This window comes from Streptomyces sp. (assembly GCF_019510245.1).
Taxonomy (GTDB): domain Bacteria; phylum Actinomycetota; class Actinomycetes; order Streptomycetales; family Streptomycetaceae; genus Streptomyces.
Map to the genome: position 1 here is coordinate 1 of NZ_JAEKKT010000204.1, position 56,780 is coordinate 56,780.

General features: G+C 70.8%; 53 protein-coding genes, 2 tRNA genes and 1 riboswitch (1 of these 56 running past the window's edge). Of the genes, 35 read left to right on the forward strand and 20 right to left on the reverse strand.

Annotation, left to right across the window (positions count from 1 at the left end; all coding sequences use genetic code 11):
* The 3 genes from JF597_RS41075 to JF597_RS41085 all read left to right on the forward strand — a co-directional run.
* A partial coding sequence (locus tag JF597_RS41075) for a M20/M25/M40 family metallo-hydrolase (RefSeq protein ID WP_294008721.1) occupies positions 1-894 on the forward strand: 894 nt, incomplete at its 5' end.
* A 150-nt stretch (positions 895-1,044) separates the two neighbouring features.
* Positions 1,045-1,989 (forward strand): NAD(+) diphosphatase, encoded by a 945-nt coding sequence (gene nudC / locus JF597_RS41080; protein ID WP_294008723.1) that lies wholly within the window; start codon positions 1,045-1,047, stop codon positions 1,987-1,989.
* Between the two features lie 10 nt (positions 1,990-1,999).
* Positions 2,000-2,602 (forward strand): class I SAM-dependent methyltransferase, encoded by a 603-nt coding sequence (locus tag JF597_RS41085; protein ID WP_294008725.1) that lies wholly within the window; start codon positions 2,000-2,002, stop codon positions 2,600-2,602.
* A 63-nt stretch (positions 2,603-2,665) separates the two neighbouring features.
* Here JF597_RS41085 and JF597_RS41090 read toward each other — a convergent pair whose 3' ends face one another.
* Positions 2,666-2,908, reverse strand: a complete 243-nt coding sequence (locus tag JF597_RS41090) for a mycoredoxin (RefSeq protein WP_093499206.1) — start codon at positions 2,906-2,908, stop codon at positions 2,666-2,668.
* A 176-nt stretch (positions 2,909-3,084) separates the two neighbouring features.
* Here JF597_RS41090 and JF597_RS41095 point away from each other — a divergent pair, with 176 nt between their 5' ends.
* The 5 genes from JF597_RS41095 to JF597_RS41115 all read left to right on the forward strand — a co-directional run bounded on the left by JF597_RS41095 (position 3,085) and on the right by JF597_RS41115 (position 6,978).
* A complete protein-coding gene (locus JF597_RS41095) occupies positions 3,085-5,280 on the forward strand; it encodes an ATP-dependent DNA helicase UvrD2 (protein ID WP_294008729.1) in 2,196 nt (731 codons plus the stop codon).
* Between the two features lie 164 nt (positions 5,281-5,444).
* A complete protein-coding gene (locus JF597_RS41100; RefSeq protein WP_294008731.1) occupies positions 5,445-5,765 on the forward strand; it encodes a hypothetical protein in 321 nt (106 codons plus the stop codon).
* Positions 5,766-5,937: 172 nt separating this feature from the next.
* Positions 5,938-6,306 (forward strand): WhiB family transcriptional regulator, encoded by a 369-nt coding sequence (locus tag JF597_RS41105; RefSeq protein WP_010984500.1) that lies wholly within the window; start codon positions 5,938-5,940, stop codon positions 6,304-6,306.
* On the forward strand, positions 6,303-6,629 hold the full coding sequence (locus tag JF597_RS41110; RefSeq protein ID WP_294008740.1) for a hypothetical protein: 327 nt from the start codon (positions 6,303-6,305) through the stop codon (positions 6,627-6,629). Before JF597_RS41105 ends, JF597_RS41110 begins: the two co-directional genes overlap by 4 nt.
* 136 nt (positions 6,630-6,765) lie before the next feature.
* Positions 6,766-6,978 carry a hypothetical protein gene (locus JF597_RS41115; RefSeq protein ID WP_294008742.1) on the forward strand — a complete coding sequence of 71 codons (213 nt, stop codon included), beginning with the start codon at positions 6,766-6,768 and terminating at the stop codon, positions 6,976-6,978.
* 9 nt (positions 6,979-6,987) lie between these two features.
* Here JF597_RS41115 and JF597_RS41120 read toward each other — a convergent pair whose 3' ends face one another.
* Both JF597_RS41120 and JF597_RS41125 read right to left on the reverse strand, forming a co-directional pair.
* Complete coding sequence (locus tag JF597_RS41120; protein WP_294008744.1) at positions 6,988-8,358, reverse strand: AarF/ABC1/UbiB kinase family protein; 1,371 nt, start codon at positions 8,356-8,358, stop codon at positions 6,988-6,990.
* Positions 8,351-9,556 (reverse strand): TOMM precursor leader peptide-binding protein, encoded by a 1,206-nt coding sequence (locus JF597_RS41125; protein ID WP_294008746.1) that lies wholly within the window; start codon positions 9,554-9,556, stop codon positions 8,351-8,353. Before JF597_RS41125 ends, JF597_RS41120 begins: the two co-directional genes overlap by 8 nt.
* A 226-nt stretch (positions 9,557-9,782) precedes the next feature.
* On the opposite strand from JF597_RS41125, the gene JF597_RS41130 reads away from it, so the two are divergent.
* The 4 genes from JF597_RS41130 (at position 9,783) to JF597_RS41145 (ending at position 13,640) form a co-directional block, all read left to right on the forward strand.
* Entirely contained in the window at positions 9,783-10,379 is a 597-nt protein-coding gene (locus tag JF597_RS41130; protein WP_294008748.1) for a M48 family metallopeptidase, read from the forward strand.
* A gap of 137 nt (positions 10,380-10,516) precedes the next feature.
* On the forward strand, positions 10,517-12,175 hold the full coding sequence (locus tag JF597_RS41135) for a TerD family protein (protein WP_294008750.1): 1,659 nt from the start codon (positions 10,517-10,519) through the stop codon (positions 12,173-12,175).
* 11 nt (positions 12,176-12,186) lie between these two features.
* Complete coding sequence (locus JF597_RS41140) at positions 12,187-12,867, forward strand: AIM24 family protein (protein WP_123974282.1); 681 nt, start codon at positions 12,187-12,189, stop codon at positions 12,865-12,867.
* Between the two features lie 17 nt (positions 12,868-12,884).
* Positions 12,885-13,640: an AIM24 family protein gene (locus JF597_RS41145; protein ID WP_294008754.1), complete on the forward strand. Its 756-nt coding sequence runs from the start codon at positions 12,885-12,887 to the stop codon at positions 13,638-13,640.
* Between the two features lie 83 nt (positions 13,641-13,723).
* Here the strand turns inward: JF597_RS41145 and JF597_RS41150 are convergent, their stop codons facing one another.
* Together JF597_RS41150 and JF597_RS41155 are read right to left on the reverse strand one after the other, a co-directional pair.
* Entirely contained in the window at positions 13,724-14,245 is a 522-nt protein-coding gene (locus JF597_RS41150; RefSeq protein WP_294008756.1) for an NUDIX hydrolase, read from the reverse strand.
* On the reverse strand, positions 14,242-15,684 hold the full coding sequence (locus JF597_RS41155; RefSeq protein WP_294008758.1) for a zinc-dependent metalloprotease: 1,443 nt from the start codon (positions 15,682-15,684) through the stop codon (positions 14,242-14,244). The genes JF597_RS41150 and JF597_RS41155 overlap by 4 nt, the downstream gene beginning before the upstream one ends.
* Positions 15,685-15,876: 192 nt before the next feature.
* Between JF597_RS41155 and JF597_RS41160 the strand changes: the two genes are divergently transcribed.
* The 4 genes from JF597_RS41160 to JF597_RS41175 all read left to right on the forward strand — a co-directional run bounded on the left by JF597_RS41160 (position 15,877) and on the right by JF597_RS41175 (position 19,099).
* Positions 15,877-16,989 (forward strand): SDR family oxidoreductase, encoded by a 1,113-nt coding sequence (locus JF597_RS41160; RefSeq protein WP_294008760.1) that lies wholly within the window; start codon positions 15,877-15,879, stop codon positions 16,987-16,989.
* Between the two features lie 198 nt (positions 16,990-17,187).
* Complete coding sequence (locus JF597_RS41165) at positions 17,188-17,649, forward strand: molybdenum cofactor biosynthesis protein MoaE (RefSeq protein WP_294008830.1); 462 nt, start codon at positions 17,188-17,190, stop codon at positions 17,647-17,649.
* A gap of 117 nt (positions 17,650-17,766) precedes the next feature.
* Positions 17,767-17,931, forward strand: a complete 165-nt coding sequence (locus JF597_RS41170; RefSeq protein WP_294008764.1) for a hypothetical protein — start codon at positions 17,767-17,769, stop codon at positions 17,929-17,931.
* A gap of 70 nt (positions 17,932-18,001) precedes the next feature.
* Complete coding sequence (locus tag JF597_RS41175; RefSeq protein WP_294008766.1) at positions 18,002-19,099, forward strand: PDZ domain-containing protein; 1,098 nt, start codon at positions 18,002-18,004, stop codon at positions 19,097-19,099.
* 68 nt (positions 19,100-19,167) lie between these two features.
* Here the strand turns inward: JF597_RS41175 and JF597_RS41180 are convergent, their stop codons facing one another.
* Positions 19,168-19,710, reverse strand: a complete 543-nt coding sequence (locus JF597_RS41180; RefSeq protein ID WP_294008768.1) for a PPA1309 family protein — start codon at positions 19,708-19,710, stop codon at positions 19,168-19,170.
* 187 nt (positions 19,711-19,897) lie between these two features.
* Here JF597_RS41180 and JF597_RS41185 point away from each other — a divergent pair, with 187 nt between their 5' ends.
* The 4 genes from JF597_RS41185 to JF597_RS41200 all read left to right on the forward strand — a co-directional run bounded on the left by JF597_RS41185 (position 19,898) and on the right by JF597_RS41200 (position 25,307).
* The gene (locus tag JF597_RS41185) at positions 19,898-22,870 is read left to right on the forward strand and encodes a UPF0182 family protein (protein ID WP_294008832.1); all 2,973 of its coding nucleotides are present in this window, start codon (positions 19,898-19,900) and stop codon (positions 22,868-22,870) included.
* Positions 22,871-22,951: 81 nt separating this feature from the next.
* Positions 22,952-23,025 (forward strand) — tRNA-Met (locus JF597_RS41190).
* A 270-nt stretch (positions 23,026-23,295) separates the two neighbouring features.
* Positions 23,296-25,149, forward strand: coding sequence for a tetratricopeptide repeat protein (locus JF597_RS41195; protein ID WP_294008770.1), 1,854 nt, complete (start codon positions 23,296-23,298; stop codon positions 25,147-25,149).
* 84 nt (positions 25,150-25,233) lie between these two features.
* Positions 25,234-25,307: transfer RNA gene (locus tag JF597_RS41200), tRNA-Met, on the forward strand.
* 138 nt (positions 25,308-25,445) lie between these two features.
* On the opposite strand, the gene JF597_RS41205 is transcribed toward JF597_RS41200, so the two are convergent.
* The 3 genes from JF597_RS41205 to hisN form a co-directional block, all read right to left on the reverse strand.
* Entirely contained in the window at positions 25,446-25,865 is a 420-nt protein-coding gene (locus JF597_RS41205; RefSeq protein ID WP_294008772.1) for a Fur family transcriptional regulator, read from the reverse strand.
* Positions 25,866-26,006: 141 nt separating this feature from the next.
* Positions 26,007-26,399 carry a CBS domain-containing protein gene (locus JF597_RS41210; protein ID WP_294008774.1) on the reverse strand — a complete coding sequence of 131 codons (393 nt, stop codon included), beginning with the start codon at positions 26,397-26,399 and terminating at the stop codon, positions 26,007-26,009.
* Positions 26,400-26,591: 192 nt separating this feature from the next.
* On the reverse strand, positions 26,592-27,392 hold the full coding sequence (gene hisN / locus JF597_RS41215) for a histidinol-phosphatase (RefSeq protein ID WP_294008776.1): 801 nt from the start codon (positions 27,390-27,392) through the stop codon (positions 26,592-26,594).
* A gap of 217 nt (positions 27,393-27,609) precedes the next feature.
* Here hisN and JF597_RS41220 point away from each other — a divergent pair, with 217 nt between their 5' ends.
* Positions 27,610-28,215, forward strand: a complete 606-nt coding sequence (locus tag JF597_RS41220) for a TetR/AcrR family transcriptional regulator (protein WP_294008778.1) — start codon at positions 27,610-27,612, stop codon at positions 28,213-28,215.
* Between the two features lie 115 nt (positions 28,216-28,330).
* On the opposite strand, the gene JF597_RS41225 is transcribed toward JF597_RS41220, so the two are convergent.
* The 4 genes from JF597_RS41225 to JF597_RS41240 form a co-directional block, all read right to left on the reverse strand.
* The gene (locus JF597_RS41225) at positions 28,331-28,654 is read right to left on the reverse strand and encodes a multidrug efflux SMR transporter (RefSeq protein ID WP_093499187.1); all 324 of its coding nucleotides are present in this window, start codon (positions 28,652-28,654) and stop codon (positions 28,331-28,333) included.
* 76 nt (positions 28,655-28,730) lie between these two features.
* Positions 28,731-29,741: a ribosome small subunit-dependent GTPase A gene (rsgA, locus tag JF597_RS41230; RefSeq protein ID WP_294008782.1), complete on the reverse strand. Its 1,011-nt coding sequence runs from the start codon at positions 29,739-29,741 to the stop codon at positions 28,731-28,733.
* 10 nt (positions 29,742-29,751) lie between these two features.
* Positions 29,752-31,080 carry a 3-phosphoshikimate 1-carboxyvinyltransferase gene (gene aroA, locus JF597_RS41235; RefSeq protein WP_294008784.1) on the reverse strand — a complete coding sequence of 443 codons (1,329 nt, stop codon included), beginning with the start codon at positions 31,078-31,080 and terminating at the stop codon, positions 29,752-29,754.
* A gap of 176 nt (positions 31,081-31,256) precedes the next feature.
* On the reverse strand, positions 31,257-31,979 hold the full coding sequence (locus tag JF597_RS41240; protein ID WP_294008786.1) for a M50 family metallopeptidase: 723 nt from the start codon (positions 31,977-31,979) through the stop codon (positions 31,257-31,259).
* Positions 31,980-32,084: 105 nt separating this feature from the next.
* On the opposite strand from JF597_RS41240, the gene JF597_RS41245 reads away from it, so the two are divergent.
* From JF597_RS41245 to JF597_RS41290, 10 genes are all read left to right on the forward strand, one after another.
* A complete protein-coding gene (locus JF597_RS41245) occupies positions 32,085-32,900 on the forward strand; it encodes an SOS response-associated peptidase (protein ID WP_294008788.1) in 816 nt (271 codons plus the stop codon).
* Positions 32,901-33,088: 188 nt separating this feature from the next.
* Positions 33,089-33,721, forward strand: a complete 633-nt coding sequence (locus JF597_RS41250) for an alpha/beta family hydrolase (protein ID WP_294008790.1) — start codon at positions 33,089-33,091, stop codon at positions 33,719-33,721.
* Between the two features lie 256 nt (positions 33,722-33,977).
* Entirely contained in the window at positions 33,978-34,661 is a 684-nt protein-coding gene (gene sigR, locus JF597_RS41255; protein WP_189267612.1) for an RNA polymerase sigma factor SigR, read from the forward strand.
* Complete coding sequence (gene rsrA / locus JF597_RS41260; protein ID WP_294008794.1) at positions 34,658-34,984, forward strand: mycothiol system anti-sigma-R factor; 327 nt, start codon at positions 34,658-34,660, stop codon at positions 34,982-34,984. Before sigR ends, rsrA begins: the two co-directional genes overlap by 4 nt.
* A gap of 152 nt (positions 34,985-35,136) precedes the next feature.
* Positions 35,137-36,465, forward strand: a complete 1,329-nt coding sequence (locus JF597_RS41265) for an HD-GYP domain-containing protein (RefSeq protein ID WP_294008796.1) — start codon at positions 35,137-35,139, stop codon at positions 36,463-36,465.
* A 110-nt stretch (positions 36,466-36,575) separates the two neighbouring features.
* Positions 36,576-37,787: an HD domain-containing protein gene (locus JF597_RS41270; RefSeq protein WP_294008834.1), complete on the forward strand. Its 1,212-nt coding sequence runs from the start codon at positions 36,576-36,578 to the stop codon at positions 37,785-37,787.
* Positions 37,788-37,901: 114 nt separating this feature from the next.
* Positions 37,902-38,882 (forward strand): hypothetical protein, encoded by a 981-nt coding sequence (locus JF597_RS41275; protein WP_294008836.1) that lies wholly within the window; start codon positions 37,902-37,904, stop codon positions 38,880-38,882.
* A 126-nt stretch (positions 38,883-39,008) separates the two neighbouring features.
* Positions 39,009-39,659: a peptide deformylase gene (gene def, locus JF597_RS41280; protein WP_294008798.1), complete on the forward strand. Its 651-nt coding sequence runs from the start codon at positions 39,009-39,011 to the stop codon at positions 39,657-39,659.
* A gap of 299 nt (positions 39,660-39,958) precedes the next feature.
* Positions 39,959-41,044, forward strand: a complete 1,086-nt coding sequence (gene cyc1 / locus JF597_RS41285) for an epi-isozizaene synthase (protein WP_294008800.1) — start codon at positions 39,959-39,961, stop codon at positions 41,042-41,044.
* Entirely contained in the window at positions 41,041-42,420 is a 1,380-nt protein-coding gene (locus tag JF597_RS41290; RefSeq protein WP_294008802.1) for a cytochrome P450, read from the forward strand. Before cyc1 ends, JF597_RS41290 begins: the two co-directional genes overlap by 4 nt.
* 39 nt (positions 42,421-42,459) lie before the next feature.
* On the opposite strand, the gene JF597_RS41295 is transcribed toward JF597_RS41290, so the two are convergent.
* A complete protein-coding gene (locus tag JF597_RS41295) occupies positions 42,460-43,425 on the reverse strand; it encodes a helix-turn-helix domain-containing protein (RefSeq protein ID WP_294008804.1) in 966 nt (321 codons plus the stop codon).
* Between the two features lie 93 nt (positions 43,426-43,518).
* Between JF597_RS41295 and JF597_RS41300 the strand changes: the two genes are divergently transcribed.
* A complete protein-coding gene (locus tag JF597_RS41300; RefSeq protein ID WP_294008806.1) occupies positions 43,519-43,779 on the forward strand; it encodes a hypothetical protein in 261 nt (86 codons plus the stop codon).
* Here the strand turns inward: JF597_RS41300 and JF597_RS41305 are convergent.
* From JF597_RS41305 to JF597_RS41315, 3 genes are all read right to left on the reverse strand, one after another.
* The gene (locus tag JF597_RS41305) at positions 43,692-44,699 is read right to left on the reverse strand and encodes a ribonucleotide-diphosphate reductase subunit beta (protein WP_294008808.1); all 1,008 of its coding nucleotides are present in this window, start codon (positions 44,697-44,699) and stop codon (positions 43,692-43,694) included. The two genes, JF597_RS41300 and JF597_RS41305, sit on opposite strands and share 88 nt — an antisense overlap.
* Entirely contained in the window at positions 44,699-47,086 is a 2,388-nt protein-coding gene (locus tag JF597_RS41310) for a ribonucleoside-diphosphate reductase subunit alpha (protein WP_294008811.1), read from the reverse strand. Before JF597_RS41310 ends, JF597_RS41305 begins: the two co-directional genes overlap by 1 nt.
* Positions 47,087-47,206: 120 nt before the next feature.
* Positions 47,207-47,367, reverse strand: a riboswitch (cobalamin riboswitch).
* Positions 47,337-47,891: a GNAT family N-acetyltransferase gene (locus JF597_RS41315; protein ID WP_294008813.1), complete on the reverse strand. Its 555-nt coding sequence runs from the start codon at positions 47,889-47,891 to the stop codon at positions 47,337-47,339. Its footprint overlaps the riboswitch before it by 31 nt.
* Positions 47,892-48,065: 174 nt before the next feature.
* Here JF597_RS41315 and JF597_RS41320 point away from each other — a divergent pair, with 174 nt between their 5' ends.
* Positions 48,066-51,689: an ATP-binding protein gene (locus tag JF597_RS41320; protein WP_294008815.1), complete on the forward strand. Its 3,624-nt coding sequence runs from the start codon at positions 48,066-48,068 to the stop codon at positions 51,687-51,689.
* Positions 51,690-51,719: 30 nt separating this feature from the next.
* Here JF597_RS41320 and mctP read toward each other — a convergent pair whose 3' ends face one another.
* From mctP to JF597_RS41335, 3 genes are all read right to left on the reverse strand, one after another.
* Entirely contained in the window at positions 51,720-53,330 is a 1,611-nt protein-coding gene (mctP, locus tag JF597_RS41325; RefSeq protein WP_294008817.1) for a monocarboxylate uptake permease MctP, read from the reverse strand.
* Positions 53,327-53,599: a DUF3311 domain-containing protein gene (locus JF597_RS41330; RefSeq protein WP_294008819.1), complete on the reverse strand. Its 273-nt coding sequence runs from the start codon at positions 53,597-53,599 to the stop codon at positions 53,327-53,329. The genes mctP and JF597_RS41330 overlap by 4 nt, the downstream gene beginning before the upstream one ends.
* 174 nt (positions 53,600-53,773) lie before the next feature.
* Positions 53,774-54,538, reverse strand: a complete 765-nt coding sequence (locus tag JF597_RS41335; protein WP_093499171.1) for a GntR family transcriptional regulator — start codon at positions 54,536-54,538, stop codon at positions 53,774-53,776.
* Positions 54,539-54,897: 359 nt separating this feature from the next.
* Between JF597_RS41335 and JF597_RS41340 the strand changes: the two genes are divergently transcribed.
* Together JF597_RS41340 and JF597_RS41345 are read left to right on the forward strand one after the other, a co-directional pair.
* Entirely contained in the window at positions 54,898-56,184 is a 1,287-nt protein-coding gene (locus tag JF597_RS41340) for an extracellular solute-binding protein (RefSeq protein ID WP_294008822.1), read from the forward strand.
* A gap of 203 nt (positions 56,185-56,387) precedes the next feature.
* Positions 56,388-56,780 carry the 5' portion of a carbohydrate ABC transporter permease gene (locus JF597_RS41345; RefSeq protein WP_294008824.1) on the forward strand. 582 nt of this gene lie beyond the right edge of the window, so 393 of the gene's 975 nt are visible here — the first part of the coding sequence; the start codon lies at positions 56,388-56,390; its stop codon lies off the right edge, out of view.

The window sequence follows — 56,780 nt, forward strand, 5'->3', positions numbered from 1 at the left end:
CTGGTCGAGCAGCACGCCGAGCGGCTCGCCGCCGACGCCGTGATCGTCTCCGACACCGGCATGTGGTCCGAGGACACCCCGACCGTGTGCACGGGCATGCGCGGGCTCGCCGAGTGCCAGATCGTCCTGCACGGCCCCGACCAGGACATCCACTCCGGCGCCTTCGGCGGCGCCGTCCCCAACCCCGCCACCGTCGCGGCCCGCCTGGTCGCCGCCCTGCACGACGAGCACGCACGCGTGGCGATCCCCGGTTTCTACGACGGCATCGTCGAGCTCAGCGACCGCGAACGGCAGCTCTGGGCCGAGCTGCCGTTCGACGAGGAGAGCTGGCTGCGCGAAGCACATTCGTACGCCACCGAGGGCGAGGCCGGACACACCACCCTGGAGCGCGTCTGGGCCCGCCCCACCGCCGAGGTCAACGGCATCGGCGGCGGCTACCAGGGCCCCGGCAGCAAGACGATCATCCCGTCCTCGGCCCTGCTGAAGCTTTCGTTCCGGCTGGTCGCCGGACAGGAACCCGAGCACATCGAGAAGATCGTCCGGGCCTGGGCCACCGAGCGGATCCCCGCCGGGATCCGCGCCGAGATCACCTTCCTGCCGGCCACCCGCCCGTGCCTGACCCCGCTCGACCACCCCGGCCTCCAATCGCTCGCCCGCGCCATGGGCCGGGCCTTCGAGGGACCGATCCGGTTCACCCGATCGGGTGGCTCGGGCCCCGCCGCGGACCTCCAGGACGTCCTCGGCGTACCCGTCCTCTTCCTGGGCATCTCCGTCCCCTCCGACGGCTGGCACGCCCCGAACGAGAAGGTCGAGCTGGACCTCCTCCTCAAGGGCGTCGAGACCAGCGCCTACCTGTGGGGCGACCTCGCCGAGAACTGGCGCCATGCCCCCTGAGCCACCGACGCCGTCCGGAGCGGCACCGTGGGCGGGGCACACTGGAAGGGCCGCCCCGCCCGCCCCGCCCCAGCCCGTTCTCCTCCCGCCCTTCGTCCCGCTGAACCGCCCGCTGACACATCCGTTGCACTGGGGGAGTTGGAAGCACCCGTGACCACCTGGACCGACCACACCGCCGACCGACCCATCTCGCTCACCGCCCCGAGCGGCATCGACCGCGCCGCCCATCACCGGCTCGACGAAGCCTGGCTCGCGGCGGCGTGGAGCCACCCCGACACCCGCTGCTTCGTGGTCTCCGGCGGCCAGGTCCTCATCGACGAGACGCCCGACGGCCGCACCGAACTCGTCATGACGCCCTCCTTCGAGGCCCCCCTCACCGAGGCGCACCGCTACTTCCTGGGCACCGACGAGGACGGCGTCAGCTACTTCGCCCTCCAGAAGGACGCCCTGCCCGGCCGCATCGACCAGTCCGCCCGCCCCGCCGGCCTGCGCGAGGCCGGACTGCTGCTCTCCCCCCGCGACGTGGGCCTGATGGTGCACGCGGTCGGCCTGGAGAACTGGCAGCGCACCCACCGCTTCTGCTCCCGCTGCGGCGAGCGCACGGTCATCGCCGCCGCCGGCCACATCCGCCGCTGCCCCGCCTGCGGCGCCGAGCACTACCCGCGCACCGACCCCGCCGTGATCATGGCCGTCACCGACGAGGAGGACCGCATCCTGCTCGGCCGCCAGGTCCACTGGCCCGAGGGCCGCTTCTCCACGCTCGCCGGCTTCGTGGAGCCCGGCGAGTCCATCGAGCAGGCGGTGCGCCGCGAGGTCTTCGAGGAGGCCGGGATCACCGTCGGCCCGGTCGAGTACGTTGCCAGCCAGCCCTGGCCGTTCCCGTCCAGCCTGATGCTCGGCTTCATGGCGCGCGCCACCACGACCGAGGTGACCGTCGACGGCGACGAGATCCACGAGGCCCGCTGGTTCTCCCGCGACGAACTCGGCGCGGCCTTCGACTCCGGCGACGTCCTGCCGCCCTACGGCATCTCCATCGCGGCCCGCCTGATCGAGATGTGGTACGGCAAGCCGCTGCCGACGAGGAGCTTCGTCTGAGACGGCCGTCATGACCGCAGCGGAGTACTGGAACCACAACGTCCACTACCACCCCGTGGTGCTGGGCGCGGTGCCGGACGGCTGCCGCACCGCCCTGGACGTCGGCTGCGGCGACGGCCTGCTCGCCGCCAAGCTCGCGACCAGGGCGGAGTCGGTGACCGGCGTGGACCGGTCGGCGGAGATGATCAGGCTGGCCGGAAAGAGGGATGCGGCGAACGTCACCTTCCTGGAGGGCGACTATCTCGACGGCGCTCTCCTCACCGAGGGGACATACGACTTCGTCAGCGCGGTCGCCGTCATCCACCACACCCCCTTCGACGACGCCGTCGACCGGCTGGTGAATCTGTTGGCGCCCGGCGGTCGGCTGGTCATCGTGGGCATGGCCTTCAACCACACCCCACTGGACTGGTTGATCAGCGGCTGCGGAGTCCCCGCGAGCCGGTTGAACGCGCTTGTGCGGGGCGGTAAGCGGGCCCCGGCGGGGATGCCCGTCGAGGACTCCCCCATGCACTGGGGAGAGGTCCGGCAGGCCACCGCACATCTGCTCCCCGGCCGCCGGTACCGGCGTCGGCTGCTGTGGCGCTACACCCTGGTGTGGGACAAGCCGGTCTGAACACGCGAAAGCGGCCCCTGGAACGAAGCAGGGGCCGCCTCGTGCGGCGAAGTGCCGGGAGAGCTACGCGCTGATCTTCTGCTTCACCTGGGCGAGCGACGGGTTCGTCAGCGTCGAGCCGTCGGCGAAGAGCACCGTGGGGACCGTCTGGTTTCCGCCATTCGCCTTCTCCACGAATGCGGCCGACTCCGGGTCCTGCTCGATGTTGATCTCGGTGTACGCGATGCCCTCGCGGTCCAGCTGGCTCTTCAGCCGGCGGCAGTAGCCGCACCACGTGGTGCTGTACATCGTCACAGTGCCCTGCATCTCGCTCGCACTCCTTCGGCAGGTCGGGGAAGGTCGTCCAGGGGAGGAACGTACGCGACCCGCCCGCCATTCCCGCAGCACGGGCCCGGGCGACGCCTGCCGCATTAGTAAGACCGCGCGGGGCGGCCTGTGGACAACCGGCACAGCCGTCTCCGGCGACCTGGCAGCATGGCCATGTGACAGCAGCAACGCACTCCTCCCTCTTCCCGCCGGTACCGGACTCTGCCGACGCGGTGCTCGAAGGGCTCGATCCCGAGCAGCGCGCGGTGGCGACCGCCCTGCACGGTCCGGTGTGTGTGCTGGCCGGGGCCGGTACCGGCAAGACCCGGGCGATCACCCACCGGATCGCCTACGGGGTGCGGGCCGGCATCCTCCAGCCGTCCAGCGTGCTCGCCGTCACCTTCACCAACCGCGCCGCCGGGGAGATGCGCGGCCGGCTGCGCCAGCTCGGCGCCCAGGGAGTGCAGGCCCGCACCTTCCACTCGGCCGCGCTGCGCCAGCTCCAGTTCTTCTGGCCGAAAGCGATCGGTGGCTCCCTGCCCCGGCTCGTCGACCGCAAGATCCAGCTCGTCGCCGACGCGGCCGCCGCCTGCCGCATCCGCCTCGACCGCGGCGAGCTGCGGGACGTCACCGCCGAGATCGAGTGGTCCAAGGTCACCCAGACCGTCCCCGCCGACTACCCCCTTGCGGCCGTGAAGGCCGGCCGGGAGGTCCCCCGAGATCCCGCCGAGATCGCCCAGCTCTACTCGGTCTACGAGGACCTCAAGCGCGACCGCACGGTCATCGACTTCGAGGACGTCCTGCTGCTGACCGTCGGCATCCTGCAGGACCGGCACGACATCGCCGACCAGGTCCGTGCCCAGTACCAGCACTTCGTCGTCGACGAGTACCAGGACGTCAGCCCGCTCCAGCAGCGGCTGCTGGAGCTGTGGCTCGGCGACCGGGACAGCCTGTGCGTCGTCGGCGACGCCAGCCAGACCATCTACTCGTTCACCGGAGCAACCCCCGACCATCTGCTCGACTTCCGTACCCGCCACCCCGGGGCCACCGTGGTCAAGCTGGTCCGCGACTACCGCTCCACCCCCCAGGTCGTCCATCTCGCCAACGGCCTGCTGGCCCAGGCCCGGGGCCGGGCCGCCGACCACCGTCTGGAGCTGATCTCGCAGCGCCCCGCCGGGCCCGAGCCCGTCTACACCGAGTACACCGACGAGCCCGCCGAGGCCGAGGGCGCCGCCCGCCGCATCCGGGAACTCGTCGACGCCGGGGTCCCGGCCGCCGAGATCGCCGTCCTCTTCCGGACGAACTCCCAGTCCGAAACCTATGAGCAGGCTCTCGCCGACGCCGGGGTGCCCTACCAGCTGCGCGGTGCCGAGCGGTTCTTCGACCGGCCCGAGGTGCGCAAGGCGGGTGTGGCCCTGCGCGCCGCGGCCCGCTTCGGCGGCAACGACGCACTGCTCGACGACACCGTGGACCTGCCCTCCCAGGTACGTGCCGTCCTCTCCGGGGAGGGCTGGACCACCGAGCCCCCGGCCGGCTCCGGCGCGGTCCGGGAGCGCTGGGAGTCACTGGCCGCCCTGGTCAACCTCGCCCACGACATCGCCGCGGCCCGGCCCGCCGCCACCCTCGCCGACTTCGTCGCCGAGCTCGACGAGCGCGCGGGTGCCCAGCACGCCCCGACCGTCCAGGGCGTCACCCTCGCCTCCCTGCACTCGGCGAAGGGCCTGGAGTGGGACGTCGTCTTCCTGGTGGGCGTCGCCGAGGGCATGGTGCCGATCTCCTATGCGAAGACCGACGAACAGATCGAGGAGGAACGCCGTCTCCTCTACGTCGGCGTGACCCGCGCCAGGGAGCGGCTCCACATCTCCTGGTCCCTGTCCCGCACCCCAGGCGGCAGACCCGGCCGCAGGCCCAGCCGGTTCCTGGACGGTCTGCGCCCCGGCTCCACCGGCACCGTCGGCCGCGCGGGCGGCGCCGGTGGCGGAGGTGTCGAACGCGGCTTCACCGGCGGTCCCGCGGCCGCGCCCCGGCGCACCCAGCGCAGTCCCGCCCGGTGCCGGGTCTGCGGACGCACGCTGACGGACGCCGGCGAGATGAAGCTGATGCGCTGCGACGGCTGCCCGTCCGACATGGACGAGGGCCTCTACGAGCGGCTGCGCGAATGGCGTGCCGACCAGGCCCGGCTCAGCGGCCAGCCCGCGTTCTGCGTCTTCACCGACAGGACGCTGATGGCCATCGCCGAGAGCGCTCCGGACGACGACCGCGAGCTGGCCCGCATCCCCGGTGTCGGGATGCGCAAGCTCAATCGTTACGGCGCCGATGTTCTGGCCATCTGCGCAGGCCAGGAGGTCGAGGGAGAAGAAGTGGGGGACTGATGCGAACTCGTCGGAAAAATAGTTTGCGCATGCCCCAGCAATCCCCATAGGTTCTAGGCACGGAAGCGGCGGCCTTCTCGAAGGCCCGGTTCCGTGTTGTACTTGCATACCCGAGCGGATCGGCTCAACACCGGTCCCCTAGACGCCGAGAGGAGGCGAGTCCAGTGATCAGCATCAAGACCAGCATCATCAGCGCGGCCAAAATGACCGATCGCTCGGCCGTCTCCGTGTGCATGCTCGGCGTCTCGAACCTGGGCACCGGTCTGTCCGGCATTCCTGCCGTGCGTCCGGCGTCCTCCGTTTCTCTCGCGGTCCTTCCCGTCCGTGAGCGCAATGAGCGACCGACGAAGGCACTGGAAGCAGTAGCGGCACAGGCCCAGGCCTATGCCTTTACGGCGGCCGGTGCCGGTAGCCGGAAGCAGACGACGCAGCACCACCTGATGTGGGCCTTCCGTGGGCCAGAACCCTGGAGTGATCCAGCCTGATCGATCAGGCCGGCGCCTTCAGGGCCGCGGAACCCCATCCGGGATCCGCGGCCCTTCTGTTTTCCCCGAACGGGGAGGGCGGACCGAAGGGGCCTCGGGGCAAGAGCAGAACCCGGTACCAGCCGCCAACCGGTCCAACCCGACCGGCACGACCAGACGAGGAAAAACAGCCGTGCAACTCGAAGCGCACGCCCCGTCCGTACCGCCTTCCGAAACGATCCCCCCGCCCGGCCTCACGGAGGACTCCACCTTGATCCCGCTCACCGCGCTCACCGCGCTCGACGACGCCATCGAGAACCTCGGCGTACCCGTCCCCTGCCGCTCCTACGACCCGGAGGTCTTCTTCGCCGAGTCGCCGGCGGACGTCGAGTACGCCAAGTCCCTCTGCCGCACCTGCCCGCTGATCGAGGCCTGCCTCGCCGGGGCCAAGGAGCGGCGTGAGCCCTGGGGCGTCTGGGGCGGCGAGCTGTTCGTCCAGGGCGTTGTCGTCGCCCGGAAGCGGCCGCGTGGCCGCCCGCGCAAGAACCCGGTCACGGCATGAACATCCACGGAACGATCGACCGTCCCCTCACGCACGATCCCAAGAAGCAGGCCCCTATGAAGCCGTCCACCAGCGAGCCCGCAGGCTCCGCGACCCCAGACTTCACCACTGCCGGTACCGACACCGGCTCGCGTCAGAACAGGACCCGAGAGATGCAACTCATCCCAGAAGCTCTGGCTCGTGCGCATATGCACGAGCGACTGCACGAGGCCGAGCAGGAACGCCGGGCCGTGCGCCTGGCGACCGCTCGCCGGATGCAGCGCCGGGCCGAGCGCGCCTCGATGCGTGCCCGCCGTGCGCTCGCCATCGCCGTGATGCAGTAACCCAGTACACCTGAAGCGGTGGCCTCCCGACCCCGGGAGGCGAAAGCTCCCCGCGGGGGCCGGTCCGGCCGAACGGACCGGCCCCCGCGGTGCGTTGTGCACGCTGATCGACCCGCGGCGGAGTTATCGTCACCAGGTGACGAGTCTTCCCGGAGGCAGTGATCACGGCGGCTCCGCCACGGAGCCCCACCCGCTCGTGTGCGCCCGCTGCGGCACCCCGGCCGACGGCCCCCTGCCCGTCACCTGGACCTGTTCCGTGGAGAACGGCGTCCGCCAGTTCTTCTGCGACGCCTGTTCCAGGGACAACCTCCGAGCGATCGAGGGCAGGCTCGACTCCTCCTGGTGGTGAACCCGGCCTCTACTTCGCCTCCGCGGCTGCCTCGGCGTCTTCGAAGTCCTCCGGTACGAACCCGGGCAGCCACGCCTCCAGTTCCTCCCGCAGCCGCACCGTCGCGCCCAGCTGGCACAGCACGCCGATGGTGCTCAGGGTCACCCGGTGTATCAGGAGGTAGGCCGGCGGCAGGTTGAGCTGCTTGCCCAGTTGGTGGGCGGGGTTGCGGGGGTCTGCGATGCGGGCCGCCTGGCTGCGCATCCAGTTGCGGGTGAAGGTGAACTCGTCGACCTGGGCCGGTTCGATGATCGGCAGCAGATAGTCAAGGACGGCGTCGGGGTCCAGCTCTATGGACTCCTTGACGAACCCTTCCGTGCGCAGCAGCTCGTAGACCGCCTCGGCGTCACCGTCCAGGGTCATCCGCAGAGAGTCGCCGATCGTGCTGGGCAGACCGCCGGAGAGACGGTCGACGGTGCCGAAGTCCAGCACGCCCAGCCGCCACTCCTCCTCGTCCTCCGGCGCACCGGGCAGCAGGCGGAAGTTGCCGGGGTGCGGGTCGGCGTGCAGCAGGCCGGTGCGGGCCGGACCCGAGAACAGGAAGCGGGCCAGGAGCTGACCGGCCCGGTCGCGCTGCTCCTGGGTACCCTCCGAGATGATCTCGGAGAGCGGTATCCCGTCGATCCACTCCGTGACCAGCACCTGGTCGCACTGGTGCACCACGGCCGGCACCACCACGTCGGGATCGCCCTCGAACTCCTCCGCGTGCGCGGCCTGGGCCTGTGCCTCCAGGGAGTAGTCCAGCTCCTCGGAGACCCGGTCGCGCAGCTCCGCGATCAGCGGCTTGATGTCCATGCCTGGGATCAGCGGCCCCAACAGGCGTGCGAAGCGGCTCAGTTGTCCCAGGTCGGAGAGGAGGGCCTCGCCGGCCCCCGGGTACTGGACCTTGACGGCGACCACCCGGCCGTCGTGCCACACCGCCCGGTGCACCTGGCCGATCGAGGCGGCCGCCGAGGGCTTGTCCTCGAACTCCAGGAACAGCTGCCGCCAGTCCGCCCCGAGGCGTTCGGTGAGCACCGCGTGCACAGTGCGGGTCGGCATCGGCGGCGCGGCGTCCTGGAGTTTGGTGAGGGCCGCCCGGTAGGGGCCGGCGACCTCCTCCGGGAGGGCCGACTCGAAGACGGACAGCGCCTGCCCGAACTTCATCGCCCCGCCCTTCAACTCCCCGAGGACCTTGAACAGTTGCTCCGCGGTGCGCTGCTGGAGCTCCCGGCCGACGATCTCCGCGGACTCGCCCACGATGCGCTTGCCCAGACCCCAGGTCGCGCGGCCGGCGAAGCCGAGCGGGAGCGCGGCGAGCTTGGCGGTCCGGGTGACCGCCTTCCGGGGAAGATCAGACATGCGCCCTCCAAGTCCCAGTCGGCCGTGCCGCGTCCGCGTGCTCTCGTCGCTCCGCCGACGGCCGTTGCACCACCATTGTCGCGTGTGGATCCCCGTTGGTTGAGGAGTGTTCCCCCTTAGCTTTCTCCGCCGCTCCGCACGGGCATGCGGGGTGCGGCCAGACCGGCCGCGCGTGCCAGTGCAGAACCGGCACGGACGCCTCCCAGCGCGCCCCCGTGCCGGCCGGCGACTCCCCGTCGAGGAAGGCCAGGGCGTGTGCGGCGGCCAGCCCGGCCACGGCCGCCGCCAGCGTCAGATCGCAGGCGCCCACCCGGCGGGCCTGTCCGGACCGCCACTGGGCGATCAGGCGCGGCCAGGCCGGATCCCGGTCCGTGCGGTGCTCGTGCAGACAGCGGGCGCAGCCCGTCCCGCCGGGCAGCACGAGGGGGCCGACCACACCCGTGCCCTCCACGACACCCGTGTAGAGATGAGGGGTCCCCGAGGCCATGAGCGGCTCGGCGGCGCGTGCGTCCGGGGCGTGCACCAGGACGTCGTCGCGCGGGGCGATGATCACCAGTGCCAGGCCGGGCTCCTCCACGGCCGGGTCCGGGCGGCGCGGCGGGCGGTCCGGGGCCGCCCGGCGGACCACTCTGCGCGCCGCCTCTGCACGGCGCTCGCCGACCGCCTCCGCCGGCAGCCCACCCGGCGCCACGTCCCACGGCTGGACCCGGCCCACGTCGCGCACGTCGACCTCGCCGACACCCGCGCCCGAGAGCAGCGCGGCCAGCGTCACACCGACCCGGCCGGCGCCGTCCACCCGCACCCGCAGCGCCCGCCGGGCCGCCAGCCGGCCGATCGCCCCGCCCGGCTCCGGAGTGATCAGGGAGAGCGAGGCGAGATCGGGTCGCAGCCGGTCCAGCACCCCCTGCTTCTCACGCAACGCCCGTGCCGCAGGCCCGCCGCCCTGTGCGTCGTCGACCAGTCCGGCCCGCGACAGCCGCTCCACCAGCACGTCGACATGGCCGTCCGGCAGGTCCAAGCGGCGCCCCTCCTCGCGCAGCAGCTCAAGCCCCCGGGCGCCGTTGAGCAGGTCCAGGAAGCTTCCCGTCGCCGTGTCCATCGGCCCCAGTGTCATCGCGTGCGCGGGAGTCATCCCGAACTGCACGGTGTTGAGGTCGCGCCAGCCGCGCCGCAGCGCGGGCTTCACCAACGGATGCATGACAGGCCCCCGTAGCCCTCGAAAGGTCACAGAACGTCTTCGTGTGCCGGTGGAGCCGGTCCCGCTCCGCCGACGAGTGCCAGCATGCCCGCGCCGCCCGGCGGGCGCCGAAAGTTGTCCACAGGCGGTGAGTATTCGTCGTACAAATCAGACGCATGGTGGGGGATCGGCACCGAACCGTTCCGGACCCGGGACTTCCCCCGTGTGCAGCGGGTAACGTCGGGGCGTGCCCGCCGACCCACTGCACCGCGCCGGAAAGCCACAGCGCAGCACGACGAGCCAGCCGCCCAGCGGCCTGGGGGCGAGCGCGATCGAGGTTCGCAGGAGCGCCCGGCGCCGCCGGACCGTTTCTGCGTACCGCGAGGGCGATCGCACCGTCGTGCTGATCCCCGCCCGGATGTCCGAGGCGGAGGAGAAACGCTGGGTGACCGTCATGCTCAACAAACTCGCTGCCCAGGAGAGCAAGCGACTCCTGGGCGACACCGAGCTGTCCGAGCGCGCCGAGCGGCTTTCGGCCCAGTACTTCGGCGGCCGGGCCCGCCCCGCCTCGGTGCGCTGGGTCACCAACCAGAACACCCGCTGGGGCTCGTGCACCCCTTCCGAAGGCAGCATCCGCCTCTCGCACCGGCTCCAGGGCATGCCCGAGTACGTCGTCGACTACGTGCTCTGCCACGAACTGGCGCACCTGCTGGTGCCGGGTCACGGCCCCCGGTTCTGGCGGCTGCTGGAGGCGTATCCGCGCACCGAGCGCGCCCGCGGCTACCTCGAAGGGGTGGTCGCGGCCGACCGGCTGCCCCAGGTGCCCGGCGCGCGCGACGAGTGACACGCCCCGGCAGCGCTTTCTTCGGGTCCGCTGAGCGCGGTTGTGTACCGGGTCTGTACCGACTTCTTCCGATGTCCGAGTTAGCCGTTAGCCTGGCGCGACGCACTCACATTCGGGATGGGGGACGGTCGTAACGCATGGCCAGGGAATTCCAACGCGGCCACAAGGCCAGGATCAGTGACCTCACGGCCGGCACGGATCTGTACGTAGGCGTGCAGATCTCCGGCCCCGGGCTGACCTTCGACATCAGCTGCTTCGGCCTCGACGCCGACGAACGGCTGTCGGACGACCGCTACTTCGTCTTCTTCAACCAGCCGAAGTCGCCCGAGGAGTCCATCCAGTTGCTCGGCGGCCAGGCGGGCGACACGGAGTCCTTCCGGGTCACGCTGGACCGGGTCCCGCCGCAGATCCAGAAGCTGGCGTTCACGGCGACCATCGACGGTGCCGGGCAGATGTCGCAGGTCGCCCCCGGATACATCCGGATCGTCGCGGGCGGCGAGGAGGTGGCCCGGTACTCCTTCAACGGCTCGGAGTTCTCCACCGAGCGCGCCGTCATGCTCGGCGACTTCTACCTCAAGGACGTGTGGCGCTTCGCCGCCGTCGGCCAGGGTTTCGACGGTGGTCTGGAGGCGCTGCTGAAGAACTTCGGCGGCGAGGTGGTGGAGGAGGAGGCGCCCGCCGCGCCGGAACCGCAGCAGCCGCAGACCGGGTCCGCATCCGGCTTCGCGCCGCCCGCGTTCGGGGTTCCCTCCGCACCGTCGTCCGCGCCCGCCCCGCCGCCCGCACCGGCTCCCGCGCCCGCGCCCGCGCCCCAGGGCTTCACCCCGCCGCCGGCCCCCGGTCCGGTGCCGGCTTCGAACGTGCACCACGCGCCCACCGTCATCGCCCCGTTGACCCCGCCGGCGCCCGGCACGGTGCCGCCCCCGTCCCCGGCGCCCGCGCCCTACGGACAGCCGCCCGCCCCGCCCGGCTACGGCCAGCCCCTGGCGCTCCCGCAGACGCCGGGCCCGCCGCCCGGATACCCGCAGGCGCCCCAGGCCCCGACCCCGCCCCCGGGCTACGGTCAGCAGCCGCAGTTCGGCCAGGTCCCCGGGCAGCAGGCCTACGCGGTCCCGCAGGGTGCTCCCCAGGGCGGTGCCGGTGTCGGTGCCGCGCTCCAGAAGTTCAAGGAGACGCCCACCGGGCAGCGCTGGACCCCGCAGAACAGCAAGCTCATCCGCGCCGACCTCGGGATGGGCGGGCAGCCGGTGCTGGCCCGGCAGGGCAGCATGGTGCTCTACCAGGGCAAGGTCGACTTCAGCTACAAGGGCGCCGGGTTCGCCGGCCGGATCGTGGGCAACGCCACCGGCCAGGAGATGCAGCTGATGCGCTGCACCGGCAACGGCCAGGTGTTCTTCGCCGAGAACTCCGCCCATCTGCACCCGATCGAGCTCCAGGGCGACGCGATCTGCGTCTCCGCCGAGAGCGTCCTCGCCTTCGACGAGAGCCTCCAGTACGAGGTCCGCCGCATCGAGGGGCACGGCATCCCCGGCGGCGCGCTGTTCACGATGCAGTTCCAGGGCACCGGCACCATCGTCGTCAAGACGCACGGCACGCCCGTCGTGCTGCCCGTGACGCCGACGACCTTCGCCGACTGCAACGCGATCGTGGCCTGGTCGGCGGCCTCCCAGGTGATCGTCTCCAGCCAGGTCCGGATGCGCCGCAACGCCTATCCGGGCGACACCGGGGAGAGCGTCAACCTGCAGTTCCGGGGCGCGCCCGGCAACTTCATCGTCGTCCAGCCGTACGAGGTCTGAGGGAGCCCGTCATGAACCAGCCGCTCGCGGGCTACGCCCCCGCACCCGTCACCGCCCGTATGGAGAACCACGGCGACCACATGCTCAAGGTCGCCATGCAGACCGGCAACGACCTCCTCGCGCGCGTGGGGTCGATGGTCGCCTACGAGGGCTTCGTCCAGTACGAGCCCAACCCGCCGGCCGTGCGCCAGATCGCCCGGGACTGGATGACCGGTGAAGGCGCGCCCCTGATGAAGTGCTCCGGCGACGGCCTGCTCTACCTCGCCGACTACGGCGCGAACGTCGTCGTCATCAACCTCGACGGCGACGGCATCTCCGTCAACGCCACCAACCTGCTCGCCTTCGACGCGCACCTGACGTGGGGCGTGGAGCGGGTCAAGGGGCTCGCGAAGTTCGCCGGTCAGGGCCTGTGGAACACCAAGATCTCCGGGCAGGGCTGGGTCGCGCTGACCTCCCGGGGCAAGCCGATCGTCGTCGACTGCGGCGGCGGCGAGGACGAGACGTACGTCGACCCGGACGCGCTGGTCGCCTGGTCCCCGAACCTCAAGGTGAAGGGCAAGCGCAGCTTCAAGGCGCAGTCGCTGATCGGCCGGGGCAGCGGCGAGGCCTACCAGATGGCCTTCTCCGGCCAGGGCATCGTCGTCGTCCAGCCCAGCGAGGACAGCACCGACCGCCTCCGGTTCCGGGGCTGAGGGGGAGTCAGGAAACCATGCAGAGCCCGCTTTTCGCCTTCAACGACTCCCAGGCCCGGGACCGCTACAGCCTGCAGAACAAGCAGATGCTGCGCGTCGTCCTGGAGGGCCACGACGACATCCTCGCCCGCAAGGGCACCATGGTCGCCTACCAGGGGCTCGTCGAGTTCGACGCCGAGTACCAGGGGCACAACCAGGCACGCGCGCGTGCGTACACCGGCGAGGGCCTGGACCTGATGCGCTGCCACGGGCAGGGCACGGTCTACTTCGCCAACCTCGCCCAGCACATCCACGTCCTGGACGTGGAGCAGGACGGCCTGACCGTGGACAGCGGCTACGTCCTCGCCATGGACTCCTCGCTGCACCACGAGGTCGTCGCCGTCGACAGCCTCTACGGCATCTCCGGGTCCGGGAAGTACCAGCTCAACATCACCGGACGCGGCCAGGTGGCCCTGATGACCTCGGGCGCGCCGCTGCTGATGCAGGTCACGCCCGACAAGTACGTGAACTGCGACGCGGACGCGATCGTCGCCTGGTCCACCGGGCTGCGCGTCCAGATGCAGGCCCAGACGCATTCCTCGGGCGTGTGGCGGCGCCGCGGCAGCACCGGGGAGGGCTGGGAGCTGAGCTTCATGGGAAGTGGCTTCGCGTTGGTCCAGCCGAGTGAACTGCTGCCGCCGCAGCACGCCCAGATCGGCCAGGGCCTCGCCGCCCAGTTCGGCATGGGCCAGCAGGGCGCGCGCGGGATGAACCAGGGCAACGTCTGGAGCTGAGGGGCACGAAGGCCCGCAAAGTAAGGGGCGCCCGCCGTGGCGGGCGCCCCTTACACATGGGTCAACGGCTCTGAAATCCCGGTTCAGAGTCGCGCGCGGGTGCCTTCCAGCAGCCGCACGACCGAGCCGTCGGCGACCTCCGGCACCTCGTCGTAGGCGAACCAGCGCAGGTCGAGGGACTCGTCGCTGATCGCGTGGGTGGCGCCCCGCGGGGCGAGGGCCGCGTACTGGACGTCGAAGTGCCAGTGGCACGGTGCCGGGATCGGATGCCGGTCCAGGCGGACCGGGCCGCCCGGCAGCAGCGTGAGCCCGGGGATTCCGGACTCCTCGGTCGCCTCCCGCAGCGCCGCCGCCGCCAGGGTGGCGTCGCCCGGCTCGCAGTGGCCGCCCATCTGCAGCCACATCCGCAGCTTCCTGTGCAGGGTCAGCAGCACCCGTCCGTGCTCGGGGTCGACGATCAGCGCGCTCGCCGTGACATGGCCGGCGTGACACGCCTTCCACATGCCGTCCGGGTGTGCCGCGAGGTGGTCCAGATACTCCTGGCGCAGCTCGTCCTGGCCCTCGTACCCCTTGAGGACGAGGACCGCCTCGTCGTACAGGCTCACTCGGGGTCGTCGCCCTTGTCCTGCTCGTCCTGCCCCTGGTCGTCCTGCTTGCGCAGGTCGGGCTTCTGCGCGGCCTCGCCGAGCATCTTGTCCAGCTCGGAGAAGTCCAGCTGCTCGCGGTGCACGAAGCCGTCCGGGTCGTCCAGGTCGGACGCCGTCGGCAGCATGTCCGGGTGCGCCCACAGCGCGTCCCGGCCGTCGACACCGCGCGCGTCCGTGAGCGAGGCCCACAGGCGGGAGGCGTCGCGCAGCCGGCGCGGACGCAGCTCCAGGCCGATCAGGGTGGCGAAGGTCTGCTCGGCGGGGCCGCCCGTGGCCCGGCGTCGGCGCAGGGTCTCGCGCAGCGCGTCGGCGGACGACAGGCGCGGCTTCGCGGCCGCGTGGACCACCGCGTCCACCCAGCCCTCGACGAGCGCCAGAGCCGTCTCCAGACGGGCCAGGGCGGCCTTCTGCTCGGGCGTGTCCTCGGGCTGGAACATGCCCTGCTGGAGCGCGTCCTGGAGCTGCTCGGGGTTCTGCGGGTCGAACTGGCCGACCACGTCCTCCAGCTTGGCCGTGTCGACCTTGATGCCGCGCGCGTACCCGTCGACCGCGCCGAACAGGTGCGAGCGCAGCCACGGCACGTGCGAGAACAGGCGCTGGTGGGCCGCCTCGCGCAGTGCGAGATACAGCCGCACCTCCTCCTTCGGCACACCGAGGTCCTTGCCGAACGCCTCGATGTTCACCGGCAGCAGCGCGGCCTTGCCGGCCGGGCTCAGCGGCAGGCCGATGTCGGTCGAACCGACGACCTCGCCCGCGAGCACGCCCACGGCCTGCCCGATCTGGGTGCCGAACATGGCGCCGCCCATCGAGCGCATCATGCCGATCAGCGGGCCCGCCATGGCCTGCATCTCCTCCGGCAGGACGTCGCCCATCGCGGCGCCGACCCGCTCGGCGACCGGGTCGACCAGCTCCTGCCAGGCCGGCAGCGTCGCCTCGACCCACTCCGCACGCGACCACGCCACGGCCGAACCGGAACCCGACGGCAGCGACGTCGCGTCGTCCAGCCACAGGTCGGCCAGCCGGACGGCCTCCTGGACCGCGGTGCGCTCGGCGGGACCGACGCTCGCGTCCTTGACGCCGTCCGAGGTGCCCTGGGAGACCGTCTGGCGGGCGATCTGCTTGGCCATGTCCCAGTTCACCGGGCCGCCCTCGTACGAGAGCATCTGGCCCAGCTGCTGGAAGGCCGCGCCCAGGTCGGTGGGGTTCAGCGAACCGAACATGGCAGCGAACGGATTGTCGGCGCCGGGGCCGCCGAAGCCGCCGGCTCCGGGCGTGCCGAAACCGAACGGGTTGGCCGGTCCCTGCCCACCACCGCTCTGCTGGTCCTTCTTCTTGCCCTCGTCGCCGTCCTCCGGCTCCTCCGGCGGAAGGCCGAAACCGAATGGGGTGTCACTCACGGGAATCCTCGGCTGGTAAGGCCACCGGTTCTCTCCGGCGGCGCGGCTGCCCGACAACACCACCCAGCGTAGACACCCCGGCCCGATCGGGCCTCGGTGCTTCGCCGACAGTCGGCCTGCGGCAGGATGGTTGCCACCTGGTACGTACGCGTCACTCACGCTCGTACTGAAGACAACCGCTGGAGACGCCCGGTGAGTTCCCCAGATCCGCAGGTTCGCGCAGCGCGAAACCACACAACCCCTCCCGCGGGGCGCGGGCCCGTCGTCGCCGTCACCGGCGCCGCGACCGGGGTCGGCGCGCTGCTCACCGAGCGGCTGGCCGCGTCCGAGGAGATCAGGCAGGTCATCGCCATCGACGAGCGGCGCGGGGAGTGCGCGGCCGCCCAGTGGCACATCCTCGACGTACGGGATCCGGCCATCGCGGACAAGCTGCGCGGGGCCGATGTGGTGGTGCACCTCGCGCTCGACCTGGACCTGGAGACCGACCCGGCCGCCCGTACGGCCTACAACGTGCGCGGGACGCAGACCGTGCTGACCGCGGCGGCCGCGGCCGGCGTGCACCGCGTGGTGCTGTGCACCTCCGCGATGGTGTACGGCGCGCTGCCCGACAACGAGCTGCCCCTGTCGGAGGACGCGGAGCTGCGGGCCACCGCGGAGGCCACCGGGGTCGGCGACCTGCTGGAGATCGAGCGGCTCGCGCGCCGGGCGCCCCGCGCGCATCCGGGGCTCAACGTCACCGTCGTGCGCCCCGCGGTGCTGGTCGGGGGCACCGATACCGCGCTGACCAGGTATTTCGAGTCTCCTCGGCTGCTTGTCGTGGCCGGGTCGCGGCCTGCCTGGCAGTTCTGTCATGTCGAGGATCTGTGCAGTGCGCTGGAGTACGCCGTCCTGGAGAAGGTCGAGGGGGAACTCGCCGTCGGGTGCGACGGGTGGCTGGAGCAGGAGGAGGTCGAGGAGCTCAGCGGGGTGCGGCGGATGGAGCTGCCGTCGGCCGTGGCGCTGGGGGCGGCGGCCCGGCTGCACCGGATCGGTCTGACGCCGTCGCCGGCCGGGGATCTCGCGTACACGATGTATCCGTGGGTGGTGAGCGGGAGCCGGCTGCACGACGCCGGGTGGCGGCCGGGGTGGACGAACGAGGAGGTGCTGGCCGAGTTGCTGGAGGAGGTGGCTGGGCGGCACACGGTGGTCGGGCGGCGGCTGGGGCGGAAGGACGCGACGGCCGCGGGGGCGGCGGGGGCGACGGTCGCGTTGCTGGGGGCGGCGGCTGTGGTGCGGCGGGCGCGGAAGGCTCGGCGGCGGATCTGAGGGGGGGGGCTCGTTCCCGCCGCCCCCGGACCCCCGCTTCGGCCTGAACGTCCTCGTCCTCAAACGCCGGACGGGCCGACATGTGGTGCCCGGCGGCCTGGATGTCCGTCGGTGCTGTAGGAGTCTCCAAAGACGCACGCGCGTGTGCTGGTGTCGGGTGTGTTCCGTGTGGTCCTGGGCTTGCGGCACGATGGGGGTATGGCTGCTGTGAGTGATCATCCTGGAGAGCGGGGCGCTGACGATCCCGTGAAGCTGATCGGGATTCGGGAGAGTGCGCTCTCCGTGGACGAGGTCTTCGCGGCCGTGGGGGACGACGCGGCCGGAGGGATCGCGCTGTTCGTGGGGACGGTGCGGAACCACGACGGGGGCGTTGATGTGGACGCGCTCGGCTATTCGTGTCATCCCAGTGCGGAGAGCGAGATGCGGCGGATCGCCGAGAAGGTCGTCGCCGAGTACCCCGTGCGGGCCCTGGCCGCCGTGCATCGGGTGGGGGACCTGCGGGTGGGTGATCTCGCCGTGGTCGTCGGTGTGTCGTGTCCGCATCGGGGGGACGCCTTTGAAGCTTGTCGAAAGCTGATCGACGACCTCAAGCACGAGGTGCCCATCTGGAAGCACCAGAAGTTCTCGGATGGGACGGAGGAATGGGTCGGGGCCTGCTGAGGGACCCCTGTCCGGCCTCCGCTTGCGTAACCGTACCCCTCGCGTGAGCGTTGTCGGTACGGGTGATTAGTCTGGTGATCAGTCAGTCGCGGACGCTCATGGGGTTGGGAGGTCGGCATGGCGGCGCTCGTCTGGTTGCTGATCCCGCTGGTGGCGGCGGTCGGCGCCGGTCTGTGGGGCAGCTGGGCCAACCGGACCAGGAGAGCGCGCAGCGACGGGCCGGAACTCGACGGGTACGCGCGCTTCCGCGAGGCCATGGAGAAGTCCCGCTCCGGCAGCTGAGGACGGTCGGGGCGCGTGTGACGGGTGGCCCTGACGGTGCGCTGACAGACCCGTCCCGTACTGTCTTCGCATGCCACGCCGCACCGCGACGATGCTCGCCTCCACCCTGATGCTGATCGCACTCCTGTGCGCCGGAGTGCTCATCAACGTGCCGTACTCGGAGATGTCTCCCGGACCGACCGTGAACACGCTCGGGGACCACGACGGCGAGCCGGTGCTGGAGATCTCCGGTCACAGGACCTATGCGACCTCCGGGCATCTGAACATGACCACGGTGCGGGTCACCAGTGCCGACTACAAGATGAACCTCGTCGAGGCGGTCTACGGGTGGCTCTCGCACGACAACAAGATCGTGCCGCACGACACGCTGTACCCGGACGGCAAGACGGAGCAGCAGTCCACCCAGGAGAACGCCGAGGAGTTCAGCCAGTCGCAGGAGAGCGCCAAGGTCGCCGCGCTCAAGGAGCTGGGCGTCCCGGTGAAGTCCTGGGTGATCGTCTCCACGGTTCTCAAGGGCTCGCCGGCCGAGGGCAAGCTGCACGCCGGTGACGTGATCAAGGCCGTCGACGGCACGGCGGTCAAGCAGCCGGCCGACGTCGCCACGCTGGTGACCAAGCACAAGCCCGGCCAGGACGTGGTCTTCACCGTCGTGCCGGCCAAGGAGCAGGCCGCCGCCGAGAAGGCGAACAAGACGGCCACCCGGACCGAGAAGGTCACGGTCACCACGACCACCTCCGACGACAGCGGCGAGAAGCGCGCCATCGTCGGGATCTCCGCCGGGACCGATCACACGTTCCCCTTCTCCATCGACATCAAGCTCGCCGATGTCGGCGGACCGAGCGCCGGGCTGATGTTCTCGCTCGGGATCTACGACAAGCTCACCCCGGGCAGCCTCACCGGCGGCAAGTTCGTCGCCGGTACCGGCACGATCGACGACGACGGCACCGTCGGTCCGATCGGCGGCATCTCGATGAAGACCATCGGCGCGCGCAGCAAGGGCGCCCAGTACTTCCTGACCCCGGCCGACAACTGCGCCGAGGCCGCCAAGGACACCCCGGGCGGGCTCACCCTCGTCAAGGTCAAGACCATCGGCGACGCCCTCGGCGCCCTCAAGGACATCCGCAGCGGGGACACCGGCGCCCTGCCGAAGTGCACCGCGAAGGGCTGAGAGGGCGTACACGCAGCCGGGGGCGCCCTTCCTGACGGGGGCGCCCCCGGCTGCCGTCCGGCGGCGGCTCAGTCCTCGAACGTCGCCTTCAGCGCGTCCGCCAGGCCCGGGACCAGCTCGGGGCCGGTGAGGACTTCCGTTGGCGAGTCCTTCTCGCGCAGCCGTACCGCCGAGTCGCGGCTGCCGTCGCGCAGCACGGCGACCGTCATCCGGACCTCCTGGCGCTCGGGGTGGCTCGCCACCCACTGGGCCAGCCTGGCCTCGTTCAGCCCCTCGGGGACCTGGGACTCGGCCGACGGCGGCAGCATCAGCCGCTCCACCGTGAGCGCGCAGCCCACCACCGCGTCCGGCCAGGCGATGGTGCCCAGGAACTCGTCCAGCGCCTTGTCCGTTGGCACTTCGTCCTGCTCGATCGGGGTGAGACCGGTGGTCGCGGACGCGTCCTCCAGACCGAGCTGGGCGGCGAGAGCCGGTTCCTGGGCGCGCAGCCGCGTGGTGTCGACGAGGGCGAAGAGGCGAGCGGGCTGGTCCCAGCCGAGGCCGGAGGCGTACTCGTCGATCTCGAGGACGGCCCGGGTGAGCGGGTTGGCTGCCATGGGAGTGTTGGACATGGTCACAATCCTGCCTCGTTCATGGCCGGAATCGGGAACCGAGTAAGCCGTGAGTAAGTTGCATAGGTGTGGCCCCGCGATCACTGGGGGACACGTCGGGCCGGCGAACAAGAGCGCCTGACGCAACGACGACGGATCAACAGCGGATCAAACAGCGAACTTCGAGGTGCGCACCTTGGCTTTCCAGATGCCGGACCGCGGCGGAGGCCCGACGGGGCCACGGATCAGAGCGACCGGACGCCCGTCCCGGCGGGTTCGGACCCTGCTCCTGACACTGGGCGTGCTTGCCGTGCTCGGCATGGCGTTCACCATGTTCGCGGGATTCTGGACGGACTGGCTCTGGTACCGGTCGGTGCACTACTCCTCGGTGTTCACCACGACCCTGTGGACCAAGATCGGGCTGTTCTCCGTCTTCGGTCTGCTGATGGCCGCCGCGGTGGGCTTCAACATCTGGCTGGCGCACCGGCTGCGCCCCCCGCTGAGCGCCATGTCCATGGAGCAGCAGAGCCTCGACCGCTACCGGATGGGCATCGCGCCGTACAAGAAGTGGCTGCTGCTCGCGGTCACCGCGATGGTCGGGCTGATCGCCGGCGCGTCCGCGGCCGGCCAGTGGCGTACCTGGCTGATGTGGGTCAACGGCGTTCCCTTCCACCAGACGGACCCGCAGTTCCACCTCGACGTCTCCTTCTACGCCTTCGACCTGCCCTGGTACCGCTTCCTGCTGGGCTTCGGCTTCGCCACCGCGATCCTCTCCCTGCTCGCCGCCGCGCTCACCCACTACCTGTACGGCGGGCTGCGCGTCACCAGCCCCGGCGCGCGCGCCACCGGTGCCGCGACCGGCCACCTCTCGGTGCTGCTCGGCATCTTCGTCGCCCTCAAGGCGGTCGCCTACTGGCTCGACCGCTACGGACTGGCGGTCAAGTCCAGCGACTTCAAGGCCACCGGCAACTGGACCGGTCTCAGGTACGTCGACGCGAACGCCTATCTGCCCGCCAAGACGATCCTGTTCTGCATCGCCGTCATCTGCGCGCTGCTGTTCTTCGCCACCCTGTGGCGGCGCACCTGGCAGCTGCCCGTCATCGGCTTCGGCCTGATGGTCCTCTCCGCGATCCTCATCGGCGGCCTCTACCCGGCGATCGTCCAGAAGTTCCAGGTCCAGCCCAACGAGCAGGCCAAGGAAGCCCCGTACGTCCAGAAGAACCTCAAGGCGACCCGCGAGGCGTACGGCATCGACGACACCCAGGTCACCGAGTACACGGGCAAGAGCACCACCAGCGACAAGACCAAGCTCCGTGACGACGTGGACAGCACGGCGAGCATCCGGATCATGGACCCGAACATCGTGTCGCCGACGTTCCAGCAGGCCCAGCAGATGTGGAACTACTACGCGTTCCCGACCAATCTGGACGTGGACCGCTACACCAAGGACGGCAAGGTCCAGGACACGGTCATCGGCCTGCGTGAGCTGAACCTGGCCGGCGTCCCGAAGAACAACTGGATCAACGACCACTTCCGCTACACCCACGGCTACGGCGTGGTCGCCGCCAAGGGCACCCAGGCCGACTCCCAGGGCCAGCCGGTCTTCACCGAGTCCGACCTGCCGTCCACGGGCGACCTGGGCGCCTACCAGCAGCGGATCTACTACGGCGAGAAGACGACCACCTACTCGATCGTCGGCGGTCCCCAGAAGGAGATCGACTACTCCGACGACAGCGGCGAGAAGACGACCAGCTACGCGGGCAAGAGCGGGGTCAGTCTCTCCAGCCCGATCAACCGGGCCGCGTACGCGGTGGCGTTCAACGAGCCGCAGATCCTCTACTCCGGCGCGATCGGCGAAGGTTCGCGGATCCTGTACAACCGCACGCCCAAGGAGCGCGTCGAGGCGGTCGCCCCCTGGCTGACCATCGACGGCGACGCGTACCCGGCGGTCGTGGACGGCCGCATCCAGTGGATCGTCGACGCCTATACGACGACGAACGGCTATCCGTACGCCTCCCGGACGACCCTCGGCGACACGACGGCCGACTCGCTGACCGCGACCAACAACTCGCGCGCGGTGGTGGCCCAGCAGAACCAGGTCAACTACATCCGCAACTCGGTGAAGGCGACCGTCGACGCGTACACCGGCGCCGTCAAGCTCTACCAGTGGGACACCCAGGACCCGGTGCTGAAGACCTGGATGAAGGCCTTCCCGCACACGGTGGAGCCGCGTTCGGCGATCTCCTCGTCGCTGATGGCCCATCTCCGGTACCCGCAGGACCTGTTCAAGGTCCAGCGCGAGTTGCTCACCCGCTACCACGTGACGGACGCGCAGACCTTCCTGACCGGCAGCGAGGTGTGGCAGGTGCCCAACGACCCGACCAACAAGTCGGGCAACGCGGTGCCGCCGTACTACCTGAGCATGAGGATGCCGGACCAGAGCGCGCAGGCGTTCTCGCTGTCGACGACCTTCACGCCCAACGGCCGGAACAACCTCAGCGCGTTCATGTCGGTGGACTCCGAGGCCGGTTCGCAGGACTACGGCAAGATCAGAATTCTGAAACTGCCGACCAGTACGACCGTCGACGGACCCAAACAGGTCCAGAGCAAGTTCAACTCGGAACAGGAGATCGCTGCCGCCATCAAACTCCTCAAGGGCGGCGACTCCGAGGTCGAGTACGGCAATCTGCTGACCGTCCCGCTGGACGGGGGCCTGCTCTACGCGGAGCCCGTCTACGTCCGTGGCGCGGGGGTCAAGTACCCCCTTCTGCGCAAGGTGTTGGTGAGCTACGAGGGCAGGACCGCCTTCAAGGACACCCTCGACGCGGCGCTCGACGACGTCTTCGGCTCGGGCGGTTCGGACACGGGATCCTCCGACACCGGCACGACCACGCCGCCGGCGTCGTCCGGCAACCCCACCGTCCAGGCGGCGCTGGACGACGCCCAGAAGGCCTTCGAGGCGGGCCAGGAGGCCTTGAAGAAGGGTGACTGGACGGCGTACGGCAAGGCGCAGGACGAGCTTCAGGACGCGCTCAGGCGGGCCGAGGAGGCGCAGTCGAAGGCCGGCCGGACCAGCGGCGGCGGTGCGACGCCGAGCAGCAGCCCGAGCCCGAGCGCACGAGCGGGTGCGAGTCCCAGCAGCAGCCCGAGTCCCAGCGGAAGCTCCAGCCCGAGCGGATGACCCTGTGTGGATGACCCCGGGCGGATGACCCGGGGTGGTGATCAAGCCCGGCCGCGCCGTGATACGGTTTCAACACAACGGCGCGGGGTGGAGCAGCTCGGTAGCTCGCTGGGCTCATAACCCAGAGGTCGCAGGTTCAAATCCTGTCCCCGCTACTGAAGTCGAAGGCCCGGATCCTCTTGGGATCCGGGCCTTCGCGCGTGCGCGGGGAAGGACGGCCGGACTGCCCGGCGTGTCCCGCGGACGGCGCCCGGTGGCCGGACGGACGGCGAACGCATGTACCGATGGACGGGGTCGCCGTGCCGCCATGGGGAGTTGAGGGAGATGTGTTTGACTTGTCGTTCTGTGGGCATGTCGACAAAACGCTGAAGTGACCTCACGGTCTGCGGTATACGTGGTGTACCCAGGTTGCAGGTGGTGCGACGATGGACGTTATGGGGGACAAGGCAACTCTGTTCGAGACAGGGCGATTTGTGCAGCCTTCGGGCGAGGAGCCGACCCGCGACGAGGCCGCTGAGGCCGCTGAGGAGGCACGTCACCGGCTCCAGGCCGAGGCCGGTGACGTCGAGTCGATGAGCGTGCTCGGCGCCATGCTGCTGCGCCGTGGCGACCTCGACGGAGCCGAGCCGCAGCTGCGCGCCGCCACCGCCGCCGGTGACCGGGCCGCCGCCAACAACCTCGGTGTCCTGCTGCACCAGCGCGGCTACCCCGAGGAGGCCGCCGGCTGGTGGCGGATCGCCGCCGTCGCCGGATCCGCGGCTGCCGCCCATGCGCTCGGCCGCCATCACCGCGAACGCGGCGACGAACCCGCCGCCGAGTACTGGCTGCGCCAGTCCGCCGAACAGGGCCACGCCCTCGGCGCCTACGCGCTGGCCGACCTGCTGGAGCACCGGGGGGACGCGGATGCCGGGCAGTGGATGCGGGCCGCCGCCGAGCGGGGGCACCGGGAGGCGGCGTACCGGCTGGCGCGCGCGCTCGACCGCCGAGCGGCCGTGCGCGAGGACGGGAGCGGGCCCGACAACGGTGTCGACACGGAGACCGGGGCCGCCGGTGCCGCCGAGGGCGCCGAGGCCGTGGAGGCCGAGCAGTGGTACCGGCAGGCCGCCGCCCGCGGCCACCGGCGGGCCGCGCTGCACCTCGGCGCGATCCTGGAGAAGCGCGGCGAGCTCAAGGAGGCCGGGCGCTGGTACCTGACCTCGGCCAAGGACGGCGAGGCCCGGGCCGCCTGTGCGCTCGGCTTCCTGCTGCGCGACGCCGGAGACACCGAGAGCGCCGCCGTGTGGTGGCTGCGGGCCGCGCAGGACGGCGACGGCAACGCGGCGAACGCGCTCGGCGCACTGCACGCCGAGCGCGGCGAGACGCAGACCGCCGAGCGCTGGTACCGGGCGGCGATGGACGCCGGCGACGACAACGGGGCGTACAACCTCGCGCTGCTCTGCGCCGAGCAGGGGCGGACCGCGCAGGCCGAGCAGTGGTACCGGCGGGCCGCGTACGCCGGGCACCGCGAGGCCGCGAACGCGCTCGCCGTCCTGCTGCTCCAGAACGGCGACACGAGCGGTGCCGAGCCGTGGTTCTCCAAGGCCGCCGAGGCCGGCAGCGTGGACGCCGCGTTCAACCTCGGGATCCTCTACGCCGGGCGCGGCGAGGACCGGGTCGCGCTGCACTGCTACGAGCGGGCGGCCGCCGCCGGGCACACCGAGGCCGCCCTGCAGGTCGGCATCGCGCGGCTCCGCGAGGGCGACGAGGCCGCCGCCGAGCGCCACCTGCGGTGCGCGGCGGGCGGCGGCAGCGCCGAGGCCGCCTACCGGCTCGCCGCCGTGCTCGACGCGCGCCGGCCGGCGGTGTCCGAGCACGAGCTCGGGGAGTCGTCCCAGAACGTCAAGACCGAGTGCGAGGAGTGGTACGAGCGGGCCGCCACGCAGGGGCACCGGCGCGCCCAGGTGCGGGTCGGCATGCTGGCCGCCGCGCGCGGGGACGTGGTGGAGGCGGCGCGCTGGTACCGCACGGCGGCCGAGGCGGGCTCGCGCAACGGCGCGTTCAATCTCGGGCTGCTGCTGGCCCGGGAGGGCAGCGAGCCGGAGGCGGCCGTGTGGTGGGAGCGGGCAGCCGACGCGGGGCACGGCCGGGCGGCGTTGCGCCTCGCCCTGGTCTACGCGCGTCGGGGCGAGCTCGCGGTGGGGCAGCGGTGGGCCGACCGGGCGGTGGCGCTGGGTCCGGCGGAGGTGACCGAGCGGGCGGGGCGGCTCCGGGACGCCCTGCGGGAGGAACTCTCGGCCTAGGCCGGGCGTTCCCGCAGGTCAGGAGGGGTGGCCGGAATGGATTTGCCTCCGTCCGCGTCCCTCACGTAGTGTTGCATTCATCGACGCGGGGTGGAGCAGCTCGGTAGCTCGCTGGGCTCATAACCCAGAGGTCGCAGGTTCAAATCCTGTCCCCGCTACTGAAGGTCGAGGGCCGGAGTCCGAAAAGGGCTCCGGCCCTCGGTGTTTCCCGGACCGGTGGGTGCTCATGGAGCCGGAGTACGACGACGGCCCCAGCGCTCGTCACGAGTGCCGGGGCCGTCGGGAACGTTCGTGCGTCAGACGGCCGCCGCGCAGTCCGGGCACAGGCCGCGGTACGTCACCTCGACGTCGGAGACCGTGAAGCCGAACCGCTCCGAGGCGGGGAGATCCGCCATCGGATTGCCGGTCGGGTGGACGTCGCGGATGGAGCCGCAGCGGGCGCAGACCAGGTGGTGGTGCGGCCGGTGCGCGTTCGGGTCGTACCGCTTGGCGCGCTTGTCCGTCGAGACCTCGATGACCTCACCGAGCGAGACCAGCTCACCCAGTGTGTTGTAGACCGTCGCCCGGGAGATCTCGGGCAGCTTGGCCACAGCTCTGGCGTGGACCTCGTCGGCCGTCAGATGGACGTGCTCGCCGTCGAGTACCTCGGCCACGACGCGTCGCTGCGCGGTCATGCGCCATCCGCGTCCACGCAGCCGTTCCAGAAGGTCACTCATGGCATTCAGCCTAACAGCAGGGATCCCTTTTTCCGAACAGGTGTGACTTTGGAACCCTGCTTGACTTGGACTGAGTCCAATATCGGATGGTGGCCGACCACTGGAACGGCGAGTGCGACCGGTTCGGCGCGCCCGGAGGTGCTAGACGGGTTCCGGTGCGCGGGCCGGGGCCCAGCAGCGGATGATGTCGCGGACCGAGACGATGCCGGCCGGTTCGCCGCCGTCCAGGACGATCAGATGACGGAAGCCGCCGTGGGCCATCGCCCGGGCCGCCTCCTCCAGTGTCCAGGTCGGGGTGGCGAACACGACGTCGTTGGTGGTGTGGGCGTGGATGGGCTCCGTGTCGGGGTTCTGGCCGAGGCCCACGGAGTTGAGGATGTCGCGTTCGGTGAGGATCCCGATGCCGCCGGCGTCCGGGTCGTGGACGATCGCCGCGCCCACGCGGCGCGCGGACATCAGGGCGGCTGCCTGGCGGAGGGTGTGGGCGGGGCCGACGGTGAGAACCACGGTGCTCATGGCGTCACGGACGAGCATGGAAGGTGCCACCTCCTAGGGAATCGCCGGGATAGTTCAGCGATTCACAAATTCACAAGTGGGGGTCCTCTCAGGGTTGCAGGTAAAGCGCGGGTCAACAAGGGGGTGCGTGCAGCCAATTGAGGGCGCACGCGCTCATATGTGAGGGGTGGAGTGAGTCCGTTTGGGCTCGTTGTGCCGCAGAAGGCCGTTTCAGTAACGCTGGCTGAGGTACGACAGCAGCTCGTCGTGGAGCAGGCCGTTGGACGCGGCCGCGTTGCCGCTGTGCGGGCCCGGACGGCCGTCGAGGCCGGTGAAGGCGCCGCCCGCCTCCGTCACCACGATCGCGTTGGCCGCCATGTCCCACAGGGACAGCTCCGGCTCGGCGCAGATGTCCACGGATCCCTCGGCGACCATCATGTACGGCCAGAAGTCGCCGTACGCGCGCGTGCGCCACACCTCGCGGGTGAGGTCCAGGAAGCCGTTCAGCTGCCCGCGCTCCTCCCAGCCGCTGAGCGAGGAGTACGCGAAGGAGGCGTCGGCCAGCTTCGAGACCCGGGAGACGTGCAGGCGGGTCGCCGAGGACAGGCTGCGGCCGGTGAAGGCGCCGTGGCCCTTCGCGGCCCACCAGCGGCGGCCGAGCGCGGGCGCCGAGACCACGCCGACGACCGGCTGGTAGCCGCCCTCGGCCGCCTCCGTCAGGGAGATCAGGGTCGCCCAGACCGGGACGCCGCGCACGTAGTTCTTGGTGCCGTCGATCGGGTCGACCACCCAGCGGCGCGGACCGGTGCCCTCGATGCCGTACTCCTCGCCGAGGATCGCGTCCCGCGGGCGGGCGCGCTGCAGCTGGCCGCGGATCAGCTCCTCGGCGGCCTTGTCCGCCTCGCTCACCGGGGTCATGTCCGGCTTGGTCTCGACCTTGAGGTCGAGGGCCCTGAAGCGGTCCATGGTCACGGCGTCGGCCGCGTCCGCGAGCACGTGGGCGAGGCGCAGGTCATCGAGGTAGTCCGGCATGTGGCGAACGGTATCTGCCGGGGCGGGCGCGGGGCTACCAAGGGGAGCCGGGCGATACCGGCAAGTGATCCGGCGGTGACCTCTGTTGGGCTGCGGTACGCCTGTGGCGCGCCCGCGCGTGTTGGCCGAAGGGCGCCCCCCGGTGCCTTCGCGAACCCTTGACAGTCGATTCGTGCGCGTCAAATCTGGGCGCAGAGTCGCTCGCCCCAGGGAGGCGATGATGCCTGCTGCCCGGGAATCCCTTCTGGACGCCGCGTACGCGGCGCTTGCGCGCCGTCCGTGGGCTGCCGTGCGGATGGTCGACGTGGCGGCGGCGGCCGGAGTGTCCCGGCAGACGCTGTACAACGAGTTCGGCAGCAAGGAAGGCCTGGCGAGGGCACTGGTGCGCCGGGAGGCCGACGGGTATCTCGCGGGTGTGGAACGGGCGTTGGGGAGCCATGCCGAGGTGCGGGAGCGCCTGACGGCGACGGCCGAGTGGATGGCGGTGGCGGCTCGGGAGAACGTGCTGGTACGGGCGATGCTCACGGGGTGCTGGAGCGAGCGGCTGCCGTCGCCGGCGCTGTCCGCGGTGCCGTCCTCTTCGGCGGTGCCGGCGCAGCGGAGGGCGGACGGGCCGTTGCCCTCGCCCGGGGACTTCGTGCAGATCGTGCGGGACCGGGCGGTGGCGGTGCTTTCGGGAGCGGGGGCCGGGAAGGGGAACGGCGAGCTGGCCCGGTCGTGCGAGCTGGTGGTGCGGCTCGCGTTGTCGTGTGTCTCGGCGCCGCCGGGGGAGGGTGGGGTGGCGGAGCTGGTGCGGGGGGCGCTTTACCGGCAGCCGGTATGAGGGAGGGGCGGGGTGGTGCGGGGTGTGGGTCGGCTGCGGGTGCGTGGGGGCTGGTCGCGCGGTTCCTCCCCCAGCCTTCGGCCGGGGTACCCCCAGCGCCCCTTTGGGGCGCGTTTCAGTGAGCCGAGCCTGAGAGCTGGAGGCCGATCACGCCTGCGATCACCAGGCTGATGGAGATGATCTTCAGGGTGGAGACGAGGTCGCCCAGGAAGACCATGCCGTAGATCGCCGTGCCCGCCGCGCCGATGCCGGTCCAGACCGCGTAGGCCGGACCCACGTCCAGTTTCTTCAGGGACAGGGTCAGGAGGCCGAAGCTGCCCAGCGCGAAGGAGGCGAAGGCTATCGTCGGCCATAGTCGGGTGAACCCGTGGGAGAGCTTGAGGCACACGGCGAACCCGGTCTCCAGGATCCCGGCCACGATCACCAGCAGCCACGCCATGTGCTGTCCTCCCGTATGTCCAGCTCGGTGCGATTATGCACTTACCGAACTCCGGTCATGACAAACACCCCGGTGGTCAGTCGCCTTCCTTGCGGTCCCGGGTCGCCAGCAGCCGCCGCAGTGAGTAGAGGCGGGCCGGGTCCGCGTGCCCCTCGGCGACCCACTCGTCCAGCGCGCAGTCCGGCTCGTCGTGGCTGCACGCGCGCGGGCAGTCCGCGGTGCCGGGCTCCAGGTCGGGGAACGCGTGGATCACGCGCGAGGGGTCGACGTGGGCCAGGCCGAAGGAACGGACGCCCGGGGTGTCGACGACCCAGCCCCCGTCGTCGGCCAGGGGGAGGGCCAGTGCGGAGGTCGTGGTGTGCCGGCCGCGGCCGGTCACCGCGTTGACGTGCCCGGTCGTACGACGGCGGTCCGTCGGTACCAGCGCGTTCACCAGCGTGGTCTTGCCGACGCCCGAGTGGCCGACGAACGCCGTGATCTTGCCGTCGAGGTGTTCCTGGACCCGGCGGGCGGCTTCCCCCGCCGCCAGCTCCTCGCGGCTCGTGACCACGTACGGGATCTCCAGGTCGCCGTACAGCTCCAGGAGCTCGTCCGGCGGTGCCAGGTCCGACTTGGTCATGACCAGCAGGGGCGTGAGGCCGCCGTCGTAGGCCGCCACCAGGCAGCGGTCGATCAGGCGGGGGCGGGGCTCGGGGTCGGCCAGGGCGGTGACGATCGCCAGCTGGTCGGCGTTGGCGACGACCACGCGCTCGAACGGGTCGTCGTCGTCGGCGGTGCGCCGGAGCACGGACGAGCGGTCCTCGATGCGCACGATCCGGGCGAGGGTGTCCTTCTTGCCGGACAGGTCGCCGACCAGAGCCACCCGGTCGCCGACCACCGCGGCCTTGCGGCCCAGCTCACGGGCCTTCATCGCGAAGATCGTACGGTCCTCGACCAGACAGGTCAGCCGGCCCCGGTCGACGGTGAGGACCATCCCCTCGGCCGCGTCCTCGTGCTTCGGGCGGATGTTGGTCCGCGGCCGGTTGCCCTTGCGGTTGGGGCGGGCGCGGATGTCGTCCTCGTCGGTGTGCTTGCCGTAGCGGCGCATGGTGTAGCTCCTACGCCCCGTCGCTCCCGAGCATCCCGGTCCACAGGTCGGGGAAGTCCGGCAGCGTCTTCGCCGTCGTCGCCACGTTCTCGATCTGCACGTCGGCCACGGCGAGGCCGATGATCGCGCCGGCCGTCGCCATGCGGTGGTCGTCGTAGGTGTGGAAGACGCCGCCGTGCAGCCTGCGCGGGCGGATGCGCAGGCCGTCGGCGGTCTCGGTGACGTCGCCGCCGAGCTCGTTGATCTCCTTGGTGAGCGCGGCCAGCCGGTCCGTCTCGTGCAGCCGCAGGTGGGCGACCCCGCGCAGGGTGGAGGGGGTGTCCGCGAGGGCTGCGACCGCCGCGATGCCGGGGGTGAGCTCACCGACGTCACCCAGGTCCACGTCGATGCCGTGGATCCGGCCCGAGCCGGTGAACTCCAGGCCGTACTCGGTCAGTTCGCAGGAACCGCCCATCTCGGTGAAGATCTCGCGCAGCCGGTCACCCGGCTGGGTGGTCCGGGACGGCCAGTCCGGGATCACGACCCGGCCGCCCGTCACCAGGGCCGCGGCGAGGAAGGGCTGGGCGTTGGAGAGGTCCGGCTCGACCGTCAGGTCGCGGCCCAGCAGGGCGCCGGGCGTGACCCGCCAGACGTTCGGCTCGCCGCCCGACTCGGGGGTGTCCACCTGTGCGCCGACCGCCCGCAGCATGTCCACCGTCATGCGGATGTGCGGGAGGGAGGGGAGGGTCGCGCCGGTGTGGCGGACCTCCACGCCCTGGTTGAAGCGCGGGGCGGACAGGAGGAGGGCCGACACGAACTGGGAGGAGGACGAGGCGTCGATGGAGACCGGGCCGCCGTCCAGGGCGCCGCTGCCGTGGACGGTGAGGGGGAGCGCGCCGCGGCCGTCGTCGTCGATGCGGGCGCCCAGGGCGCGCAGGGCGTCGATCACGCCGTGCAGGGGGCGTTCGTACGAACGGCGGTCGCCGTCGAAGCGGATGTCGCCTGCGGCGAGGGTGGCGACGGGCGGGAGGAAGCGCATCACCGTGCCGGCGTTGCCGACGTCGACGGTGGCGGGGCCGCGGAGCCCCGCGGGGAGCACCCGCCAGGCCTCGCCGGAGCCGTCGGGGCCGACGCCCTCGTCGATGCCGACGCCCATCGCGCGCAGGGCGCCGGCCATCAGCAGGGTGTCGCGGGAGCGGAGGGGGCGGCGCAGCCAGCCGGGTTCGGAGGCGAGGGCGGCGAGGACGAGGGCGCGGTTGGTGACCGACTTGGACCCGGGCACGTGAACCGTCGCGTCGACGGCTCCGCGCGCGTGGGGTGCGGGCCAGAGGGCGGTTGGTGCGGTGGGGTTTGCGGCCATGGGGTCACTTTAGTGGCAGGGGGCGGTGACGGCCGGTGGGCGGGGGCGGCGTCGCTTTGCGGGGAGGCCGGGCGGGGGCGGGGCGGGGGCGGCGCCGCTTCGTGGGGAGGCCAGTGGGCGGGTGCGGCGCCGTGCCCCTCAGGTCGGCTGTCGTCCTGTCGGTTGCGATGTGCTGCTCACATGCCGAGCAGCCACCTGCCCCCGCCGATCAGCGAGCACAGGGACACCGTGTGGAAGAGGAACAGCCATACGCCCGCCGGGAGATGGGCCAGCCTCGACAGCTGGTCCGCGTCCGAGTCGCCCGCGCCGCCCCGGGAGCGCTTCGCCTGGAGCTCGAAGGCCGGGCGGACTCCGCCGAGCAGGAGGAACCACACCACCGCGTACGCGAACGCCGCCTGCACCTGCGGTCCGGCCAGCCAGGACACCAGCAGGAAGGCGCCACCCGTCAGGAACACCGTCAGGACGCCGTACGCGTTGCGGATCATCACCAGCATCACGACGAGCAGAGCCGTGGCGAGCCAGAGCAGAAGGGTGATGCGGCCGGCGCCGAGGAGGGCCGCGCCGCCGAGGCCGAGCAGCGGGGGAGCCGTGTAGCCGGCCGCCGCCGTGAGGATCATGCCGATGCCGTGCGGCTTGCCCCGGCTGAGCGTGAGGCCGCTGGTGTCGGAGTGCAGCCGGATGCCGGTCAGCTGGCGGCCGGTGAGCAGGGCGGTCAGGCCGTGGCCGCCCTCGTGGGCGATCGTGATGGCGTTGCGGGATATCCGCCACAAGTTGTGCGGGACCACCACAGCGACCGCGGCGGCCAGGGTCGCGAGCACCACCCACAGGTCGGGATCGGACTGGGTACCCGTCAGACGGTCCCAGAGGTCGGGCAGCGCGAGGGCGGCGGTGCTCTCCATGGTGCGGTGATTACTCCCTCTGGTCAGTCCAAAAGGTGTCGGCGCGGAGCGCCGTCGTCGGGGGGTGGTGGTCGGGCGACGGGCGGGCCTGGCAGTGTTGCACGTATGTGCGGACGGTATGCATCCAGTCGTGGGCCCGAGGATCTCGCAGGAGTCTTTGAAATAGAGAAGTGGGATCCGGAAGAGACCCTGGAGCCCGACTACAACGTGGCCCCGACCAAGGAGGTCTACGCAGTCCTGGACCGTCCGTTGAAAGACGCCGAGGACCGCCGTCCGGTTCGCCAGCTGCGCAGGCTCAAGTGGGGGCTCGTGCCCTCCTGGGCCAAAACGCCCGAGGGCGGCGCCCGGATGATCAACGCACGGGCCGAGACCGTGCACGAGAAGCCGTCGTACCGCCGCGCCTTCGCCACCCGCCGGTGCATCCTGCCGGCCGACGGCTACTACGAGTGGGTCACCGCCCCCGAGGAGCGGGACCTGGAGGTCGAGGGGAAGAAGAAGCGGCCGCGCAAGCAGCCGTACTTCGTGCTCCCGGCCGACGGCTCGGTGTTCGCTATGGCCGGGCTGTACGAGTTCTGGCGGGACAGTACGCTGCCCGACGAGCACCCGCTGGCCTGGTGGGCGACGTGCTCGGTGATCACCACGGAGGCGGAGACCTCGCCGCTGGCCGTGGCGCCCGCAGAAGGGCCGCGGTCGCTGCACGACATCCATCCCCGGATGCCGCTGATGCTGACCCCGGACCGCTGGGACGCCTGGCTCGACCCGGCCCGGACCGACGTCGAGGACCTGCGCTCGCTGCTCGCCCCGCCGCCGGAGGGCCTGATGCGCGCCTACCCGGTCTCCACGGCCGTCAGCAACGTCCGCAACAACAGCCCGGAGCTGCTGAAGGAGCTGGAGGGGCCCGAAGAAGGCACGCTCTTCTGAGCGCTCCGCCGGACGTGCGCCGATCTGCCGTCTGCCGTCTGCCGTCTGCCGTCTGCCGTCTGCCGTCTGCCGTCTGCCGTCTGCGGGCTGCCGGCAGACGGCTCCGGGGCCGTCGTGGCCGGTGGGCGGTGCCGAAGCGCGGCGGATCTCGGCGGACGGGCTCGGCCCTCTGCTTCTAGCCTTCTCACGTGACCACAGCGAAGATCGTCGGTACGGAGGCGGGAGACGCCCGCATCACCTGGTACGAGGCAGAGCGGGCGCGGCTGGTGCTGGCCGTCGGCCATGGGGCGGGCGGGGGCGTGGAGGCGCGGGATCTGCAGGCGGTCGCCGCGGTCCTTCCCGGCCACGGTGTGACCGTCGCGCTCGTCGAGCAGCCCTGGCGGGTCGCCGGGAAGAAGCTCGCGCCCGCGCCGAGGACGCTCGACGTCGGTTGGCGCGGGGTGTGGCCCGCGCTCGCCGCGCCGGGGCTGCCGGTGGTGTCCGGCGGGCGCAGCGCCGGGGCCCGGGTCGCCTGCCGTACGGCGGCCGAGCTGGGGGCGGTCGGCGTCCTCGCCCTCGGCTTTCCGCTGCACCCGCCGGGGAAGCCGGAGAAGTCCCGGGCCGGGGAGCTGCTCGGGGCCGGCGTGCCCACGCTCGTCGTACAGGGCGGGAACGACCCGTTCGGGAAGCCGGCCGAGTTCCCGGACGGGGAGTACGAACTCGTCGAGGTGCCCTACGCGGATCACGGGTTCGCCGTACCCAAAAAGGCGGAGATCGGCCCGGAACAGGCAGTGACCATCATCACGGACGCGGTCGCCGCATGGACCGCGTCCCTCGGGTGACACCCGGGAATGTTGCGCGGCGGACCACTGTTGAGGCGGACAGAAGTGCTGGGACACCAGCGCCGACGCCGAAGGAGAGGAAGTCCGCCGCATGGGTTCGACCATCTGCCCGAGCCGTAGCAGCAGCGCTGACCTGGACTGGACGGTGCTGCACGCGGCCAAGACCGCTCCTATTCGAGCGGCGGCAGGCACGGGTCGTGTTCTATCCTCCGAGACGAGTGGGATCGGTTTTGGTCCTGCCCGGGATCTTGAGGAGGTGGGTCCGGTCACCGGTACCGACGCAGGGACCGACAACGGCCAGGCGGAGCTGCCCGAGGGCCAGGGCGTCAGCGCGGAGTCGACGTCGGAGCGCACCGCGCGCTTCGAGCGGGACGCGCTCGAATTCCTCGACCAGATGTACTCGGCCGCGCTGCGCATGACGCGCAACCCGGCCGACGCCGAGGACCTGGTGCAGGAGACCTACGCCAAGGCGTACGCGTCCTTCCACCAGTTCCGTGAGGGCACCAACCTCAAGGCCTGGCTGTACCGCATTCTCACGAACACCTTCATCAACTCGTACCGCAAGAAGCAGCGCGAACCCCAGCGCTCCGCGGCCGAGGAGATCGAGGACTGGCAGCTCGCGCGTGCCGAGTCGCACATGTCGACGGGTCTGCGCTCCGCGGAGTCGCAGGCGCTCGACCACCTGCCCGACTCGGACGTGAAGGAAGCACTCCAGGCGATCCCCGAGGAGTTCCGCATCGCCGTGTACCTCGCAGACGTCGAGGGCTTTGCGTACAAGGAGATCGCGGACATCATGGGGACACCCATCGGTACGGTGATGTCCCGGCTGCACCGAGGCCGCCGTCAACTGCGCGGCATGCTGGAGGACTACGCGCGTGAGCGCGGGCTCGTCCCGGCCGGCGCCGGAGAGTCGAACGAAGCGAAAGGCTCGGGCTCATGAGCTGCGGAGAGCCGCACGAGACGGACTGCAGTGAGGTACTCGATCATCTGTACGAGTTCCTCGACAGTGAGATGCCTGACGTCGATCGCGTCAAGTTCAGGCAGCACTTCGACGAGTGCTCCCCCTGCCTGGAGAAGTACGGGCTGGAAGAGGCCGTGAAGAAGCTGGTCAAGCGGTGCTGCGGGCATGACGACGTGCCCACCGACCTGCGGGCCAAGGTGCTGGGGCGGCTGGATCTGATCCGCTCCGGCCAGGCGGTCCCGGACCACGACGTCACGGCGTCCCGGGCCGCCCAGCCCGCACCGGTCACGCCGGAGAGCTGACCGCGGCAGCGCCGCCCGCAGGCGGCGCGGAGCCGTTCCCGCCCCGGTGCCCCATCACCCGAACGTGCTAATCCTCCGGTCATAAGCCCCCGGACTGCGACTCCCGCCCTAGGCTCCGGAGCCTGGACGGGCATGGTCGGGGGAGGGGCGAGATGGAGGCGGTCCCGGTACGGGTACGCGCGTACGTGACCTGCGTCGCCCTCGCCGTCCTGTTCTGTCTGCTGCCGCTGCCCGACCTGCGTGCACCCTGGTGGGTCGTCGCCCTCCTCGCCGGGCTGTACGCGGCCTGCGAGCACGTCGTACGGCGCCGCCTCGGCGGCACTTTCTACCCGGTGCTGCTCGCCGGTGCCTTCCTGCTGCCGCCACCGGCCGCCGCGCTCGTGCCGCTGCCGGGTGCGCTGCTCTCCCGCGCCGAGCAACGGCCGCAGGCGCTGCGCCGGACCTGGCGGGCCGCCGAGCTGGCGCTCGCGGTGTGGGGCGCGGGGCGCGTGCACTGGGCGCTGGGCGGGCGGGACTCGGTGGTGGGCTGCGACTTCCCGTACGCGCTGCTCCCCTGCGGCGCGGCCGTGCTGGCCTTCTGCGCCGTTCTCACGGTGCTGGACGGCGGGATCCTCGCCGTTGCCGAGCGGGTCCCGGTCCGCCGGGCCTGGCGCGGCCTGCTCTCCCGCTCCCTCGCCCCGGTCGGGGTGCACGGGCTGGCCGGGCTGATGATGGCGGTGCTCTGGCGCAGCCCCTACGGCCCCGTCGCAGCTCTCCTCGTCCTGCTGCCGATGTGCGTGTCCTGGTGGGTGTTCGCCCAGTACCACCGGGAGCGCGCCGCCCATCAGGCCACCATCCGCGCGCTCGTCCAGGCCGTCGACATCAAGGACGGGTACACCCGCGGGCACAGCGAGCGGGTCGGGCAGGCCTCCGTGATGATCGCGCGCGAACTGGGCATGGACGACGACCGGGTGGAGGTGCTCCGGTTCGCCGGCATCCTCCACGACGTGGGGAAGCTGGGCGTCCCCACCCGGCTGCTCCGCAAGGACGGGCCGCTCACGCCGGAGGAGCGGCGGATCATCGAACTGCACCCCGAGTACGGCCACGAGATGGTGCGCGGCATCTCCTTCCTGGGGGAGGCCCGCGCGGCGATCCTCCACCACCACGAGCGCATCGACGGCAGCGGCTACCCCTACGGACTGGCGGGCGGCCAGATCCCGGAGTCCGCCCGCGTGGTGGCCGTGGCCGACGCGTTCGACGCGATGACCTCGACGCGCTCCTACAGCAGGGCCCGGCCGGTGGCGGCCGCCGTGGCGGAGTTGCGGCGGTGCGCGGGGCGGCACTTCGACCCGGGGATCGTCGACGCCCTGACGCGAGCGCTGGCCAGGCACGGCTGGCACCCGGCGGTCACCGCGGACGTACAGCCGGCGGACCCGCCCGGCCCGGCCCTCCCCGGTCCGCCGGGCGGTGACCGCGAAAGCGTCGGGCGAGGTGCCCCGTGACGTCCGGGGTCCCGGCGTTCGCCCCGGGACCGGCGGCCCGCGGCGGCGGCAGCGGTTTCGCCCCTCCGGCCGCGGCCCTTCGCTCCCGCCGCCCCGCCGCGCTCGGCTGCATCCGCCTCGCCGCCCTGCTCCTCGCCCTCGGCTGTCTCGCCGGCACCCTCTGGGAAGGCCTCGACGACCGCGGCGCCGCCCTCGCCTTCGGCGTGCTCGTCGGCATCGGCGAGTGGGCCCGGTGGACCGGCGCCGAGGTGCGGGAGGCCGCGCCGCTCGGGGCCGCGGGCGGGCTCGCCTACGCGCTGCTCGGCGGCGACGCCGGGGCCGCCACGCACGACGGGGCCTTCCAGGTCGTCGCCGTCGTCTGCGCGGCCTCGCTGCTCGGCAACGTCCCGCACATAGCCGACGGGCGGCGGCCCACCCTCGACCACCTCACCCGCCGCGTCCTCACCGTCGGCTTCGCCGCCGTCTGCTTCCAACCCCTCCACAACAGGAGCGCGTTGGAGCATTGGGGCGGACCGGTGTACGCCCTGCTGCTCGTCGCGCTCCTCGTGCTCACCGCGCTGTGTGACGCCGTGCTCGCCGCCGCGCAGGCCCACTCGCGGACGGCGTGGCCGTTCGGGCCGCTGCTGCGGGACGAACTGCGCGGGCTGCTCGGCATCGGGTCCGCCGTCTGCGCCACCGGGGCCGTGATCGCACTGGCCGTCGCCGTCGTCGGGCTGTGGGCGCTGCCCGTGTTCTGCCTGCCCCTCCTCCTCACCCAGCTGTCCCTGCGCCGGTACGCGGCCGTCCGGGCCACCTACCGGCAGACCATCGCCTCCCTGGCCCGCGCCACCGAGATAGCGGGGTACACCCCGGCCGGGCACGCCCGCCGGGTCGCCGCGCTGAGCCGGGCCGTCGGGCGGGACCTGGGCCTGTCCGGGGCGGAGCTCACCGTCCTGGAACACGCGGCGCTCATGCACGACATCGGTCAGCTCAGCCTCGTCGACCCGGTGCCCGCCGGGGCGACCGCCGGGCTGCCGGCGGCGGAGCAGCGCCGGATAGCCTTGCTCGGCGGGGCCGTCGTACGGCAGACCGGGGTGGACGCGGCGGTCGCCGTGGTCGTGGAACGGCAGGCCGACCCCTACCGGGAGCAGCCGGTCGCCGCGCGGATCGTGCGGGCCGTCAACGCGTACGAGGAGAAGGCCCGGGATTCCGGGCCCGGCGGGCCGCTGGCGGCGCTGGAGGAGTTACGGCTGGCCACCGCCGGGGACTACGCTCCGGAGGTTGTGGAGTCCCTGGCCCGCGTGCTCTCCCGGGACTGTCTGACCTTGCGCGCGGCTGGGTAACCCATGGGTAATGAGCGGCGCTCCCGTCGTACGTGGTTGGATGCGAGGGAGAGGGTGATGTCCGGGGGCACAAGCCAGCCCACTGTGCGGAACTGGAACTGGCAGGCGGGAATCGTGAGGATCTTCGGCAAGGGACGGCACCGGCCCTCCGCCTCCTGGCGGCAGGCCACCGACCGCGCGTTCACGCTGATCGGCGACGGCCGGTACGAGGACGCGGGCGAGCTGCTGACACGCGCCGCCGACCTGGAACCCTGGCTGTCGGAGTCCTGGTTCAACCTCGCCCTGCTGCACAAGTTCCGGCACGACTGGGAGCAGGCGCGGGCGGCAGGCCTGCGCGCGGTGGCCCTGCTCGACCGGGAGACCGGCGCGCCCGACTGGTGGAACGTGGGCATCGCGGCGACCGCCCTCCAGGACTGGCCGCTGGCCCGGCGGGCCTGGCAGGCGTACGGGCTGCGGGTGCCGGGAGGCGCCACCGCGTCCGGCGAGCCGGACGGCATGGACCTGGGCAGTGCCGCCGTACGGCTGTCCCCGGAAGGGGAGGCCGAGGTGGTGTGGGGGCGGCGGCTGGACCCCGCCCGTATCGAGGTGCAGTCCATCCCGCTTCCCTCGTCCGGGCGACGCTGGGGCGAGGTGGTCCTGCACGACGGGGTGCCGCACGGTGAGCGGACCACGGCGACCGGGCACGCGTACCCCGTCTTCGACGAGATCGAGCTGTGGGCGCCGTCGCCGGTGCCGACGTGGGTGGTGCTGCTGGAGGCGGCGACCGAGGCCGACCGGGACGCGCTGGAACAGCTGGCGGGGGATGCCGGGTTCGCGGCGGAGGACTGGTCCTCTTCGGTGCGGTTGCTGTGCCGGATGTGCTCCGAGTCGCGGATGCCGTCGGACGAGGGCGACGGGGTGCATCTCGATCCCCACGACCACAGTGAGCCGGGGCATCCGGGGCCGCTGGGGCATCGGACGGACGGGCAGCTGTGGGTGCCGGAGCGGGAGTGCGGGGTGGCTGCGCCGGCTGCGCTGGTGAGGGGGTTGCTGGACGGGTGGGTTGCGGACAGCCCGGATTCCAGGGATTGGCGGGATTTGGAAGAGGTGTGCTGAGGCCGGTGGGACGCTGCGGGCTGTGAGCGGTCGCTCGCGCAGTTCCCCGCGCCCCTGACGGGCGCCTCCACGTACCCTGTATCAGCAATATCACCCCCGTTTTACCTAGGAAGGCTTACGTCGGTCATGGCGCAGCAGGACACCGATCAGCAGCACGCGGGCGTGCTCCCCGTGGACGACGAGGGATTCGTCGTCGACACCGAGGGGACCGAGGAGCGCGAGAACGCCTGGCGTGAGCGGGGGACGTCGCGGCCCATCACCGTCGTCGGGAACCCGGTGCTGCACAAGGAGTGCAAGGACGTCATCGAGTTCGGGGCGGAGCTGGACCAGCTCGTCGCCGACATGTTCGCCAGCCAGCGGACCGCCGAGGGCGTCGGCCTCGCCGCCAACCAGATCGGCGTCGACCTGAAGGTCTTCGTCTACGACTGCCAGGACGACGAGGGCGTCCGGCACGTCGGTGTGGTGTGCAACCCGAAGCTGGTCGACCTGCCCGCCGAGAAGCGGCGGCTGGACGACAGCAACGAGGGGTGCCTGTCGGTGCCCACCGCCTACGCGCCGCTCGCCCGGCCCGACTACGCCGAGGTCACCGGGCAGGACGAGAAGGGCAACCCGATCAAGGTGCGCGGCACCGGCTACTTCGCTCGGTGTTTGCAGCACGAGACCGACCACTTGTACGGCTACCTGTACATCGACCGGCTCTCCAAGCGTGAGCGCAAGGACGCGCTGCGGCAGATGGCCGAGAACGAGCCCCGCTACCCCGTGGTCGCCAACGACTGAGACACAGAAGGACACGTGTGACGAACGCCTGGTCGGGCCCGCCCCGACCAGGCATTCGTCATGTTCGGTCAGACTCGCCCATCTGTGCGTCGTACATTCGATCCTTTGTGCACCCCTAGCGAACCCTAATCAGTCACACAAGGGGAGATTCTCGGCACTGTGGGGTAGTGAGTGAAGCAAATCCGTTCCCAGACCGGTCAGTTGTGGTGCTGAATGGGGACTGCGGGGATACGCAACGGCGCACGCCCGGCACGGCGGGAGGGGTGTGCGCACCTGGCTCGGCTGAGAGGGGTTTGTTCGTGCATGCTTTCTCACACAGCACCACATCGACGCCGACGGCGGTCGCGGTTCCACCACAACTCGCCCTCCCGGTGATCGAGGCCGAGTTTCCCCGGCAACTGCATCCGTATTGGCCACGGCTACAGGAGAAGACCCGCCTCTGGCTGCTGGAAAAGCGGCTGATGCCGGCGGACAAGGTGCGGGAATATGCCGACGGCCTTTGCTACACCGACCTCATGGCGGGGTACTACCTGGGCGCGTCCGACGAGGTCATCCAGGCGATATGCGACTACAGCGCCTGGTTCTTCGTCTGGGACGACCGGCACGACCGTGACGTCGTGCACGGCAGGCCGGCCGACTGGCGACGGCTGCGGTTCCGGCTGCACGCGGCTCTCGACGCGCCCCTGCACCACCTGCACCACCCCGACACCCTGGTCGCCGGGTTCGCCGACAGCATCGCGCGGTTGTACGCGTTCCTGCCGGGGACCTGGAACCAGCGGTTCGCCCGGCACTTCCACGAGGTGATCGAGGCGTACGACCGCGAGTTCCGCAACCGCACCTCGGGATACGTCCCCGGGGTCGAGGAATACCTCGCCCTGCGACGCCTCACTTTCGCCCACTGGATATGGACGGACCTGCTGGAGCCGAGCGCCGGGACCGAACTCCCGGACGCCGTACGGAAAAACCCGGCGTACCGCCGGGCGGCGCTGCTCAGCCAGGAATTCGCCGCCTGGTACAACGACCTCTGCTCGCTGCCGAAGGAAATAGCGGGCGACGAGGTCCACAATCTCGGAATCAGTCTCGTCACCCATGAGGGAATGAGTCTGGAGCAGGCGGTCGAGGAAGTCAGGCGACGCGTCGAGGAATGCATCAGCGAATTCCTGGTCGCCGAGCGGGCCGTACTGCGGTTCGCCGAGGAACTCGACGACGGCACCGTGCACGGAAAGGAACTCGGTGTCGCCGTCACGGCCTGCGTCGGCAATATGCGGAACTGGTTCAGCTCCGTCTACTGGTTCCACCACGAATCCGGCCGATACATGGTCGACAGCTGGGACGACCGGTCCACGCCCCCGTACGTCAACAACGAAGCGGCAGGTGAGAAATGACCGTCGAGTCCGTGAAGCCCGCGACCGCGGAGGCTTCCGAACACGCTGAACTGCGCGAACCGCCCCTGGCCGGCGGCAGGGTGCCGCTACTCGGGCACGGCTGGCGGCTGGTCCGTGACCCGCTGGCCTTCATGACCCGGCTGCGCGCCCACGGCGACATGGTCCGCCTCAGGCTCGGCCCCAAGGAGGTGTACGCCGTCACCACCCCGGAGCTCACCGGCGCCCTCGCCCTGAACCCCGACTTCATCATCGCCGGCCCGCTCTGGGAGTCCCTGGAAGGGCTGCTCGGCAAGGAGGGTGTCGCCACCGCCAACGGCCCCCGCCACCGGCGCCAACGCCGCACCATCCAGCCCGCGTTCAACCTCTCCGCGATACCCGCCTACGGGCCGGTCATGGAGGAGGAGGCGCATGCCCTGACCGAACGCTGGCAGCCCGGCTCCACCGTCGACTGCACCTCGGAGTCCTTCCGGGTCGCCGTCCGCATCGCCGCCCGCTGCCTGCTGCACGGCGAGTACATGGACGAGCGCGCGGAGCGGCTCAGCGTCGACCTCGCGAGCGTCTTCCGCGGTATGTACCGGCGGATGGTCGTACCACTCGGCCCGCTGTACCGGCTGCCGTTGCCGGCCAACCGTGAATTCAACCGGGCGCTGGCCGATTTGCATCTCCTCGTCGACGAGATCGTCACCGAGCGCCGGGCATCTGGTCAAAAGCCGGACGATTTGCTGACGGCATTGCTCGCGGCGAAGGACGAGAATGGCGACCCCATCGGGGAACAGGAGATCCACGACCAGGTGGTCGCGATACTCACCCCCGGCAGCGAAACAGTCGCCTCCACGATCATGTGGCTGCTCCAGGTCCTCGCCGAACATCCGGAACACGCCGAGAAGGTACGGACCGAGGTCGAATCCGTGACGGGCGGTCAGCCGGTCGGTTTTGAGCACGTGCGCCGGCTCTCGCACACCAACAATGTCGTGGTCGAGGCGATGCGTTTGCGGCCGGCCGTATGGATATTGACGCGCCGGGCCAAGACCGACACCGAACTCGGTGGCTATCGCATTCCGGCCGGGGCCGACATCGTCTACAGCCCGTACGCCGTCCAGCGCGACCCGCACTCCTACGCCGGGCACCTCGAGTTCGACCCGGACCGCTGGCTGCCGGAGCGGGCGGGGGACGTGCCCAAGTACGCCATGAGCCCCTTCAGCGTGGGCAACCGCAAGTGCCCCAGCGACCACTTCTCCATGACCCAGCTCAGCCTGATCACGGCGGCCCTGTGCGCCAAGTACCGCTTCGAGCAGGTCGCGGGGTCGAACGACACCACCCGGGTGGGCATCACCCTGCGCCCGCAGCGGCTGTTGCTCGCCCCCGTGCCCTGGTGACCCGCCGGCCGGCGGACCACGCCTGATACCGGCGCGCGCTCAGGCGGCCTGCGGGCCCCGGAACGCGCGCCGGTAGGCGTTCGGCGTCGTACCCAGCGACTTCACGAACTGGTGCCGCAGCGCGGCCGCCGTCCCGAAGCCGGTCCGGCCCGCGATGGCGTCCATCGTCTCGTCCGTCCCCTCCAGCAACTCCTGCGCCAGCAGCACCCGTTGCCGCAGGATCCAGCGGTACGGCGTGGTGCCGGTCTCCTGCTGGAAGCGGCGGGCGAAGGTGCGCGGGGCCATCAGGGCGCGGGCGGCCAGCTGCTCGACGGTGACCTCCTCGTCGAGGTGCTCCGTCATCCAGGCCAGCACCCCGCCGACCGTGTCGCAGGGGCCCTCGGGCAGCGGGCGCTCGATGTACTGGGCCTGGCCGCCGTCCCGGTGCGGAGGCACCACCATCCGCCGGGCGATCTTCCTGGCGACCTCGGGGCCCTGCTCCTTGCGCACGATGTGCAGACAGGCGTCGATGCCGGCCGAGGTGCCCGCCGAGGTGATCACCGGGTCCTCATCGACGTACAGCACGTCCGGCTCGACCCGGGTGCGCGGATACCGGCGGGCCAGCAGCTCCGCGTGCCGCCAGTGCACGGCACACCGGCGTCCGTCCAGCAGCCCGGCCGCGCCGAGCACGAAGACGCCGGAGCAGACGCTGAGGACCCTGGCGCCCCGGTCCACCGCCCGGCGCAGCGCGTCCAGCAGCTCGGGCGGGTACTCCCTGGTGACGTTTGCGTCCGAGGCCGGCACCGCGATCAGGTCGGCCTCTTCGAGGCGGTCGAGACCGTAGGGCGTCGAGACGGTGAGGCCGGGCACGTGGGTGCCGAGCGCCGGCCCCTCCGCCGAGACCACCGCGAAGTCGTACACCGGCAGCCCCTCGTCGGAGCGGTCGAGGCCGAAGACCTCGCAGACCACCCCCAGCTCGAAGGGGTGCACACCGTCGAGGAGCACCGTGGCCACGTTCGTCAGCATGCTGCCAGTGTGCCTCGCCGCTGGCAGTAATTCGAGGGTGTGTGGCAGTGCTGCCACTCACCGTAAGGCGTCTGCGGCGCGACAGTGGTGTCCATGAACGGAAACCAGATCGAAGGTCTCGTCGGAATGGTCCTGGTCCTCGGCATCCTGGTCCTCATGGCCCTCCCGTCCGTGCTCGGCGTCCTGCGCGACAGGCGCATCGACCGGCAGATCAGGGAGGCCCATGAGGACCGCGGGGAGCGGGAGACCCGGAAGGCTCGGCAGGCTCAGAAGTCCTCGTCGAGGTCGACCGTGCCCTCCACCGCCACCTGGTACGCGGACGGGCGGCGTTCGAAGAAGTTCGTCAGCTCCTGAACCCCCTGCAGCTCCATGAAGGAGAACGGGTTCTCCGAGCCGTACACCGGGGCGAAGCCCAGGCGGCCGAGCCGCTGGTCGGCGACGCACTCCAGGTACTGGCGCATGGAGTCGGTGTTCATGCCGGGCAGGCCGTCACCGCACAGGTCACGCGCGAACTGCAGCTCCGCCTCGACGGCCTCCCGCAGCATGTCGGTGACCTGCTGCCGCAGCTCGTCGTCGAAGAGCTCCGGCTCCTCCTTGCGGACGGTGTCCACGACGTCGAACGCGAAGCTCATGTGCATCGTCTCGTCACGGAACACCCAGTTGGTTCCGGTGGCGAGACCGTGCAGCAGACCCCGGCTGCGGAACCAGTAGACGTACGCGAAGGCGCCGTAGAAGAACAGGCCCTCGATGCACGCGGCGAAGCAGATGAGGTTGAGCAGGAATCGGCGGCGGTCGGCCTGGGACTCCAGGCGGTCCAGGTTCTCCACCGAGTCCATCCACGTGAAGCAGAACTCGGCCTTCTCGCGGATGGAGGGGATGTTCTCGACCGCCGCGAAGGCGGCGGCGCGGTCCTCCGGGTCGGGGAGGTAGGTGTCCAGGAGCGTCAGGTAGAACTGGACGTGCACGGCCTCCTCGAACAGCTGCCGGCTCAGATAGAGCCGCGCCTCGGGGGAGTTGATGTGCTTGTACAGCGTCAGCACCAGGTTGTTCGCCACGATCGAGTCACCGGTCGCGAAGAACGCCACCAGCCGGCCGATCAGGTGCTGTTCCATCGGGGACAGCTTCGCGAGGTCGGCGACGTCGGAGTGGAGGTCGACCTCCTCCACGGTCCAGGTGTTCTTGATGGCGTCCCGGTAGCGCTCGTAGAAGTCCGGGTAGCGCATCGGGCGGAGCGTGAGCTCGAAGCCGGGGTCGAGAAGGTTCTTGCTGGACATTACTGGCAGGCCTCGCAGGACTCGGGGTTTTCCAGGGAGCAGGCGACGGCGTCTTCGGGCGCCGCCTGCTGGACGGGGACGGTGGCTCGGGCCTGCGCGGCGCGGGCGATCCGGGTCGCCGGGCGCGAGCGCAGGTAGTACGTCGTCTTCAGACCCGACTTCCAGGCGTACGCGTACATCGAGGAGAGCTTGCCGATGGTCGGCGTCTCCAGGAAGAGGTTCAGGGACTGGGCCTGGTCCAGGTACGGGGTGCGCGCGGCGGCCATGTCGATCAGGCCGCGCTGCGGGATCTCCCAGGCGGTGCGGTAGAGATCGCGCACCTCCTGCGGGATCCAGACGAAGTCCTGCACCGAGCCGTTGGCCTCGCGCAGCGCCTCGCGGGTGCGGGCGTCCCAGACGCCGAGGTCCTTAAGGTCCTGCACCAGGTAGGAGTTGACCTGGAGGAACTCACCGGACAGCGTCTCGCGCTTGAAGAGGTTCGAGACCTGCGGCTCGATGCACTCGTACACGCCCGCGATCGAGGCGATGGTGGCGGTGGGCGCGATGGCGAGCAGGAGACTGTTGCGCAGGCCCGTCGTCGCGATCCGCGCGCGCAGCGCCGCCCAGCGCTCCGGCCAGGTGAACTCGACGCCGTAGTGGTCGGGGTGCAGCACGCCCTGCGCGGTGCGGGTCTTCTCCCAGGCCGGCAGCGGGCCGCCGCGCTCGGCGAGGTCGGCGGAGGCCTCGTAGGCGGCGAGCATGATCCGCTCGGCGATCCGGGTGGACAGCGCCTTCGCCTCGGCGGAGTCGAAGGGCAGCCGCAGTTTGAAGAAGACGTCCTGGAGCCCCATCGCGCCCAGCCCCACCGGCCGCCACCGGGCGTTGGACCGGCCGGCCTGCTCGGTCGGGTAGAAGTTGATGTCGACGACCCGGTCGAGGAAGGTGACGGCGGTGCGGACGGTCTCGTCGAGCCGCTCCCAGTCGATGTCCCCGTTGGCCACGAAGGCGCCGAGGTTGACCGAGCCCAGGTTGCAGACGGCCGTCTCGCCGTCGTCCGTGACCTCCAGGATCTCCGTGCAGAGGTTCGAGGAGTGGATGACATGGCCGGGGGTGGCCGTCTGGTTGGCGGTCCGGTTGGCCGCGTCCTTGAACGTCATCCAGCCGTTGCCGGTCTGCGCGAGGGTCCGCATCATCCGGCCGTACAGGTCACGGGCGGGGAGGGTCCGGCGCGCCAGCCCCTGCGCCTCGGCCCTGCGGTAGGCCGCGTCGAACTCCTCGCCCCACAGGTCGACGAGTTCCGGTACGTCGGCGGGGGAGAAGAGCGACCACGGCTCGTCGGCGTTCACCCGGCGCATGAACTCGTCCGGGACCCAGTGCGCGAGGTTGAGGTTGTGGGTACGGCGGGCGTCCTCACCGGTGTTGTCGCGCAGTTCCAGGAACTCCTCGATGTCGGAGTGCCAGGTCTCCAGGTAGACCGCGGCGGCGCCCTTGCGACGGCCGCCCTGGTTGACGGCGGCGACCGAGGCGTCCAGCGTCTTCAGGAACGGCACGATGCCGTTGGAGTGCCCGTTCGTGCCGCGGATGAGCGAGCCGCGCGCACGGATCCGGCTGTACGACAGACCGATGCCGCCGGCGTGCTTGGAGAGGCGGGCGACCTGGTGGTAGCGGTCGTAGATCGAGTCCAGCTCGTCCTTCGGGGAGTCGAGGAGGTAGCAGGACGACATCTGGGGGTGCCGGGTGCCGGAGTTGAAGAGGGTGGGGGAGGACGGGAGGTAGTCGAGGCGGCTCATCAGCCCGTAGAGCGCGGCGACTTCGTCCAGCGACCTGGTGGTGTCTCCCCCAGAGGGGGCACCCCCATCGGCGAGACCGGCGGCGACCCGGAGCATGAAGTGCTGGGGCGTCTCGATGACCTTGCGGGTGATCGGGTGCCGGAGCAGGTACCGGCTGTGCAGCGTGCGCAGGCCGAAGTAGCCGAAGCGGTCGTCGGCGGCCGGGTCGACGAGCGCGTCGAGGCGGGCCGCGTGCAGTCGGACGAACTCGGCGGTGCGGTCGGCGACGAGGCCCTCGCGGTGCCCCACGGCCACGGATCCGGTGAAGGACGTCACGCCCTGCGAGGCGGCCTCGGCGCGGATGGAGACGGTGAGCAGACGCGCGGCCAGCCGCGAGTAAGCGGGGTCCTCCGAGATCAGACCGGCGGCGGCCTCGGTGGCCAGCTCGCGCAACTCCGACTCGTCGGCCCGCGCGGACCGGCCGCGCAAGGCGGCGGCGGCGACCCGGCCGGGGTCGGCGTCGGGGAGGTCGGCGGTCAGCTCGGTCAGGGTCCGCAGCAGCGCGGTACCGGGACCGTCGTCCGCCGCGGATTCCACAGAGCTGGTCGCTGAAGCCGGGTCGGCTGGCGCGATGGTCACGTGGGGCTCTCCCTCGCTGGGCACGGGGCCTGGCGGAGGGCAGGGGCAGCACACGGCGCGCACGCGTGTCGCGTCCCCGGCCCACTCCACGAGGCCCGGACGTCAGAACGCCCGAACCGGGTGGCTGGGCGTGCTGTCGGCAGGTCCTCGGACTGATTCCTGTGCACGAACATGCACAAGTACACCGTTGCGGGACAGTTCCGGATTCGCACCGGATTCCCCTGTGGCGACAGCGAGCATGAGCATACATCTAGTGCCGGGCCGCGATGCCACCCCCAGATGTTGTGCCGCGGTGGTGTCGGAGTGTCAACTCATAGGTGAGGAGAGTGATGTCGTCCAGGTGTGGCACGGGGTTCCAGTCCCGCTCGGGTGTGCGGAGGAACCCGAGGCGTTCGTAGAGCCGGTGGGCGGTGTGCATGCTGCGCTGGCTCGACAGGACGACGGCCGTGCAGCCCTCCACGGCCCGGGCCCGGTCGACGCAGGCGCGGACGAGGGCCTCGCCGGCACCTCGGCCGCGGGACTCGTGGGCGACCGCGAGCGCCCTGATCTCGGCCTCGCCGGGGCGGGCGATGTCGGCGACCGGGCCGGGGCCGGAAACGAAGGTGACCCCGCCGAGCAGTCTTGCGCCGTCGACCGCCACGAGCACCTCCGCGGCGACCGCCCGGCCGGCCACGTCCTTCAGTACGGGCAGGTACGGGTCGCCCTCGCCGTAGTCGAGGAGGCCGTCCCGGAGGTAGGCCTGGGCGGTGAGCTCGCCGAGGTCTTCGTATTCCGCGGGGGCCGCGGGCCGGATCGTGATGTCCATGGTGCCGAGTCTGCCGGAGGGCTCGGACGACGTGCGCCTGAATTCACCGGGGGTGTATCGGTCTTGCTCTGCCGTCGGCGGAGTCGAGTTGCGGGGTGCGGCGGGAGTGCTTCCATGGAGGTAGGTGCCCGCGGGTCCTCCGTGCCGAGAGCCGGTCTCGGAAGGAGAGGCACCATGTCGAGAATCGTCCGTCACCCGCCGGGCAAGGTCCGGCCACGCAGTGCGCCGATGGCGACGCTGGATGCGAGGCGGGCGTGGCGTCGGCTCCGGCGGTTCTTTCTGGGGCACTGGCACCATCTGACCATCTGGCTGGAGGCCCGCCGCAACACCACCCGGCCCAAGACCTGGCGCCGGTGGTGGTCGTACACCAATCTGAACCGGGTCGTCTGGCTGACTCTGCTGATCCTGCTGCTCGCCTGGGTCGCTGAGGGCATCTGGATCCTGTTCACCCACCGTACGACCCCCTTCGAGCAGTGGCGGCACAGGTCCGAGGACGGGTTCGACGCCGTCCTGCGCTTCCTCGGCCCGCTCCTCGCCGCCTCGGTCGCCGCGGCGGCGTTTCTGTTCTTCTGGTACCACTGGACCAAGAGGCGCTACCTCGCCAAGGCCCGCAAGGAGCCGCGCAGACTGGTGCGCACCGCAGGGCCGGACATCTCCGAGATCGTGGGCCGGGAGGAGATCGCCCGAGTCATCGCCCAGCGGTTGCGGCAGCGTGAGACTCGCAGGCCCTATCTGCTCGTCGGTGGTATCGGCACGGGCAAGACCGCCGTCCTGGTGCGGCTCACCGAGCTACTGGCCCGTCAGCACGCCGTTCCGGTGCCGATACGGTTGCGGGACGCCACCGGTGGTGACCTCAACTTCGAGCGGATGGCCAGGGAACGGTTCGCCGAGGAGGCGCCCCGGGGCATTCTGGCACGCGGCAAGAACGACCGGGTCTGGCAACAACTGCTCGCCGACGACAAGGTGGTGGTGATCGCCGACGGCCTGGAGGAGGCGGTGCTCGACGAGAGGTTCCAGGAGGACCGGGACAACATCATCCGCAAGGCCATCGAGCGTGCCTACGAGGAGAAGCTGCCGCTCGTCATCGCATCCCGGCCGCACAGCCCGCTGGAGAGCACCCCCGCCGCGATCGTGGAGCTCGAACCGCTGAGCGAGGAGGAGGCCCTGCGCTTCGTCGAGGCGCAGGTCCCGGAGAGCGACGAGCGCCGTATCGACTGGATCGTGGAGACCGCGGAGGTCACCGAATCGCCCATCTACCTCCAGATCGCCCGCGAACTGCACCACCACGGAGGCCTGGAACGCAACCGTCTGCGCAACGACGGCCATCGGCTCGACACCCGCAGCTGGGACCGCAGCACCCTGCGGCTGTGGCTGCTGGAGACGTGGGACCGTGCCGTGCGCGAGGGCCGGCTGCGCGAGGACGTCGAGCTGAGTCCCCGGGAACGCGACGACACCGTCGAGGTGGTCTCCGCGCTCGCGTGCATCGGACTGCTCCAGGACCGGCTGGAGGTCGGTTTCGCCGAACTGCTGGGCGACGACGTCCACCCCGGTCCGACGCGGCGGACATCGGCCCGGGCGGACCATCTGTGGGCCATGGCGCGCCGTTTCGACCGGTACGGCAAGCGTGGGAACACCTTCTCCGAGTGGCATCGGGAACAGGTCTGGAAAACGCTCTGCGACCACCTGAGCCCCAGAGAGAGGAAGCGTCTGCTCGAGGGCAACATGGGCCAGTGCCAGACCGCGCTCGCTCACTTCGCGGCCAACGCGGACAAGCTCCGGCTGGTGGAGAGCTTCGAGAAGAGGGTCCGTTTCCCGCACAGCACCCTCCAGGCCTACTTCGGCTTCCGCATGCTGAGTCACCTCGGCGAGCACGACGCCGGCGAGTTGATCGAGCTGGCCCTGCGGCCGCCGGGCCCGAGCCGCGAGCTGCTCATCGCTCTGGTGCTGCTCGCCCGTCGACGGGCGGCGGAGCTGTCGGCCAAGGGAGGCAGTGTCGGGGCCGAGGTCAGGAAGTACCGGGACGAGCTGTGGCGGCAGGCACCGGTGTACGGACGGCCCATGGCAGACCGGCTCTTCACGGCGGCGAACCGTCGCACGGACGATCCCAAGGCCCTGGACCTCTACGCGGCGGCCCTGGAGGTCGACAGCGCCGAGTCCAGGCCGCGCCTGCTGAGCGACATCGTCAAGAAGGTGTACGAGCGCTGGCCCGACATCAAGGGTGACCGGCGCACCGTCGAGGACGCCAAGCGAAGGCTGGCCAAGCAGCTTGGCACAGCACTTCGTGCGGCTTCCCAGAAGACCGACACCATGTTGCTCTACTACTACCTCTTCCAGATCGGCAAGGGGGAGCCCTCGTACGCCGTGCGCCTGGCCGTCGGCCAGGAGTTCGGCAGCGGCGGCAACTCGGCGTTCGCGATCATCCGGGAGAGGTACGGTCTGAACACCGACCCCGTCAGGGAATACGAGGAGACGGTCAGCGAGCTGAGGGCCGGCCGGAGGAAGCAGCACGACGACTGGACCGTGCGGATGCGGGACGCGATGACCGCCCGGGCCTCCTCGTGGGACCGGTCGGCCGCGGAGATCGACCGGCTGCAGCAGCGCCGTATGAAGACCAAGCAGCGGTACCGGAAGGACCGTATCGAGTTGTCCAGGGAGTTCGTGATGCGGGCCTGGATGATCCCCATGCTGCTGGGATCCGTCGACGAAGCCCACCGTGACGAGGCCCGTGAACGCCTCACCAAGTGGGTGCGCCACCTCGATCCCGAGTACACCCACGGCGCCCCCGACCTGCCGCTCGCCCTCGAGGCCGCGCTGGCCCAGGGTTTCAAGTTCGCCGCCAATCGCCGCAAACGCCATCCCTATTCGTATCCGGGCAGCCGGGCCGAGCTGATCCGGCAGGCGGAGACGATGCTCCAGCGGTCCCGGTGCTGGTACACCCAGCTGACGCTGCTCCAGGCGCTCTGCCTGTGGGAGCTTCCGGACAGTGCCGGCCACCGCGAACGGGAGGCGGACGGAGCGGTGTGGCGGGAGAACGGATCCGGTATACGGCTCGTGGCCTCCCGGGCGATGGCGGGGACCAGCGCGGTACAGACGGTGCAGCGCTGGCTGTCCATGGCGGGCACGGTGAACGCCCCGCCGGGCCCGCCCGCCGGCAACGGTGACGTGCCTCGGCGGACGCTCCATCCGTTCGTCGCCGAGGCCGCCGATCTGGTGGCCATGGCACTGGAGACAGGACAGCCCGAGCGCTTCCTGTGGATCGACGAGAAGACCGTCACCGACAACGTGGGCTCACGCGTCGAACAGAACGGCGGCTACCGAAGGCACAACCTGTGGATACCGCCGTCCGCCGGGTGGAGCACCCTCGACGGACGCGCCCAGCGCCTCGTCGCCGACGTGCTGCTGATGCTCAACCTGATCGAGCGGGACGGCTACCCGGACGAGGTCGAGGAGCGCATGGCCCGTGCCGAGCGCTCGGGGACGCCGCTCCCGCCGTGCCTCTGCACGAGCCGTGAGCCGCTCAGGCCCGGTCTGCGGCCCGGCACCGCGGCACCGCCCGCACCGGGTACCGCCTGTCTGCCCGACTGCAAGTTCCAGCTGTGCCCGTACCCGCCCCGGGGCACAGTGCCGCGGGGAGAGGTCCGCGAGCCCTTCTGCCGGCAACAGCAGGTGCTGCTGCCAGGCCCCGTACGGCGGTGCTTCCCCAGGCTCGTGCACCGCAAGACGCCGCCCTGGGTGAGCATGCGCGTCCGCGAACTGGACCGTTTCTGGGACGCGATGGCCGGGCGTACGCGCGACTAGGGAGCCATGCGTACGCCCGGCCGGGTCTCGTCAGTGCGCGGATCCCGCCACGGCCGGCGGCAGTTCCACCTCCACCCCCGGGTCGCCCGCGTCCGCCGTGTAGTCCCCGGGGTTGGTCTCGTCGATGCCCTCAGGGGCCTTGAAGGCCTTCAGGGCGAAGGTCAGGATCACCGTGACCGCCACGTTCATCACGAAGGCGGTGAGGCCGATGTAGCCGATCTCGCCGAGGCCGGGGATCTTCTTGGACGAGCCGCCGAAGTGCGCCTGGGTCGGGGAGGCCACGCCGTACGCGGCGACCGTGCCGTAGACCATGCCGACCGCCCAGCCCGCCAGCAGGGCCCAGCGGTGGAACCAGCGGGTGAACAGGCCGCCGACCAGGGCCGGGAAGGTCTGCAGGATCCAGATCCCGCCGAGGAGCTGGAAGTTGATGGCGACCGTCTTGTCCATGGTGAGGACGAAGACCAGCGCGCCCACCTTCACCAGCAGGGAGACCAGCTTGGAGACCTGGGCCTCCTGCTTCGGCGTGGCGTCCGGCTTGATGAAGTCCCGGTAGATGTTGCGGGTGAAGAGGTTCGCGGCCGCGATGGACATGATGGCCGCGGGGACCAGGGCGCCGATGCCGATCGCCGCGAAGGCCACGCCCGCGAACCAGTCCGGGAACATGTTCTCGAACAGCTGGGGGATGGCCAGCTGGCCGTTGGTGACCTTGACGCCGGCCGCGATGGCCATGAAGCCCAGCAGGGCGAGCAGGCCGAGCATCAGGGAGTACAGCGGCAGGATCGTGGTGTTGCGGCGGATCACGTCCCGGCTCCGGGAGGAGAGCGTCGCGGTGATCGAGTGCGGGTACATGAAGAGCGCGAGGGCGGAGCCCAGCGCCAGGGTGGCGTACGTCCACTGGCCGGCCGCGGGCGGGACGAGGCCGCCCGCTCCCGCCGCCGTGAACTTGTCGCCGGCCTTGGCGAAGATGTCGTCGAAGCCGCCCAGCTTGATCGGGATGTAGATGATCGCCACCGCGATGACGATGTAGATCAGCGCGTCCTTCACGAACGCGATCAGGGCGGGGGCACGCAGGCCGGAGGAGTAGGTGTAGGCCGCCAGCACGCCGAAGGCGATGAGGAGCGGGAGGTCCTTCACGAACCAGTTGGTGTTGTCGCCGCCTCCCACGCCCATCACGTCCAGCACCGCCTGGATGCCGACGAGCTGGAGCGCGATGTAGGGCATCGTCGCCAGGATGCCGGTGAGGGCGACGGCGAGCGAGAGGCCCTTGGAGCCGAAGCGGCCGCGGACGAAGTCCGAGGTGGTCACGTAGCCGTGCTTGTGCGAGACCGACCACAGCCGCGGCAGGAAGGTGAAGATCAGCGGGTAGACCAGGATCGTGTACGGCACCGCGAAGAAGCCGGCCGCGCCCGCCGCGTAGATCGCCGCGGGTACGGCGACGAAGGTGTACGCCGTGTACAGGTCGCCGCCGAGCAGGAACCAGGTGACCCAGGTGCCGAACGACCGGCCGCCGAGCCCCCATTCGTCGAGGGAGTGCTCGTTCTCGGCCTTGCGCCAGCGCGCGGCCAGGAAGCCCATGACCGTGACGGCCAGGAAGAAGAAGATGAAGACGCCGAGCGCGACGCCGTTCACACCGTCCTTCACTGCTGCGCACCCCCGCTCGTGTTCTCGGCCCTGCGGGCGCGCTGGTCGCGCTGCCACAGCTGGTAGGCGGTCATCGTGAGCGCGGTGGAGAGCAGCACCCACAGCATCTGGTACCAGTAGAAGAACGGGATCCCGATGAACACCGGGTCCGTCTTGGCGTACGAGCCCACCCAGAGCATCGCCACGAAGGGCGCTATCAGGCAGAGGGCGATGGCGACGCGGATGGGCGTCACCACCGCCGCTTTGGTCACATCGGACGCATCTGACATCTCGCGGCTCCGTCCCCTCACTGACCGCACGGCGATCACCGTTGTTCACCTGTGTAATGCGCAGGCAATCATGGCGAACGCGCAAGGTCAGCGGAAGACCTCATCCGCATATCGGCATGTCGATTTGGTGGAGAAGGGTGACGTGCCGTCAGGAGGGGCGGGGTGTGTGCGTGCTCAGTCCTGGGGCCGCTTGAGGCGGGCGACGAACTTGTAGCGGTCGCCGCGGTACACCGAGCGCACCCATTCCACCGGCTGGCCGTCGCGGTCCAGGGAGTGGCGGGAGAGCATCAGCATCGGCAGGCCGACGTCGGTACCGAGCAGGCCGGCCTCGCGCGGGGTCGCCAGCGAGGTCTCGATGGTCTCCTCGGCCTCGGCGAGATGGACGTCGTACACCTCGGCCAGGGCGGTGTACAGGGACGTGTACTTGACGAGGGAGCGGCGCAGGGCCGGGAAGCGCTTCGCGCTCAGGTGCGTGGTCTCGATCGCCATCGGCTCGCCGTTGGCCATGCGCAGCCGCTCGATGCGCAGCACGCGCCCGCCTGCCGTTATGTCGAGCAGCCCGGCGAGCCGGTCGTCCGCGGTGATGTAGCCGATGTCCAGCAGCTGCGAGGTCGGCTCCAGGCCCTGGGCCCGCATGTCCTCCGTGTAGGAGGTGAGCTGGAGCGCCTGGGAGACCTTGGGCTTGGCGACGAAGGTGCCCTTGCCCTGGATGCGCTCGAGGCGGCCCTCGACGACCAGTTCCTGGAGGGCCTGGCGCACGGTGGTGCGGGAGGTGTCGAACTCGGCGGCCAGGGTGCGCTCGGGCGGGACCGGGGTGCCGGGGGCCTGTGTCTCGGTCATTTCGAGCAGGTGCTTCTTCAGGCGGTAGTACTTGGGCACGCGCGCGGTACGGACGGCTGTCCCGCTCTCGTTCTCCGCACTGCTGACGTCGGTGCTCATGCTCCGCCTTCCCGGCTATTGATGCGGCTGGCCTCGTGGCACGGCAGCGTACCGGGATTCGCCCTGCACGCTGCGTGATCCCCTCTGTATACCGTCGCAGGCGCTGTTGGTCTAGTCCACCGAGAGAGTGGTCTACCGGAATTGTCTCGTCCGCGCCCCGGGTTTTCGAGGGTTTCTTACTTAAAGGTTCCTGCATATGTAGGTCGCATAACAGCTGGTCGGAGGGGTTTCGGCCACCCTTGACAGGCCTGGTGGTCTGGGCCAAGCTTCCCGCACTGGTCTACACCATTGGTCCAGGTCCCGGCCCAACGCTCGTGCGGGGAGGCAGGGGGGTTTGTGGCATCCCTGAGGAGGGTGGCGTGAAGCGCAAGCTGATAGCCGCGATTGGTATCGCGGGCATGGTCTTCTCGGTCGCGGCGTGTGGCAGTGACAACAAGGACGACAACAAGTCCCAGGGCTCGGACGCCAAGGCACTGACCGTCTGGCTCACGGTCGACGCACAGAACAACTGGCCCGACCTGGTCAAGGCCGCCGACGCCGCCGTGCAGAAGAAGCACCCCGGCATCAAGATCAAGCACGAGTACTACGGCTGGCCGGACAAGAACACCAAGCTGGACGCCGTCCTCGCCACGGACAAGGCCCCCGACGTCGTCGAGATGGGCAACACCGAGATGCTCGGCTACATGGTGAAGGGCGCCTTCGCCCCCGTCGACGCCTCCCAGTTCACCAGCTCCGACCAGTGGCTCGACGGCCTCAAGGCCTCCGTCACCTACCAGGGCAAGACCTACGGCGTGCCGTACTACGCCGGCGGCCGGGTCGCCAACTGGCGCAAGGACATCGCCGCCTCGGCCGGCATCAAGACCACGCCGAAGACCTACACCGAGCTGACCGCCGACCTGGACAAGATCCAGAAGAAGGAAGGCGACAAGTTCAGCGCCTGGTACCAGCCCACCCGCGACTGGTACGCGGCCATGTCCTTCGTCTACGACGCCGGTGGCTCCATCGCCGTCGAGAACGGCGGCAAGTGGCAGGGCAACCTCTCCTCGGCCGAGTCCATCAAGGGCCTCACCGAGTTCAAGAGCGTCATCGACAAGTACATGCACGGTGACAAGACCAAGGACGAGTCGGACCGCTACATCGTCTACGGCCAGGGCAAGTCGGCCATGATCTTCGGTGCCGCCTGGGAGGGCGCGACCGCGGCCGACCCGAAGAACGACAAGACCGGCGGCAAGCTGAAGGACAACCTCGTCAACTTCGTGATGCCCGGCCCGTCCGGCAAGAACATGCCGGTCTTCCTGGGCGGCTCCGACCTCGCCATCCCGGTGAAGTCCAAGGCGCAGGCCGTCGCCGCCGAGTGGATCAACGCGTTCACCGGTCCCTCCGGCCAGAAGGGCCTGATGGCCAAGGGCAACCTGCCGAACAACAAGACCGACCTCGCCACGCTGAAGAACGACCCGGCGACCGCGGTGCCGGCCGAGGCGGCCGAGTCCAACTGGTTCGTGCCGATGGCGCCGGGCTGGGGCCAGGTCGAGAAGGCCCAGGTACTCCAGACGATGCTGCAGAACATCGGCACCGGCAAGGAGAGCGTCGAGGCGGCGGCCAAGGAGGCCGACGCGGCGATCGACAAGGTCATCAACACCCCGTGACGGCCTGCGGCCGGGCCTGGACGACGGGGGGCCAGGTCCGGCCGGCGGGTTGATGTCAGAAGGTGCCGCGACGGGTTGGCGGGTTGGTGCCCGTTCGTTGTGGCTGGTCGCGCAGTTCCCCGCGCGCCCCTGAAGGCGCGCGAAGCGCGCCATGAAGGGGCGCGCTGCTGGCGGCCTCTCTCGATCTGTTTGAGGAGCGCACGATGAGTGCCGTTGATACGACCACACCCGCCAAGGTGCCGGCACCGCCACCGGACTCCCCGCAAAGACCACGTGCAAGCAGGCGCTCGGGCGGACCGGCCGTCCCCTGGCTGCTGCTCGCCCCCTGCCTGCTGATCCTGGCGCTCGTCCTCGGCTATCCCCTCTACCGGCTGGTCACCCTCTCCTTCCAGCAGTTCGGGCAGACCCAGCTGTGGGGGTTCAAGCCGGCCGAGTGGGTCGGGTTCGGGAACTTCTCCAAGGTCCTCGGCGACAGCGAGTTCTGGCAGGTCGTGGTGCGCACGATCGTCTTCGCGGCCGGCTGCGTCATCTTCACCATGGTCGTCGGCATGCTCGTCGCCCTGCTGCTGCAACGCGTCTCCGGCTGGGTGAAGACG

Coding starts and splice junctions, on each gene's coding strand:
- JF597_RS41085 (WP_294008725.1), top strand. CDS start 2,000: ATGACCGCAGCGGAGTACTGGAACCACAACGTCCACTACCACCCCGTG.
- JF597_RS41090 (WP_093499206.1), bottom strand. CDS start 2,908: ATGCAGGGCACTGTGACGATGTACAGCACCACGTGGTGCGGCTACTGC.
- JF597_RS41110 (WP_294008740.1), top strand. CDS start 6,303: ATGAACATCCACGGAACGATCGACCGTCCCCTCACGCACGATCCCAAG.
- JF597_RS41120 (WP_294008744.1), bottom strand. CDS start 8,358: ATGTCTGATCTTCCCCGGAAGGCGGTCACCCGGACCGCCAAGCTCGCC.
- JF597_RS41125 (WP_294008746.1), bottom strand. CDS start 9,556: ATGCATCCGTTGGTGAAGCCCGCGCTGCGGCGCGGCTGGCGCGACCTC.
- JF597_RS41135 (WP_294008750.1), top strand. CDS start 10,517: ATGGCCAGGGAATTCCAACGCGGCCACAAGGCCAGGATCAGTGACCTC.
- JF597_RS41140 (WP_123974282.1), top strand. CDS start 12,187: ATGAACCAGCCGCTCGCGGGCTACGCCCCCGCACCCGTCACCGCCCGT.
- JF597_RS41145 (WP_294008754.1), top strand. CDS start 12,885: ATGCAGAGCCCGCTTTTCGCCTTCAACGACTCCCAGGCCCGGGACCGC.
- JF597_RS41165 (WP_294008830.1), top strand. CDS start 17,188: ATGGCTGCTGTGAGTGATCATCCTGGAGAGCGGGGCGCTGACGATCCC.
- JF597_RS41170 (WP_294008764.1), top strand. CDS start 17,767: ATGGCGGCGCTCGTCTGGTTGCTGATCCCGCTGGTGGCGGCGGTCGGC.
- JF597_RS41175 (WP_294008766.1), top strand. CDS start 18,002: ATGCCACGCCGCACCGCGACGATGCTCGCCTCCACCCTGATGCTGATC.
- JF597_RS41180 (WP_294008768.1), bottom strand. CDS start 19,710: ATGTCCAACACTCCCATGGCAGCCAACCCGCTCACCCGGGCCGTCCTC.
- JF597_RS41185 (WP_294008832.1), top strand. CDS start 19,898: ATGCCGGACCGCGGCGGAGGCCCGACGGGGCCACGGATCAGAGCGACC.
- JF597_RS41195 (WP_294008770.1), top strand. CDS start 23,296: ATGGACGTTATGGGGGACAAGGCAACTCTGTTCGAGACAGGGCGATTT.
- JF597_RS41205 (WP_294008772.1), bottom strand. CDS start 25,865: ATGAGTGACCTTCTGGAACGGCTGCGTGGACGCGGATGGCGCATGACC.
- JF597_RS41210 (WP_294008774.1), bottom strand. CDS start 26,399: ATGCTCGTCCGTGACGCCATGAGCACCGTGGTTCTCACCGTCGGCCCC.
- hisN (WP_294008776.1), bottom strand. CDS start 27,392: ATGCCGGACTACCTCGATGACCTGCGCCTCGCCCACGTGCTCGCGGAC.
- JF597_RS41220 (WP_294008778.1), top strand. CDS start 27,610: ATGATGCCTGCTGCCCGGGAATCCCTTCTGGACGCCGCGTACGCGGCG.
- JF597_RS41225 (WP_093499187.1), bottom strand. CDS start 28,654: ATGGCGTGGCTGCTGGTGATCGTGGCCGGGATCCTGGAGACCGGGTTC.
- rsgA (WP_294008782.1), bottom strand. CDS start 29,741: ATGCGCCGCTACGGCAAGCACACCGACGAGGACGACATCCGCGCCCGC.
- aroA (WP_294008784.1), bottom strand. CDS start 31,080: ATGGCCGCAAACCCCACCGCACCAACCGCCCTCTGGCCCGCACCCCAC.
- JF597_RS41240 (WP_294008786.1), bottom strand. CDS start 31,979: ATGGAGAGCACCGCCGCCCTCGCGCTGCCCGACCTCTGGGACCGTCTG.
- JF597_RS41245 (WP_294008788.1), top strand. CDS start 32,085: ATGTGCGGACGGTATGCATCCAGTCGTGGGCCCGAGGATCTCGCAGGA.
- rsrA (WP_294008794.1), top strand. CDS start 34,658: ATGAGCTGCGGAGAGCCGCACGAGACGGACTGCAGTGAGGTACTCGAT.
- JF597_RS41265 (WP_294008796.1), top strand. CDS start 35,137: ATGGAGGCGGTCCCGGTACGGGTACGCGCGTACGTGACCTGCGTCGCC.
- def (WP_294008798.1), top strand. CDS start 39,009: ATGGCGCAGCAGGACACCGATCAGCAGCACGCGGGCGTGCTCCCCGTG.
- JF597_RS41290 (WP_294008802.1), top strand. CDS start 41,041: ATGACCGTCGAGTCCGTGAAGCCCGCGACCGCGGAGGCTTCCGAACAC.
- JF597_RS41295 (WP_294008804.1), bottom strand. CDS start 43,425: ATGCTGACGAACGTGGCCACGGTGCTCCTCGACGGTGTGCACCCCTTC.
- JF597_RS41300 (WP_294008806.1), top strand. CDS start 43,519: ATGAACGGAAACCAGATCGAAGGTCTCGTCGGAATGGTCCTGGTCCTC.
- JF597_RS41305 (WP_294008808.1), bottom strand. CDS start 44,699: ATGTCCAGCAAGAACCTTCTCGACCCCGGCTTCGAGCTCACGCTCCGC.
- JF597_RS41315 (WP_294008813.1), bottom strand. CDS start 47,891: ATGGACATCACGATCCGGCCCGCGGCCCCCGCGGAATACGAAGACCTC.
- JF597_RS41320 (WP_294008815.1), top strand. CDS start 48,066: ATGTCGAGAATCGTCCGTCACCCGCCGGGCAAGGTCCGGCCACGCAGT.
- JF597_RS41330 (WP_294008819.1), bottom strand. CDS start 53,599: ATGTCAGATGCGTCCGATGTGACCAAAGCGGCGGTGGTGACGCCCATC.
- JF597_RS41335 (WP_093499171.1), bottom strand. CDS start 54,538: ATGAGCACCGACGTCAGCAGTGCGGAGAACGAGAGCGGGACAGCCGTC.